Source organism: Pseudomonas sp. Irchel 3A18, from assembly GCF_900187465.1.
GTDB lineage: Bacteria > Pseudomonadota > Gammaproteobacteria > Pseudomonadales > Pseudomonadaceae > Aquipseudomonas > Aquipseudomonas cichorii.
Genome location: NZ_FYDI01000011.1, coordinates 57,672 through 115,095, shown reverse-complemented (window position 1 = coordinate 115,095; position 57,424 = coordinate 57,672). Strand labels below are relative to the sequence as shown.

The window sequence follows — 57,424 nt, the reverse complement described above, 5'->3', positions numbered from 1 at the left end:
TGATGAAGTACGTTTGAATTCATTGGCGGTGCTGATAGTGACTATCAGAAATCAGAGATTCTATTCCCTGTAATAAATATGGAAAATGCGCGCATTGGACATACGGCTCGATGAGCCGTTTTTTATTTCAGGATCTTCACATGCGCCTTTTAACTCTCCCGGCCTTTGCCGTCGTTTTTGCGTTGTTGAGTGGCTGCGCTTCTGCACCGAATCAACCGACGCTTATTTTGCAAACCAGTAAGGCTCCCGATGAATACGTGCAGTGTGTAATGCCCAAACTGCAGGAACATTCATTGAACCCGGTGTTGTCGCAATCCCAGCGGCACTACAGGATTGTCGTCTCCAGCCCGGTAGCGGCTGACAACGTTATTGAGGCCTACAAGGCTCCGGCAGGCGGAAAAGTGTTTTTGTATGAGCGCCAGCTATTGGCATCGACGCTCATCACTTCCCGATTCGAGCGGGCGGCGCAGGAGTGTTTGTGACGACGATGCCACAAACCTTGCTATGCCTATCCATCAACGCACCGACGTTGAATCAATGAAAGCCGCCAGGTCACGATTGAAGCGTTCTGCTTCCTCTACGAAGGGAGCATGGCCTGAGTGTTCATAGAGTTTGCTCTGCACATTCGGATTCAGTTGCGTAGCGCGTGCAATCGAAGGCCGGGCCTGTACCAGTGCGTCGCGCGAGCCATACAGCAATAACACCGGCACCTTTGCATTGCCCAGGCCCCTGGCGGCTTCCACGGTCATGGACTGAACAGCCTTTTGCATGTTCCAGGACGCCATCGCGGCATTGGCAAACAACCGCTCGAAGGTCTGGGTGTCGGGCGGTGTGTGGAAGCACAGGGCAAGGAATGTGCGCACGGTATCGAGGTGGGTCTTCAGGTCGGTGGAGTTCAGGTCCCGGTAAACCTCGGGATGCGCCACGATCTGCTCGGGCTTCAGTTCGATGACGCCGTTGACATACAGTGCGCCTGCAATCCGGCTGTCACCATACCTGGCCAGATAGTTGGAGATGACCACACCGCCCAGCGACCAGCCCGCCAGCACAGGCTTTTCAGCGTGCGAGGCTTTTATGACTGCGGCGAGGTCATCGGCCCAGCGGTTTCCGTCGGCATACGCCTGAGCATCCGAAGGCTTGCCGGAGAGGCCGTGGCCGCGCAGGTCATAGGTGATCATTCGATAGCGTTGCAGCAGCGGGCTGTTTACCTGAGCGTCCCAGTTCAAGTGGCTGCCGAGCAGGCCATGAATGAAAACGATGGCCGGGCCGTCCGGGTTGCCGGCCTCCTGAACTGCCAGAGTGACGCCGTCGGGTGCTGTAACCGTATAGCTTTTCGTTTGCGCCTGGGCGAGCGCCGAAGTGGCCAACAGGATTGCTGAGACAAGCAGTGTGTAGAAGCGATGCAAAGCTGGTTGAAGGGACACGATATGACTCCGGGTTCAAGGGTTGCCCGCAGTCTCAACCCTCACTCAAGTGTGAGGGTCAAGCAAAAAAACGTGTTACCTTTCCTGCCCGGCCTCAGGTCAGCATCCATGACAAAGCCCACCCCAAAAAGCACCATGAGCATTGGCGAACTCGCACGAGAAACCGGCGCCAGTGTGCGTTCGATCCGCCATTACGATGAGCATGGTTTGCTCAAGTCCATGCGCGCCAACAACGGCTATCGCACGTTTCCTGCGATAGCTGTCACGCAAGTCAGACAGATCCAGCGCATGATCGCAACGGGGTTCAGCCTGGCAGAGATCCGCAGCTTTCCCGACTGCATGCGCATGATAGAAGGTGCTGCGGTGTGCCCGGATACCACCGCTGCGCAACGTGAACGGCTGGCCTCCATAGAGCAGCAGATCAACGATCTGGAGCGTCGTCGGGTACGACTGCTCAAGATGCTGTCGGAAGGTGTGGTTCCGCCTCTGGATGCTGTGTAGGAGCGAATTTATTCGCGAAAACGGTAATTCGCGAATAAATTTCCTCCGGTTTCGCGGCAGCATTAAGGTATGACTCGATGTTCGAGCTGACAAGTTATCTGGGACTCTTTGCGGTGGCATTCGGCGCTGCCACGCTGTTACCGCTGCAGTCCGAAGCCGTGCTGGTCGGCATGCTGCTTTCGGAGCGCTATGCAACGGTTCTGCTCCTGCTGGTTGCCACGTCAGGCAATGTCCTGGGATCAGCCGTGAACTGGTATCTGGGGCGTTCCATCGAACGCTTTCGGCATCGGCGCTGGTTTCCGGTCAGCGAGCGTCATCTGGACAAGGCCCAGCACACTTACAAGCGCTACGGACGCTGGGCGCTACTGTTCAGTTGGGTGCCGATCATCGGCGACCCCATCACCATGATCGCGGGCGTCATGCGCGAGCCGTTCTGGCGTTTTCTGCTGATCGTCACGCTGGCGAAAGGGGTGCGCTACCTGGTGCTGACGGCGATGACGCTGGGGTGGGCGTTGTGATTGCTGCGGGTTACCGTGTCTTCAATACTTCTGAGCACATATCAATGAATGCGCGCAGCTTTGGCTGGTTGCGGGCCGATCGTGGAAAGTAGAGAAACAGCCCGTCACTACTCGGGGAGCTATCAAGCAGTGCAGGCTCGAGCGTGCCGTTGGCCAGTTCACGCGAGGTGTGAAAGGTTGAGGAGTAGATGAGCCCGACGCCTTTGACGGCCAGGCTGCGCATCAGCTCTCCGTCATTGACGGTAATGGCGCTGTTTGGCTCTATCCTGACGGTTTCCTTGTTTTCGACGAACTCCCAGCGATAGATATCGCCCTTTTCCGGGCGACGAAACCGAATGCATTCGTGATGTAGGAGATCCTGGGATACCTTCGGTTTTCCGTGGGTCCTGAAGTATTCCGGCGACCCGAAGACAGCCCACTGGAAGGGTTTTGAAAGCCGCACCGCGATCATGTCCTGCTCAATGTATGAGCCGATCAGAATGCCCGCGTCATAACCTTCCGAGACAAAGTTCTCATGGCGATTGCTGACGGTGATGTCCACATTCAACCTGGGCCAGGCTTCACGAAAGGCGGGTAAGACAGGCTCTATCACATGTGGCAGGGCCAGGCGCTCCACGATGAGCCTGAGCGTTCCCGATGGAGCCTTTGCCGACTGAGCTGCATCTTCCAGCCCTGTTGCAATGGCTTGTGCTGCCGGCTCGACTCTCGACAGCAGGTTTATACCTGCTTCTGTCAGCGCCATCTTGCGGGTGGTGCGATGAAAGAGTTGCACACCCAGGCGATGTTCCATTTTCTGCAAGGCCTGGCTAACCGCTCCTGGCGTTTTGCCAAGATCGAGAGCGGCTTTACGAATACTCAGTCGCCTGGATATCGCCAGAAATTCTGACAATCCATCAAAGCTGTCGGGGTGGTTCATCTGGTTTCTTCATGCCGATTCGGTGCGCCATGGACCGGTGCACTGTACGTCATTTTTCAGTGCCAATTCATGCTTATTACATTGTTTTATTAAACAGTCTGTTCGGCCCTGACCGGCTATTTCATCGCTTTGGTTACGAATACAGTGATTGCAACAGCCAATAACTTGATGGAAGTAAACATGTCGATTGCAAGGTACTTTGCGGGGCTTGTCTGTGCGATTGCCGCATTTGCAGTTTTCGCGACTCCCGTTTTTGCCCAGGAAAATCAGAAGCGCGAAAGAATACTGCTCGTCGTTTCCAGTCTGGATAAAAAGACTCCTGACCAGGTTGGGGGCTTCTGGTTTCCAGAGCTTACCCATCCGGTCGAGGTCTTCGACAAGGCAGGGCTGGACTACGATATTGCCAGCCCCAAAGGGGGACTGGCTCCGTTCGATGGTTTCGACCTCAATGACAAGGCGACCCTTGCATTCTGGACCCGCCCGGAACACCGCAACAAGCTTGGCAACACCCTCAAACTGTCGGATGTGGACCCGTCTGAATACGCGGCGGTCCTGCTGGTAGGCGGCCATGGCCCGATGTGGGACTTTGTTCGTAATCCTGAACTCGATGGCATCGTGCGTACGATTTATGAGAACAAGGGGATTGTCAGTGCCGTCTGCCATGGCCCGGCAGGTCTGATCGATGTGAAGCTCAGCAATGGCGAGCGCCTGATCAAGGGGCGTCGTCTTACGGGGTTTACAGCCGAGGAAGAGGCTTCGCGCAATTACGACAAGATCGTTCCCTTTGAGCTGGAAAGCGCTTTGAAGGCCGCAGGCGCAACGTTTGAAGAAGCACCGGTCTTTGAGAACCGTGTGGTGGTCGATGGTCGTCTGGTGACGGGCCAGAACCCTGCCTCTGCAACGACCCTGGGAGAGGCTGTCGTCAAACTTCTTCAAGCCAGAGCGCAATAAGACAGGACAGCCAGTGCGGTCATCTCCATGACTGCACTGGTTTGCGAGCCCGGGTGTCGAGGAATATGAAATGCAATGCTTTGCCCGTGTAGTGAGGGCCACACAGTTACTGAGTGTTTTTGGGTTGCTGTTATCAGGCCCTTTCGCCAATGCGGCCGATATTCATGTGCTGGCTACCACGGCACTGAAGCCGGCCTTCGAGAAGATGGCCGCCGATTTCGAGTCATCAACCCGTCATCGTCTGATTTTTTCCTGGGGGGCCTCTTATGGCGCAGCTCCCGATGCATTGCCTGTGCGTATCAAGAGTGGCGAGGTGGTCGATGTGGCGATAATGCTCAGCCCGGCGCTGGATGAGCTAGTCCGGTCGGGATATTTATTTGCCGATACTAAAGTCGATCTCGCCACATCGCGTGTCGGGTTGGCGATCAAGGCAGGAGCGCTTCAGCCTGATATCTCTACTGCTGATAACTTGCGTAGCGTGCTGCTTGCCGCCAGGTCTGTCGCATTTTCCAGTGGCGTGAGCGGGGTTTATGTGGCGAGAACCCTGTTTCCTCAATTAGGTATTGCCGACCGGTTAAAGCCGAAAAGTGTGATTGTCGAAGCGCCGGAGCTGGTTGGGCATGCACTGATGCGTGGCGATGCAGAAGTGGGTCTGCAACAAATGAGCGAGTTGCTTGCAGTGCCGGGCATTCACGTCGTAGGGCCATTGCCCGATGCTGCCCAGAACGTCAATGTGATTGCTGCGGCGGTTGCAGAAAATGCTGTGCAACCCCACGCAGCCCAGGCCTGGATTAACTACTTGAGCACTTCTCCCGCTCTACAGGTGTTGAAGCATTCGGGGTTCGATGTCACGGCGGTGCAATGACCCTGTCCGTAGTGACACCTTTTCCCAGGCGGATTGCTTAACCCTCAAGTACTTCTGGAATCCTTGCAATCACCTTGATCTCGAAATCAAAGCCATAAAGCCAGGTGACGCCCACTGCCGTCAGTGTCGGGTGCGGTGCCTGGCCCCAGAACTCAGGGAACACCGTCCAGATTTTCTCGAACTTCGATTCGGGGTCGACCATGAAGACGGTGACATCGACTACGTCATCGAAGGTGCAACCCGCCTCTTTCAGGATGGCATTCAGATTGTTGAAGGCTGTCCTGACCTGTACCACCAGATCCTGCTCCGGCGAGCCGTCTTCCTTGCTGCCGACCTGGCCGGAAACGAACAGAAAGCCATTGGAGCGGATCGCAGGCGAATAGCGATTGCGCTCATAAAGCTCCAGGCGTCCGGCGGGGAAAACTGCATCACGCTTTGTCATGGTTGATCTCCATCGACAGGTCGGGGTGACCGGTCATTAACGATGGGAGAACTCTAAGGGCTTGTATCCGGGCGATAAACGAGCAACTGTAGCTATCACTGTTTGTAAAAACCAAACAATCCAACAGCTATTCGGGGTGGAGATGGACCGTTTCGATGCGATGCAGGCTTTTGCGCGGGTGGTAGAGGCGGGGAGTTTTACCAAAGCAGCCGAAACCCTGCACATGAGCAAGACCACTGTGACGCAACTGGTGCAGCAACTGGAAGCCCGCTTGCGGGTCAAGTTGCTCAACCGAACGACGCGCAAGGTCAATGTCACGGCTGATGGCGCGGTTTATTACGAGCGCGTTGTCAGGCTGCTGGCTGACCTGGACGATGCCGAAACCAGCCTGTCCAGCGCTTCGGCCTTGCCCAGAGGGCGGCTGCGGGTGGATGTGCCCAGCCCGTTTGCCAGCACGATTCTGATGCCGGCCCTGCCTGAGTTTCATGCGCGATACCCGGATATCCAGATCGATATGGGCGTCAGCGACCGTATCGTGGATGTGATCGGTGAGAATGTGGATTGTGTGGTTCGCGGTGGCGAGTTGACCGACCAATCCCTGATGGCTCGGCGTGTCGGTGATCTCAGGCTTGGCGTGTATGCGGCACCGAGCTATCTGGAGCGGGTCGGCAAACCTGCGCATCCGCGAGAGCTGGAGGATTCCCATCACCGCATCGTCGGTTTCCTGTGGGCGCGTACCGGCAAGGCCCTGCCTTATGCCATGCACCGCGAGGGTGAGAGTCTTCATGTCCATGGGCGTTACGTGCTGGCGGTGGACGATGGCAATGCCTACCTGGCTGCAGGTCTGGCCGGCATGGGTGTTCTGTGGGTGCCAGACTACATGGCCAAAGCTCATCTGGAGCGGGGTGATCTGGTGCCGCTGTTCAAGGATTGGCGCATGGATTCTATGCCGATGTACGTGGCATTTCCGCCCAACCGGCATATCAGTCTCAAGCTTCGGGTATTTATCGATTGGGTAGCTGAGCTGATGACGCAACATGCGCCTGTCATTGACCGGCGCGGAGTCTGAATCAGGCTGTCACTGGCTGCGATCCCTGACTGCTGCGAGCCATCTGGAAACAACCTCCATTTCCTCATCGCTGAACGCTTGGGTCAGTTTTTCATTCAGCGGTGCCAGTTCCGATGTGGCCTGCAAGGTCGCTGTCCGGCCTGCATCCGTCAGCCACAAACGAAAGCTGCGTTTGTCATGTTCATCGACGCGGCGCTCGATCAGCCCCGACTTGACCATGCGGTCCGCCAGCCCGGTCATGGCCGAGGGGGCGATATCCAGCGCCAGCGCGACTTCGCCGCTGAGAGCCCCATCCTGCCCGTTGAGTACAAAGAGAGCGCCAGCCTGGGTTGCGCTGATGCCCGCTCGATTCGAGATATGCCGTTCTATGTATCTGGACAGGCTCTTTTGAGCGGCATTCAACAAATAGACGTAGCGACGGTCATGCGCCATTCGGATTACCCGGTAACTGAGTTTCCAGCCATCTTGCCACTACTGGCCATAGCGTGTCGGCATGTTGTTGACGGAAAAAGCCCAGATGCCCTATCGCTGAGCCGCCGCTGTCTGCCGGGCCAAACTGGCGTCGTTCTACAGTACAGCCAGTCAGGTGTCCCGCCATCAAGTCGATGGCTTCGGCGGGGGCCCATGGATCATCGTCGACACCCACGGCCAGAATCGGCAACGTCGGTCGAGCGAAGCGGGCAGAGGCGTTGACCGAGGGGTCGTCAAAGAAGTACTGGCGAAGGCTGGTCCAGCGTGACCACTCGCGCATGACATCTGCTGGCAGATCTTCGCCAATCCCCAGCCTGCGCCCCGGAAAGTAGCCCAGAAAATTTGCGCTGATCGGGCCCAGGGCTTTGAGCAGGATCGCCACTTTCAAGCGCTCCTGCCAGGGCCTTATAAATCTCAGGCAGCCCGCGTGGGCGCATACAGTCACCGCCGCCTTGAGTTTGCTGCTGCTTTCGCATAACCCGATGGCATGCCCGCCGAAGCTATGGCCCACCGCCAGGTGAGGAATACCGCTGTACTGCCCGGACACCCAGTGGGTGACGGTTTCGACATCGTTGTCAGCCCACGAAATAAACCCCGCCTTGACGGTTTTCGGATGAGGCCCGTTCCTGCTGACTCCCCGGTAGTTGTAGGTGATGACCGTGAAACCGTTGGCGACCAGATAGTGAGCGAACGGGAAGTACATGCGCTCGGTGACACCCGTCGCCGGGTTGATCTGAACCACTGCCTTTGCAGGGCTGGCGCCGTTATGGAGAGTTACTTCGACGTTATAGCCGTCACGGCAGGTGATCGAGTGGTTTGTCGTCTTCATGGGATTTATTTCGTATGTGAAGTAAATTATTTAACATGCGAAATATATCGCCGCAAGCATTTTATTGAGGCGGCCGGGAAGCCGGGATGAATGAGCGGTCAATAAAAAACCCCATCACAAGGATGGGGTTCTTTTAACGCTGTGTTTCGTGCTTACGCTTGAACGACCGGGATATTGGCGTTCGCAGCGGCTTCGCGGAACTCGGCGATCTGATCGAAGCTCAGGTAGCGGTATACGTCCGCTGCCATGGTGTCGATCTGGTTCGCGTAGCTCATGTACTCCTCGACGGTCGGCAGGCGACCCAGGATCGAAGCGACGGACGCCAGCTCGGCCGAAGCCAGGTAGACGTTCGCGCCGTCACCCAGACGGTTCGGGAAGTTACGGGTCGAAGTCGAAACCACGGTGGAGTTCGGTTCTACGCGAGCCTGGTTACCCATGCACAGCGAGCAGCCCGGCATTTCCATGCGTGCGCCAGCCTTGCCGTAGATGCCGTAGTAGCCTTCTTCGGTCAGTTGGTGAGCGTCCATCTTGGTCGGAGGCGACAGCCACAGACGAGTTGGCAACTGGCCTTTGACCTGATCCAGCAACTTGCCCGCAGCGCGGAAGTGGCCGATGTTGGTCATGCAGGAACCGATGAACACTTCGTCGATCTTCTCGCCCTGTACCGAAGACAGCAGGCGTGCGTCGTCCGGGTCGTTCGGCGCGCAGAGCACAGGCTCCTTGACGTCGGCCAGGTCGATTTCGATGATTTCGGCGTACTCGGCGTCCTTGTCGGCTTCCAGCAGCTCAGGGTTGGCAATCCAGGCTTCCATCGCCTTGGCGCGGCGCTCCAGAGTGCGTGGATCTCCGTAGCCTTGCTCGATCATCCAGCGCAGCAGGGTGATGTTGGAGTTCAGGTACTCGATGATCGGCTCTTTTGCCAGCTTGATGGTGCAACCGGCAGCCGAACGTTCGGCCGAAGCGTCGGACAGCTCGAAAGCCTGTTCGATGCTGAGGTTTTCCAGACCTTCGATCTCCAGAATGCGGCCGGAGAAGGCGTTCTTCTTGCCTTTCTTCTCTACGGTCAGCAGGCCAGCCTGGATGGCGTAGTAAGGAATGGCGTGAACCAGGTCGCGCAGGGTGATGCCAGGTTGCAGCTTGCCCTTGAAGCGGACCAGGATCGACTCAGGCATGTCCAGCGGCATAACGCCGGTGGCAGCAGCGAACGCGACCAGACCGGAACCGGCCGGGAAGGAGATACCGATCGGGAAGCGGGTGTGGGAGTCGCCACCGGTGCCGACGGTGTCAGGCAGCAGCATGCGGTTCAGCCAGCTGTGGATGATGCCGTCGCCTGGACGCAGGGAAACACCGCCACGGGTCATGATGAAATCAGGCAGCGTGTGGTGAGTCTTGACGTCGATCGGCTTTGGATAAGCAGCAGTGTGGCAGAAGGACTGCATGACCAGATCGGTGGAGAAGCCCAGGCAAGCCAGATCTTTCAGCTCGTCGCGGGTCATCGGGCCAGTGGTGTCCTGGGAACCGACGGTGGTCATCTTCGGTTCGCAGTAGGTGCCCGGACGGATACCTTCTACGCCGCATGCCTTGCCGACCATTTTCTGCGCCAGGGTGAAACCCTTGGTGCTGGCAGCCGGCTGATCCGGAGTCTTGAACAGATCCGATGGTGGCAGGCCCAGCTCGGCGCGTGCCTTGCCGGTCAGACCGCGACCGATGATCAGAGGGATACGGCCACCGGCACGTACTTCGTCGAGCAGGACCGGAGTCTTCATCTCGAAGGTGGTCAGGACTTCGTCGCTGTTGTGCTTGGTGACTTTGCCTTCATGCGGGTACAGGTCGATCACGTCGCCCATGTGCATGTTGGAAACGTCGAATTCGATTGGCAGTGCGCCAGCATCTTCCATGGTGTTGTAGAAGATCGGGGCGATCTTGCTGCCGAAGCAGAAACCGCCGGCACGCTTGTTCGGAACATAAGGAACGTCGTCGCCGAAGAACCACAGAACCGAGTTGGTTGCCGATTTACGCGAGGAACCGGTACCGACCACGTCACCGACGTAGGCGATAGGGAAACCCTGGCCGCGCATTTCTTCGATCTGCTTCATCGGGCCGATGGAGCCTTGCACGTCAGGCACGATGCCTTCACGGGCCATTTTCAGCATGGCCAGGGCGTGCAGCGGGATATCCGGACGGGACCAGGCATCCGGTGCCGGGGACAGGTCGTCGGTGTTGGTTTCGCCGGTGACCTTGAAGACGCGCAGGCTGATCTTGTCAGCCAGTACAGGGCGCTTCTTGAACCACTCGCCGTCAGCCCAGGATTGCAGGACGGCCTTGGCGTGCTCATTGCCGCTCTTGGCTTTTTCAGCGACGTCGTGGAAAGCATCGAACATCAGCAGGGTGTGCTTGAGCTGTTCGGCTGCGACCGGTGCCAGTTCGGCGTCGTCGAGCAACGCAACCAGAGTCACGATGTTGTAGCCACCTTGCATGGTGCCCAACAGTTCGGTAGCGCGTTTTTTGTCGATCAGCGGGGAAGTGGCTTCGCCCTTGGCCAGAGCAGACAGGAAGCCGGCCTTGACGTACGCCGCTTCGTCCACGCCTGGTGGAATGCGGTTGGTGATCAGGTCGACAAGGAAATCTTCTTCGCCAGCGGGAGGATTCTTCAGCAGCTCAATAAGGTCTGCAGTTTGTTCGGCGTTAAGCGGCTGGGGCACGATACCCTGGGCGGCACGCTCTTCGATGTGTTTGCGGTAGGCTTCAAGCACAGTATTACCCTCATCAGTGGTCCCAAATGGGTGTCCGGGACGCTCATCCAGAAATTGTCTGCACCCACGCAAGGCTTTCGAGCCTTGTTGGCAGGGTATCGGCAATTCCTAACGAAGCTGTTTTCAAAGTTTTACGCCTGCAGGACGGGGGGGATGTCAGGTCGACACGGCCATTCGTGATGAGGGAATGGCCTGTCGACACCGTACTGCGGGATTAACTTGACTGTGCTCGTGACGCTTTGAAAACAGCTTCTAACGGACATTGGCGCCTTCTAAGGCTCGACGATTCTACGGCAAAACTTCGCTAAAGGTAAGTTAGACCCTACATCTTCGGGGGTGACCCTTGTTAGACAAAGGGCTAACATGCCTTCTCGTTTCGCCTGCCCTTGTCCTGCCAGCCATGCCTGATCAAATCATCAAAACGCCTTGTGTCGGCCTTTGCTCCACTGTTTATGGGGACCTGGTGTGCCGTGGCTGCAAGCGTTTCCACCATGAGGTGGTCAACTGGAATGGCTACAACGAAGACGAGAAAAGAGCGGTCTGGCTGCGCCTGGAGCAACTGCTGGTCCAGGTGATGGCGGCCAAGCTCGAAGTCTTCGATGTCGAGAAGCTGCGCATGCAACTCGTCCAGCGCAAGATCCGCTTTGTGGCCCATCAGTCCGAATATTGCTGGGCCTATCAATTGATCGCTCGCGGTGCGCGGGTCATCAATCAGGTCGAGGCTTATGGCTTCGTGCTGCTGCCGGAGTTTCGCGACTGGGCACTGCCTGAATTGCGCGATGCTATCGACCGTGAGTTTTTCCTGCTGTCCGAAGCCCATTACCAGCGATATATCGCGCCGGGGTTCCTGAAGGATGCGCTCGGGGATTGAGATTTTCCTGCCGTGGGAGCCGGTGATCATTCATCAAACCTCTCCTCCAGATGCCGGATGATCTCCTCGGTCTTGAGCACCAGCACATCACTTTCCAGCGAGTCGAGTACCACTTCGGCGGTGTTGCCGATCAGTGCGCCTGAAAGACCGGTACGCGCCACGGTGCCGATGATGGTGACCACTGCGTCGAGCTGGTGGGCCGTAAAGGGAATCAGCACATCAGCCGGACCCTCTGCGATGTGCAGGTGGCTGTCGTCGATATCGAATTCCGTCTGGAACGCCTGGCATTGCTCCCGGTATCGGGTTTCGATGCTTTCCTTGAGCTGGTAGATCGGGTCGGCAGCCGACAGCATGGGCGACGGATGGGCGCTTATGACGTGCAAGTGCCCCTTGGCCAGTGCTGCAATGTCATAGCCGTGATCGACGATGCTGTAATGCAGCGTCTTGTGTTCTTCATCCGCATTGCCGACATCCACAGCCGCGAGAATCACGCCGCCTGTCCAGGGCCTTGACGTCTTGACCATCAGCACCGGGCTTGGGCAATAACGCAGCAGTTTCCAGTCGTCGGGAGTGAGCAGGGCCTTTTTCAGCGGGTTGTCCGGCAGGTGTTGCTTGATGACCAGGCCGCAGCCTTCGGTTTGTTGCACCTTGCAGATGGTCTTGTGGGTGGACTCTTCCCAGTGCTGTTCCGCGCTGGCGGTGAAGCCTTCTTCCTGAAGGTTTCTTTTCAGTTCGTTGAGTTGTTGCGTATGGGGATGATCCTTGTCACAGATCAGCAGGTGCAGATGAGCCTGAGTAACCCCGGCAATCAGTTTCGCGCGCTTGAGGGCCAGGCTGTCGGCGTGGTTGGGATCGATGACCACCAGGATGCTGCGAATAGACTGCATGGGGCTAATCTCCACAAGGCAAGTTGTGCTCCACAACTATAGTTGCAGTGCATCGGGTCGTCGCTTGATCTGGATCACAGCATTTCTGTCGCCCCGGGCGCGCACCCCTCGTATAATGCGCGACCTTGCAAACCCGCTATCTGTGAGCTTATGTACCCGATCCCCGAAATCGAAGCCTTTCTGCTGTGCCGCACGCCTGACAGTTGGGTTCAGGCCGCTTTGCGCAATCTGGACATTCTGTTGATCGATCATGCGAACAACGAGAAAAAGGCGGCCGGGGCGGCGTTTCAGTTCATGTTCCAGTACAACGACAAATTCGACCTGCTGAGCAAGATGTCGCGCCTGGCCCGTGAAGAGCTTCGGCATTTCGAGCAGGTGCTGAGCATCATCCGCAAGCGCGAAATCCCGATGGCCAACGTCAGTTCGGCGCGTTATGCGGGGGCATTGCGCAAGCTGGTGCGCAACCACAATCCCTACCGGCTGACTGACGCCCTGATTGTGGGTGCCATTGTTGAAGCACGCTCCTGCGAGCGCTTCGCAGCGCTGGTGCCGCATCTGGACGAAGAGCTTGCCAAGTTTTACGGTGGGCTGTTGAAGTCCGAGGCCCGGCATTTTCAGGACTACTTGAAGCTGGCCTATACCTATGGCGATAAAGCCGATGTTGACGCCAAGATTGAAGAGATTCGCCATGCCGAGTGTGAATTGATCGAAAGTCCGGACGAGGAGTTCCGCTTCCACAGCGGTGTGCCTGCCGCGGCCTGATTTTTCACCTGCTCCCCAAAAACGACCGACTCTTACCAGCGGTCGTTTTTTTTATGAAGATATTGTTAGCCAGCTAACAAATGTTTTGACATTAGCTGCTTAGGCAGTAATATCGCCACATCACTGCCTAAGCAGCTTTTATGGTGATCCTTTGAAACATTTCACGTCCGAGAATTTCGATTCCAGCCTGATGGGCCTGTTGGTCGGTCGTACCAATGCTCTCAAGGACCGCATGCTGGACAAGTATTTGCTGCCTTATGACGTCACCTTCTCGCAGTTCAAGGTGCTGATCATCATTTCCCAGTTCGCCCTCGATACCCCCGTCGAATTGTGTCGGCACCTGTCTCTGGACAGCGGCTCCATGACGCGCATGCTCGATCGTCTGGAACAAAAGGGGCTGATCGTGCGCACCCGTTCGGCAGCCGACCGACGCCAGGTGCATGTGGCGTTGACCGGGCAGGGACAGAAACTCTCGGACCTGCTGCCGCAGATCGGTGCCGACGCGATGAACGACACCTTTGCCGTTCTGGACAAGGAAGAAGTCGCAACCCTTGAGCGAATCCTGACCAAGGTGCTGGTGGCCGCCGACGACCACATCACCCTCACGCGCCTGAGCTTCAAGTCCACCGGGGCGAAGTGAACGGCCACCGCCGACATCCCCGGTAAACCTCGATATCCCGCAATTACTGCTTCACCGACTACAGGTACTCGTCATGGCTACTGCCGCTACTGAAAAACCATCTGCCAGCTCGCCCGAAGATGCAAATCCGGGCAAGCGCACATTCATGCTGTTGGTGCTCGCCCTGATCGTCATCCTTGGCGGTGCGGCGGTCTGGGCCTGGCATGAGTTTTATGGCCGCTGGAGCGAAAGTACCGATGACGCCTATGTGAATGGCAACGTCGTCGAAATCACCCCGCTGACTACCGGCACGGTCATCAGTATCGGTGCTGATGACGGTGATCTGGTGCGTGAAGGCCAGGTCCTGATCAAGTTCGACCCCAGCGACGCTGAAGTCAGCCTGCAAAGCGCCGAGGCCAATCTGGCCAAGGTCGTGCGCCAGGTGCGCGGGCTTTACAGCAATGTCGATGGCATGAAGGCGCAACTGGCTGCGCAACGTGCCGAAGTGCAGAAGGCCCAGGACAACTACAACCGTCGCCGGAGCCTGGCGGCGAGCGGGGCGATTTCCCAGGAAGAGCTGTCCCACGCCAAGGATGACCTGACCAGCGCGCAAAGTTCGTTGAGCAATGTTCAGCAGCAACTGGCCAGCAGCGTTGCGCTGGTGGATGACACCGTCGTTTCTTCTCACCCCGACGTGAAAGCTGCCGCTGCGCAACTGCGTCAGGCGTATCTGGCCGATGCCCGCACGACGGTTGTGTCGCCGGTGACCGGTTATGTGGCCAAGCGTACCGTGCAACTGGGCCAGCGGATTCAGCCGGGCACTGCAACCATGGCGGTGATTCCGCTGGATCAGCTGTGGATCGACGCGAATTTCAAAGAGACGCAACTGGGCAATATGCGCATTGGCCAGCCGGTGGAGATCACCTCGGACCTGTACGGCAGCCATGTGAAATACAGCGGCACCATCGACAGCCTGGGTGCAGGGACCGGGAGTGCCTTCGCTCTGCTGCCAGCCCAGAACGCCACCGGCAACTGGATCAAGATCGTCCAGCGCGTGCCGGTGCGGATTCACATCAACCCCGATGAGCTGGCGAACAACCCGCTGCGGATCGGCCTGTCCACTACGGTTGATGTCAATCTGCATGACCAGAGTGGTCCGGTACTGGCTCAGCAACCGCCGAAAAAGGCGAGCTTCAGCACCAACATCTATGCCGAGCAACTGGCCGATGCCGACGCCATGATCGCGCGCCTGATCCATGACAACAGCGCCGCCAACAGCAAAGCCACTGCGCAGCGCTGATCCGCCAATCCGCACGCCCCGTCCTTCAGGTCGGGGCAGCATTTCAGTTTCAAGGGATTTGCGATGAGTAACAACGCCCCGGCCTCATTTACGCCGCCCAGCCTGTTGATGTGCACCATCGGCCTGTCCCTGGCGACCTTCATGCAGGTCCTCGATACCACCATTGCCAACGTTGCCTTGCCGACCATTTCCGGGAATCTGGGCGTGAGTTCGGAGCAGGGCACCTGGGTCATCACGTCGTTTGCCGTCAGCAACGCGATTGCCTTGCCACTGACTGGCTGGCTGAGCCGCCGTTTCGGTGAGGTCAAGCTGTTCCTGTGGGCGACCCTGCTGTTCGTGCTGGCTTCGTTTCTGTGCGGGATTTCCCAGTCGATGCCGGAGCTGGTGGGCTTCCGGGTTCTTCAAGGCGTGGTCGCCGGGCCCCTTTATCCCATGACCCAGACCCTGTTGATCGCGGTGTATCCGCCCGCTAAAAGGGGGATGGCGCTGGCGCTGCTGGCCATGGTTACGGTGGTTGCACCGATTGCCGGGCCGATTCTGGGCGGCTGGATCACCGACAGTTACAGCTGGCCGTGGATTTTCTTCATCAACGTTCCCATCGGCCTGTTTGCGGTGTGGGTGGTGCGTACGCAAATGGCCAAGCGTCCGGTGAGCACCAGCCGTCAGCCCATGGATTACGTCGGGCTGCTGACCCTGATCATTGGGGTTGGGGCATTGCAGATCGTCCTGGACAAGGGCAATGACATGGACTGGTTCGAGTCGAACTTCATTGTGATCGGCTCGGTGATTTCCATTGTGGCGTTGTCGGTGTTCGTGATCTGGGAAATGACCGACAAGCATCCCATCGTCAATCTGCGGCTGTTTGCCTACCGCAACTTCCGGATCGGTACTCTGGTGCTGGTCGGTGGTTACTCCGGCTTCTTCGGGATCAACCTGCTGCTGCCTCAATGGTTGCAGACCCAGATGGGCTACACCGCAACCTGGGCCGGACTGGCGGTGGCGCCTATCGGTATCCTGCCGGTGCTGATGTCGCCCTTCGTTGGTAAATATGCCCACAAGTTCGACCTGCGTCTGCTGGCCGGACTGGCATTTCTGGCTATGGGCCTGAGTTGCTTCATGCGGGCTGGGTTCACCAACGAGGTGGATTTCGAGCATGTGGCGCTGGTGCAGTTGTTCATGGGGATCGGCGTGGCGCTGTTTTTCATGCCGACCTTGAGCATCCTGCTCTCGGACTTGCCACCTCAGCAGATCGCCGACGGTTCGGGTCTTGCGACATTCCTCAGGACGCTGGGTGGCAGCTTTGCGGCATCCCTCACGACCTGGATATGGATTCGTCGCGCCGATCAGCATCATGCCTACCTGAGTGAAAACATCAGCACCTTCGACCCTGCTACCCGCGACGCACTCAACAGCCTGGGCGGCGCAAGCCCACAGGCTTATGCGCAACTGGAGCAGACCCTCAACAGCCAGGCTTACATGATGTCCACGGTGGATTACTTCTACATGCTGGGCTGGGTGTTTGCGGGGTTGATTCTGCTGGTCTGGCTGGCCAAACCGCCGTTTGCCGCCAAGGCCGCGCCGGGCGGTCATTAAATAGCTTGGTCGGACTGCCCCCCAAGGGTTGGATAAGTCTGGGGGCAGTTCAGTCTATGGGAGCGACCTTGGTCGCGAAGAGGGTCTGGAGGGTGATGAGTTTCTTTCTCATTTCCCGGCCCCGTCGCGAGCAAGCTCCCTCCCACTGAGCAGATTCAGTTCAGCAGTGTCATCTGCTCAGGCGGGAAGTCGAAGGCGTTCAGGGAGAAGCCCTGTTCGTCCACCTGCAAGGCCCAGCCTTGACGGTCCCAGTCGCCCAACACGATGCGTTGTGCGGTCTGGTCGCCGATCTGCAACTTATGAATGGCCGGGCGATGGGTGTGTCCGTGAATCAGTGTGCGGACGCCATATTGCTCCATCACCTGGGGAATGAACTCGGGTGTGACATCGACGATGTCATTGGCTTTCATGCGGGTTTTCACACGGCTTTCATTGCGCAGCTTACGCGCCAGCTTGTGCCGGGTATTCAAAGGGAGATGCCGCAATATCCACAAGGTCAGCGGGTTGCGCAGGTAACGGCGCATCCGTATGTAGCCTTCGTCGCGTGTACACAGGCTGTCGCCGTGCATCAACAGTACCGGCTCACCGTTTAGCGCAACCACGCTCGGGTCGTTCAGGAAGGTGCAGCCAGCCGCCTTGCAGAACGCCTTGCCGATCATGAAATCCCGGTTGCCGTGCATCAGGAAAATCTGAGTGCCACTGTCGCTCAGTTCGCGCAGGGCCTGGCAGATCGAACTCTGGAACGGCGACATGGCGTCGTCGCCGACCCAGACCTCGAAGAAGTCCCCGAGGATATACAGCGCCTTGGCCTGGCGAGCCCGGCCAGAGAGTAGATCCAGAAACGCCCGGGTAATATCCGGGCGCTTTTCCTCAAGATGCAGGTCGGAGATCAGCAGTATCACTCAACGATCTCTGCTTTCTCGATGATGACGTCTTCGGACGGTACGTCCTGGTGGCCGGATTTGCTGGTGGTTGAAACGCCTTTGATCTTGTCGACCACTTCGCTGCCTTCGATCACTTCACCGAACACGGCATAGCCCCAGCCTTGAACGGTCGGTGCGCTGTGGTTCAGGAAGCTGTTGTCAGCCACGTTGATGAAGAACTGGGCGGATGCCGAATGCGGCTCCATGGTACGGGCCATGGCAACGCTGTACTTCTTGTTCAGCAGGCCGTTGTTGGCTTCGTTCTGAATGCTTGGGCGCTTGTCTTTCTTCTCTTTCATGCCCGGCTCGAAACCGCCGCCCTGGATCATGAAGTTAGGGATGACACGGTGAAAGATGGTGTTGCTGTAATGGCCAGCGTTAACGTATTCGATAAAGTTGGCAACGGTGAGCGGAGCCTTCTCTGCGTTCAGTTGCAGAACGATATCGCCGTGGTTGGTGGTCAATTTTACTTTGGACATGCTTACTCGCTCTCTTGGCATTCGTGAATGGGCGCGGTATTACCCTGACGTGCAGTTTACAGGGGTGGTTACATATTTCAGGTATTTTGCTGCTTTTATCACCCTCAAATGCGCACTCTGTTGTCAGGGGCTTGACAGCTTCGGCTATGATAAGCGCTTTGATTTAGTCGGCCTACCCTGGCCGCGCACTTGTATGTCCAAGGATCCTATGAGCAAGCCCACTCCAGAACCCGCTGCGAATTCAAAGGCAGGCCCTGTCGTCCCTACCAATTTCCTGCGTCCGATCGTGCAGGCAGACCTGGATTCAGGCAAGCACACCCAAATCGTGACCCGCTTTCCGCCGGAGCCCAACGGCTATCTGCATATTGGTCATGCCAAGTCGATCTGTGTGAACTTTGGTCTGGCCAATGAATTCGGTGGCGCGACGCATCTGCGTTTCGACGACACCAACCCGGCCAAGGAAGACCAGGAATACATCGACGCCATCATGAGTGACGTCAAGTGGCTGGGCTTCGAGTGGGCGGGCGAAGTGCGCTATGCCTCGCAGTATTTTGACCAGTTGCACGACTGGGCTGTAGAGCTGATCAAGTCGGGCAAGGCCTACGTCGACGACCTGACCCCCGAGCAGGCCCGCGAGTACCGTGGCAGCCTGACCGAGCCGGGCAAGAACAGCCCGTTCCGTGAGCGCAGCGTCGAGGAAAACCTGGACCTGTTCGCCCGCATGAAAGCCGGTGAGTTCGAGGACGGCGCCCGCGTACTGCGCGCCAAGATCGACATGGCTTCGCCGAACATGAACCTGCGCGACCCGATCCTGTACCGCATCCGTCATGCTCATCACCACCAGACTGGCGACAAGTGGTGCATCTACCCCAACTATGACTTCACCCACGGTCAGTCCGATGCCATCGAAGGCATTACCCATTCGATCTGCACGCTGGAATTCGAAGGCCACCGTCCGCTGTATGACTGGTTCCTGGACAACCTGCCGGTGCCGTGCAAGCCACGTCAGTACGAATTTTCGCGTCTGAACCTGAGCTACACCGTCACCAGCAAGCGCAAGCTCAAGCAACTGGTCGATGAAAAGCACGTCAGTGGCTGGGACGACCCGCGCATGTCCACCCTGTCGGGCTTCCGTCGTCGTGGCTACACGCCGGCGTCGATCCGCAATTTCTGCGAAATGGTCGGCACCAACCGTTCCGACGGCGTAGTGGACTTCGCGATGCTCGAATTCAGCATCCGTGACGATCTGGACCGCAACGCGCCACGCGCCATGTGCGTGCTGCGCCCGTTGAAAGTCGTGATCACCAACTATCCGGAAGGTCAGGTCGAGAAGCTTGAACTGCCACGTCACCCCAAGGAAGACCTGGGCGTGCGTGAGCTGCCATTCGCTCGCGAGATCTACATCGATCGCGACGATTACATGGAAGAGCCGCCAAAAGGCTACAAGCGCCTGGAGCCAGCCGGTGAAGTGCGCCTGCGCGGCAGCTATGTGATCCGTGCCGACGAAGCCATCAAGGATGCCGACGGTAATATCGTCGAGCTGCGTTGCTCCTACGACCCTGACACCCTGGGCAAGAACCCTGAAGGCCGCAAGGTCAAGGGCGTGATTCACTGGGTACCGGCGGACGCGAGCGTCGAGTGTGAAGTTCGCCTGTACGACCGCCTGTTCCGCTCCCCGACGCCGGACAAGGCTGAAGATGGCGCAACCTTCCTGGAAAACATCAATCCAGACTCCCTGCAAGTGCTGACCGGTTGTCGTGCTGAACCTTCATTGGGGCAAGCGCAACCGGAAGACCGTTTCCAGTTTGAACGCGAAGGTTATTTCTGCGCGGACATCAAGGACTCGAAACCAGGTCGTCCGGTATTCAACCGCACAGTGACATTGCGGGATTCCTGGAGCTGAGGTTAGGACAGTGCTTTCAATCTACAACACGCTCACCAAGAGCAAAGAAGTCTTCAAGCCGCTGGATGGCAACAAGGTGCGGATGTACGTCTGCGGGATGACCGTGTACGACTTCTGCCATCTTGGCCACGGGCGCAGCATGGTGGCTTTCGATCTGGTCACCCGCTGGTTGCGATTCAGCGGCTACGATCTGACCTATGTGCGCAACATCACCGATATCGATGACAAGATCATCAATCGTGCCCGTGACAACGGAGAATCGTTCGACGCGCTGACGGCGCGCATGATCGACGCCATGCACGAGGATGAAGCGCGTCTGAACATCCTCAAGCCGGACATGGAGCCGCGTGCCACCGATCATATCGACGGCATGCACGCCATGATCCAGACCTTGATCGACAAGGGGTATGCCTACGCTCCAGGCAATGGCGACGTTTATTACCGCGTCGGCAAGTTTCTGGGCTACGGCAAGCTGTCGCGCAAGAAGATCGAAGACCTGCGCATCGGTGCGCGTATCGAAGTTGACGAGTCCAAGGACGATCCGCTGGACTTCGTGCTCTGGAAAGGCGTCAAGCCGGGCGAGCCTAGCTGGGAATCGCCATGGGGACCTGGGCGTCCGGGCTGGCATATCGAATGCTCGGTAATGTCCACCTGCTGCCTGGGTGAGACGTTTGATATTCATGGTGGCGGCAGCGACCTGGAATTTCCGCACCATGAAAACGAAATCGCCCAGAGCGAGGCAGCGACTGGCAAGACTTACGCCAATGCCTGGATGCACTGCGGCATGATTCGCATCAATGGCGAGAAGATGTCGAAGTCCTTGAACAACTTCTTCACCATTCGCGACGTGCTGGATAAATACCATCCGGAAGTGGTGCGTTACCTGCTGGTATCGAGCCACTATCGCAGCGCGATCAACTACTCCGAAGACAGCCTGAAAGAGTCCAAGAGTGCGCTGGAGCGTTTCTATCACGCGCTCAAGGGCTTGCCGGTGGCTGAGCCTGCGGGTGGCGAGGCGTTCGTCGAGCGTTTCACTGCGGCCATGAACGACGACTTCGGTACGCCTGAAGCCTGCGCCGTGCTGTTCGAGATGGTGCGCGAGATCAACCGTCTTCGTGACAGCGATCAGGCCGCGGCGGCTGGTCTGGCGGCACGTCTCAAGCAACTGGCCAGTGTGCTGGGTGTGTTGCAGCTCGAAGCGGACGATTTCCTGCGCGCCGGTGCCGAAGGGCGTGTCGATGCGGCTGAAGTCGAAGCGCTGATCCAGGCGCGCCTGGATGCGCGCACTGCCAAGAACTGGGCCGAGTCCGACCGAATTCGCGACCAGCTCACCGCCATGGGCGTTGTGCTGGAAGACGGTAAAGGCGCAACGACCTGGCGTCTGGCTGACTGACCTGTTTGTTCTTTCGCGTGTTGCCGAATTCAGTTCGGTCTCTGTGGGAGGCAGCTTGCTGCCTCCCACATGATGAACTGCGATGCAAATTCACTGACGAACCTCCCGCAACCGCTTGTAAAGCGTATTGCGACTAACCCCCAACCGCTTGGCCAGCTGTGAAATATTGCCTCCGGCTGCCTGCAACAGGTGGTTCAGGTCTTCGGCACACGGAAAACTCCCCTTTAGCTGCAAGACCGCCACAGGCTCGTCTCTGTCCTCATCCAGCTGTGCATCCAGAAAGAAATCTTCCGGCAAATGTTCGAAGGTGATTTTCTGCTCGTCTGCCAACGCCAAGGCCACCTGAATCACGCTATTGAGCTGGCGAAGATTGCCTGGCCACGGATGATGCTCGAACAGGTCAAGCACCTCGCTGGAAAACCCTGCCTGCTGCTGAGGTTCGCGATGCCGCTCCCAGATGCGCTGCACCAGTGCCTGTTTGTCGGTGCGTTCGCGCAGTGGCGGCAACTCGATATTCAGCCCGCTGATCCGGTAATACAGGTCCTGACGGAAATGCCCTGTTTGTACCCGTTCGCGCAGGCTGTGGTTGGTGGCCGAGATCAGGCGGATATCTACCGGATACAGCTCGCTGCTGCCCAGTGGCTGGACACATCGTTCCTGCAACACTCGCAACAGACGCGCTTGCACTGCCATCGGCATGTCGCCGATTTCGTCGAGAAACAGTGTGCCTTTATCGGCCTTGCGGATCAGACCGATGCTGCCTTTCTGATGGGCGCCGGTGAAAGCCCCTTTGGTGTAACCAAACAGTTCCGACTCCACCAGTTCGGCCGGAATCGCCGCGCAGTTGACGGCAATCATGGGCTGGCTGGCGCGAGAGCTGGCCAGATGCAGGGCTTTGACGAACACTTCCTTGCCGACCCCGGTTTCGCCGTGGATCAGCAGCGGGATGTCTTTTTCCAGCAGCCGTTGAGCCTGGCGAACCGCTTTTTCGACTTTTGCATCGCCCAGATCAATGGCGTTCAGGTCGAGGGTTTGTTGTGGGGCGACCGGTTGCTCAGGCCGCACCGGCTGCAATAACTGGATCGGTTTGCGCCGTGGACGCTTGAGCAGGCACTGGAAGCGGTTATTGCCAAAGGCATGCAGCGCGAAAGGGCGTGCTTCGGTTTCGCCGAGCAGTTGCAGGATCGGGCATTTGAACAGGTCCTCGATACTGACGCCGGTCAGCCGCACGCCCAGCAGGTTGTCGGCCCGCCGATTGGCGCAGAGGATTGTGCCGCTTTCGTCGAAAATCAGCAGGCCCGCCCATTGGCTGTCCAGATTGTTCAGGCCGGTATTGAAGGTCAGCTGGAAATGGCTGTCGCGAAACTGGTCGAGAATCAGCCGGTTTTCCACCGACTGGCTCATCATCTTCACCATGCCCAGCGTGTGAGAGGGCGGCAGGAAGCTGTCGCTGGAGACGTCCAGTATCGCAATCATGCGCCGCTCGGCATCGAATATCGGTGATGCGGAGCCCGTCATAAAGCGATTGGCTTTGAGAAAGTGCTCGTCCGGCTCGATATGCACTGCCTGTTCGCAGGCCAGCGCCGTACCAATGGCGTTGGTCCCCGCGCCGCGCTCGCTCCAGCTTGCCCCGGCCATGAAACCCTGGGTCTGCGAAGCATCGATGAAGCGCTGGGTGCCCCATGACTTGAGCAACTGGCCGTGATTGTCGGCCAGCAGGATCAGACAGTTGGAGTTGCTGAGGATGTTTTCATAGACCGGCAGCACTTCCTGATGGGTGGTCTGCACCAGAGCGTTATGGCGTTCCAGCAGTTGTGAAACCTGCGCGCCCGGCAGCCCGCCGAACGAGGGGCGCGACTGATGACTGAGACCGAAGTCCCGACAGCGCGTCCATGAGTCCTGAATGATGATGTCGTGAGCAAGTGACGCACTGGAATTGGCCATGAACATGGATCCTGCGAGTGCCTTGTTGTTTTTGTTTTAGGTCTTGCATGGAGCGTCCGTGCCCGAAGCGTTCATCCAGTGTCGTTCACTGCTGTTCAAAGTCAATGTTCAATGTGTTCAGGTGTTCAGCTTTTTTTGTTCACTTTTGTTCAGCTCTGAAGGTGCGTTTCCGGTGTGATGAATGCCGGACGCTCTAACTCGGGCCTTTGAGGAAAATGCAGCGATCTGGCACGAATGTCGCTCTATGTAACCTGTATTGAGCTGCACCCCCGACAAGAAAAAATAACAAAGGGCACGCCATGTCACTTACGTTGGAACACGTCAGTCGCGCAGTCGATGGCCAGATATGGATCGACGACGCATCCCTGAGTTTTGAGCCCGGGTCCTTCAATGTGTTGCTGGGCCGCACGCTGTCCGGCAAGACCAGCCTGATGCGCCTGATGGCGGGTCTGGACAAGCCCGACACTGGCCGGGTGCTGATGAACGGGGTCGATGTCACCCAAAGGCCAGTACGCCAGCGTAATGTGTCGATGGTCTATCAGCAGTTCATCAATTACCCGAGCATGACCGTGTTCGAGAATATCGCTTCGCCATTGCGTCAGGCGGGCATGTCCAAAGAGGTTATCCAGAGCCGGGTGCTGGAAACCGCGAAGATGCTGCGCATCGAAAAATTCCTTCAGCGTCATCCTCTGGAGTTGTCCGGCGGACAACAGCAGCGCACGGCCATGGCCAGGGCGCTGGTCAAGGATGCCGAGCTGATCCTGTTCGATGAGCCGCTGGTCAACCTCGACTACAAGCTGCGAGAAGAGCTGCGTCAGGAAATGCGCGAGCTGTTCGCGGCCCGCCATACCATCGCCATCTATGCCACGACCGAGCCCAACGAGGCCCTGGCGCTGGGTGGCACGACCACCATTCTTCACGAAGGGCGGGTGGTGCAGACCGGCAAGGCGGCCGAGGTCTATCAGAGGCCGAGTACCGTGCTGGCGGCCGAACTGTTCTCCGAGCCGCCCATCAACCTGATGCCCGGCCGCATCGAAGGTAATGAAGTCAGTTTCGCCAATTTCGTGCATTTCCCCCTCAATGCCGACCTGCGCAGGATCGGTGACGGTGAATACCGTTTTGGGGTGCGGCCCAGCCACTTGAGCCTGGTGCCGTCCAACGATGACGACCTGGAGCTGGCGGTGACGGTCGAGCTGGCGGAAATCAGCGGTTCCGAAACCTTTCTGCATGTGCGCAACGAGCTGTTTGCCCTGGTGCTGCATTTGCCCGGCGTGCATGGCTATGACGTCGATGCCGCAATCCGGGTCTATATCCCGACCCATAAACTCTTTGTATTCGATCAGATGGGGCTCCTGATTCAGGCGCCCGGTCTGCGCATGGCGAGGGTTGCCTGATGGCCGAGATCCGTTTGCAGAACCTGGCCCACAGTTACAGCGCCAATCCGGGGCCGGACGATTACGCCATCCGGGAAATGACCCATATCTGGGAGCAGGGCGGCGCTTATGCGCTGCTCGGGCCTTCCGGGTGCGGCAAGTCGACCTTGCTTAATATCATTTCCGGCCTGCTGAGCCCCTCCCAGGGGCAGGTGCTGTTCGACTCCAAAGAGGTCAATGACCTGAGCCCCGAGCGCCGCAACATCGCTCAGGTTTTCCAGTTCCCCGTGGTCTACGACACCATGACCGTGTTCGATAACCTGGCCTTTCCGCTGCGCAATCAGGGGCTGGACGAGAAGCGGGTGCAGGCCAAGGTGCAGGAAATCGCAGAAGTCCTGGATTTGCAGCTTTTGCTGAAAAAGAAGGCGCGCAACCTGACGGCTGACGAAAAGCAGAAGGTTTCAATGGGGCGCGGGCTGGTTCGCGATGACGTCTCGGCCATCCTGTTCGATGAGCCGCTGACGGTGATCGACCCGCACCTGAAGTGGAAGCTGCGCCGCAAGCTCAAGCAGATTCACGAGCAGTTCAATATCACCATGGTCTACGTCACCCACGATCAACTGGAGGCCTCGACCTTCGCCGACAAGATCGCGGTGATGTACGGCGGGCAGATCGTGCAGTTCGGTACGCCGCGTGAGCTGTTCGAGAAGCCACGACACACCTTTGTCGGCTACTTCATCGGCAGTCCGGGCATGAACCTGATCGAGGTCCGGCCGCAGGGCGACGGTGTGGTGTTTGGCGATGTGCAGGTGCCGCTCTCCGGCCCCTTGCAGCAGTTGATTGCCCGCACGCCTTTTACCAGCCTGAAGATCGGCATTCGCCCGGAGTTCATTCATGTCTGGGATGGGCCTTACGAAGAGGCGATGTGTGCTGAGGTTGTACATGTGGCGGACCTTGGCACCTACAAGATCGTGACCCTTTCCCTGGCCGGGCAAACCCTGAAGGTGCGCCTGCCTGAAGACAAGCCTGTGCCACAAGGCCAGGCCTGGATCAGTTTCCCGGCGCAATGGCTGATGCTGTATGCCGATGATTTCTTGCTTGAGTCCGGTCCTGAGCGGGGTGCGCCATGAACAAGGTCCATAACAACAAGGCCTGGTGGCTGGTGTTGCCGGTTTTCCTGCTGGTGGCCTTCAGTGCCATCGTGCCGATGATGACCGTGGTCAATTACTCGGTGCAGGACATTTTCGATCAGACCAACCGCTATTTCGTGGGGGCTGACTGGTATCGCCAGGTTCTGCAGGACCCGCGCCTGCATGATTCGCTGCTGCGTCAGTTCATTTATTCGGGCTGTGTGCTGCTGATCGAAATCCCCTTGGGTATTGCCATCGCCCTGACCATGCCCACCAAGGGGCGCTGGTCGACGCTGTGCCTGATCGTGATGACCATACCGTTGCTGATTCCCTGGAACGTGGTGGGCACCATCTGGCAGATCTTCGGCCGTGCCGATATCGGTCTGCTGGGCTGGAGCCTCAATCAGATGGGCATCAGCTACAACTATGCCGCCAACACCATGGATGCCTGGGTGACGGTGCTGGTCATGGACGTCTGGCACTGGACGTCACTGGTCGCGCTGCTGTGTTACTCGGGGCTGCGAGCGATCCCTGATGTGTACTACCAGGCGGCGCGAATCGATCGGGCATCGAGCTGGGCCGTGTTCCGGCATATCCAGTTGCCGAAAATGAAGAGTGTGCTGCTGATCGCGGTGATGCTGCGCTTCATGGACAGCTTCATGATCTATACCGAGCCGTTTGTCCTCACCGGCGGCGGGCCGGGCAATGCCACGACCTTCCTGAGCCAGACCCTGACGCAAATGGCTATCGGCCAGTTCGACCTTGGCCCGGCTGCAGCGTTCTCGCTGGTGTACTTCCTGATCATCCTGCTGGTTTCGTGGCTGTTCTATACCGCCATGACCCATAGCGACAAGAACTGAGGATCGGCCATGAATGCACGCAAGGCTGTGCCGTTATTGATTTACATACTGTTCCTGCTGGTGCCGATCTACTGGCTGCTGAACATGTCGTTCAAGAGCAACACCGAGATTCTCGGTGGCCTGACGCTCTGGCCGCAGGATTTCACCCTGGCCAATTACCGGGTGATCTTCACCGACCCCAGTTGGTACAACGGTTATCTCAACTCGCTGTATTACGTGTGCCTGAACACGGTCATTTCCCTCGCTGTGGCATTGCCAGCGGCTTATGCGTTCTCGCGCTACCGGTTCCTGGGCGACAAGCATCTTTTCTTCTGGCTGCTGACCAATCGCATGGCACCACCGGCGGTGTTCTTGCTGCCGTTCTTCCAGCTCTATTCCTCGATCGGCCTGTTCGACACCCACATTGCCGTGGCGCTGGCGCATTGCCTCTTCAACGTACCGCTGGCGGTGTGGATTCTGGAAGGCTTCATGTCGGGCGTCCCCAAGGAAATCGACGAGACGGCTTATATCGACGGCTATAGTTTTCCTCGCTTCTTCGTGAAGATCTTCGTGCCGCTGATTGGCTCCGGCATCGGCGTGACGGCGTTCTTCTGCTTCATGTTTTCCTGGGTAGAGCTGCTGCTGGCGCGCACCCTGACGTCGGTCAACGCCAAGCCCATCGCGGCAGTCATGACGCGAACCGTATCGGCTTCGGGTATCGATTGGGGTGTGCTGGCGGCGGCAGGTGTATTGACCATTCTGCCGGGCATGCTGGTGATCTGGTTTGTTCGCAATCACGTGGTCAAGGGCTTTGCCCTGGGCCGGGTCTGAGGAGTCGAGATATGGAGTGGATGGCCTGGACTTCACTGACGGCGGGTTTCTTCGGCTCTATCGCTATGCTGCTGGTGGGCATGACGGTGTGGGAGCTGAGTTCGCCCTGTGTCGAGCGGCGCGGTTTTCTGCCGATCGAGACCAGCCGTGGTGATCGTTTGTTTATCGGACTGCTGGCAAGTGCCTACCTGCATTTGTTGGTCATCGGCGTGACGGACTGGAGTATCTGGGTCGCCTCGCTGTTATCGCTGGTGTGGTTGTTTGTCGTAATGCGTTGGGGGTAGCCGAGCAACTGTTCGTGCCGGGACTGTCCGGGAGGCGGCAACGTGCCCTGGGTAATAATCATCTGGAGGTGTCTATGTTCTACAAAAACAACAAGCTGAGACATAGCGTGGCGCTGGCTTCGATGCTGGCATGCAGTGGATTAAGCATTACGGCGTGGGCGGATGCCTATGAGGATGCCGCGAAAAAATGGATCGGCTCCGAATTCAAGCCTTCGACCCTGACCCCCGAGCAGCAGTTGGCCGAGCTGGAATGGTTCATCAAGGCCGCTGAACCGTTTCGCGGTATGGAAATCAAGGTGGTGTCGGAAACCCTGACTACCCACGAATACGAATCCAAGACCCTGGCCAAGGCGTTTACCGAAATCACCGGGATCAAACTCACCCATGATCTGGTGCAGGAAGGGGATGTGATCGAGAAGATCCAGACCCAGATGCAGTCGGACAAGAACATCTATGACGGCTGGGTCAACGATTCGGACCTGATCGGCACCCACTTCCGCTACGGGAAGGCGCAATCGCTGACCGAACTGATGGCCAGCGATGCCGGCAAAAAGGTGACTTCTCCGACCCTGGACCTGAAAGACTTTATCGGCCTGTCTTTCACGACTGCGCCGGACGGCAAGGTCTATCAATTGCCTGACCAGCAGTTCGCGAACCTTTACTGGTTCCGTGCCGACTGGTTCGAGCGTGCGGACCTGAAAGCGAAGTTCAAGGCCAAGTACGGCTATGAGCTGGGCGTGCCGGTCAACTGGTCGGCCTACGAGGACATTGCCAAGTTCTTCAGCGAAGACGTCAAGGAAATCGACGGCAAACGCATTTATGGCCATATGGACTACGGCAAGAAAGACCCGTCCCTGGGCTGGCGTTTCACCGATGCCTGGTTCTCCATGGCCGGTGGCGGCGACAAGGGCTTGCCCAACGGTTTGCCGGTGGACGAGTGGGGGATTCGCGTAGAAAACTGCCGTCCGGTGGGCTCCAGTATCACTCGCGGTGGCGACACCAACGGTCCGGCTGCGGTGTTCGCGACTCAGAAATACATCGACTGGCTCAAGGCCTATGCACCACCGGAAGCGGCAGGCATGACGTTCTCCGAGTCTGGCCCGGTGCCTTCTCAGGGTAACGTCGCGCAACAGATCTTCTGGTATACCGCCTTTACAGCAGACATGACCAAACCCGGCTTGCCGGTGATGAATGCCGATGGCACGCCCAAGTGGCGCATGGCTCCTTCACCTAAAGGTCCATACTGGAAAGACGGTATGAAGCTGGGTTACCAGGATGTGGGATCGTGGACTTTCCTGTATTCGACGCCTGAAAAACAGCGGCTGGCAGCCTGGCTGTACGCGCAGTTCGTGACCTCGAAAACCGTTTCCCTGAAGAAAACCATCGTGGGCCTGACGCCGATTCGCGAGTCGGACATCAACTCCAGGGAAATGACCGAGCTGGCGCCCAAGCTGGGTGGTCTGGTGGAGTTCTATCGCAGCCCGGCCCGTGTGCAATGGTCGCCAACCGGCACCAACGTCCCTGATTATCCGAAGCTGGCGCAACTGTGGTGGAGTCACGTAGCGGAAGCGGTCACCGGCGAGAAAACCGCGCAGCAGGCGCTGGATGGTCTGGCCAAGGATCAGGATTCGATCCTGATGCGTCTTGAACGCTCCAAGGCTCAGGAGAAGAGTGGTTGTGCGCCGAAGCTGAATCCGGAAACCACGGCTGAAGAATGGTACAAGAAGGGCGAGGCGTCCCCGGATGGCTGGGCTGCTCCGCAGCGCAAACTGGCCAACGAGAAGCCGAAAGGCGAAACAGTGTCTTACTCCGAGCTGCTCAAGAGCTGGGAGGCGGCACGCAAGTAATCGGTGACAGAAATAAAAACGGCACCTCATGAGGTGCCGTTTTTCATGGTGGAAACACTCAGTCGTGCAGGGTTTCTGCAGCGTACAGGGTGTTTTCCAGCAAGCAGGCGCGAGTCATCGGGCCAACGCCGCCCGGGACCGGAGTGATCCAGCCAGCGCGGGGCAGGGCGGTTTCGTACACGACGTCACCTACCAGCTTGCCGTCTTCCTGGCGGTTGATACCCACGTCGATGACGATGGCACCGGGCTTGATCCACTCGCCCTTGACCAGGCCGGGTTTGCCGGCGGCTACCACCACCAGATCGGCGCGGCCGACATGGCCTGCCAGATCCTTGGTGAAACGGTGGGTCACGGTCACGGTGCAACCGGCCAGCAGCAGTTCCATCGCCATCGGACGGCCGACGATATTGGAAGCGCCGACAACGACTGCGTCCAGCCCGTACAGATCGACACCCGTGCTTTCCAGCAGGGTCATGATCCCTTTCGGGGTGCATGGACGCAGCAGCGGGATGCGCTGGGCCAGACGGCCGACGTTATAAGGGTGGAAGCCATCAACGTCCTTGTCGGGACGAATGCGCTCAAGCAGCAGCGAGGCATCCAGATGCGCGGGCAATGGCAGTTGCAGCAGAATGCCGTCGACTTCGGCGTCGCCATTGAGGCGATCGATCAGTTCGGTCAGCGCAACCTGTGTAGTCTCGGCGGGCAGGTCGTAGGCCTGGGAAATGAAGCCGACTTCCTCGCAGTCCTTGCGCTTGTGAGAGACATAAACCTGGGAAGCGGGGTCGCTGCCCACCAGAATCACCGCGAGGCCTGGCGTGCGCAGGCCTTGCTCGCGACGTTCGGCGACACGTTTGGCGATCTGCTGGCGCAGGCTGGCGGCGATCGCTTTGCCGTCGATAAGTTGTGCAGTCATGACGCGTGATTAACCATCGAGAGGGAAAAAATGAGCGCGCATTCTCGCATGACATGGCGCAAGGGCAAAGGCGCTTGGTCTGTATATTCAGCTAACTCCTTTATCTAACTGAATTTTTTTCAAAAAAGAGTTGACGACCCTGGGGGGCGTCTATAAGATTCGTCGCACTTGCCGGGCAGCACCCAGCACTGCTGAAGAAGCTGGCGCTGGTTGATGTGAGTCAGGTGGGGTTGAAGTTCAACTCGACGTGATTGAAAGCCTTCTAATTTGTACTCGATAAGAATGCAGATTATATAAGTGCCCGTAGCTCAGCTGGATAGAGCATCCGCCTTCTAAGCGGATGGTCGCAGGTTCGAGTCCTGCCGGGTGCGCCATTTAATGGCGGCTTTGGTACGGTAGGTAAGTTGTAAGAGTTGCATGCAATATGGTGGGCGTAGCTCAGTTGGTAGAGCACAGGATTGTGACTCCTGTTGTCGTGGGTTCGATCCCCATCGTCCACCCCATATTCAGAGAGGCGCCAGATTTATTACACATAAACTGGCGCCTTTGCTTTAAAAGCTTGTAACGCGGATGTGGTGGAATTGGTAGACACACTGGATTTAGGTTCCAGCGCCGCAAGGTGTGAGAGTTCGAGTCTCTCCGTCCGCACCAAGATATAAAGAGTGAAGTTCCTGAAACGTTCACTCTGAAAGAAGCCGCCTAGTGCGGCTTTTTTTGTTTCAGCGTGTTGGTTTCATCGTCTCGCAGGTCGGTTGGCAGGTTGCCGTCGGTCGAGCGGGGCGCGCTACGCGGATGGAATCGGTAGCGGTCCGGTGCACGTGCTTCCTTTATATAGCCCGTGCCAGACGCGTTGCCGGTGCTGTAAGGGCCTTGTTGTCTTTGCTCGCCAGCAGTCCGATTCCATCCTCTTAAATCTGCCCTTTTTCAGTAGGGTGACTTCTTGAGTTTGACCCACTAGAATGCATGCCCTTGATTCTGGGGTCGGAAACGGCCGGCTAACGTCTGTGCAACGAGGAATATCCATGCAAGTTTCTGTTGAAAATACTTCCGCTCTTGAGCGCCGCATGACCATTGGCGTGCCTGCCGAACGCATCGAGACTGAAGTCAACAAGCGTCTGCAGCAGACCGCACGTAAAGCCAAGATCCCGGGCTTCCGCCCTGGCAAAGTGCCTATGAGCGTGATCCGTCAGCGTTATGAAGATGGCGCACGTCAGGAAGCGCTGGGCGATCTGATTCAGGCTACCTTCTACGAAGCAGTGGTCGAGCAGAAGCTGAACCCGGCTGGCGCACCTGCTGTAGAGCCTAAGTCCTTCGAGAAAGGCAAGGACCTGGAATACATCGCCACTTTTGAAGTGTTCCCTGAGTTCACCGTCGCAGGTTTCGAGTCCATCTCCGTCGAGCGCCTGTCCGCTGACGTGGCTGACAGCGACCTGGACAACATGCTGGAAATCCTGCGCAAGCAGAACGTTCGTTTTGAAGTGGCCGATCGTGCTGCCCAGAACGAAGACCAGCTGAACATCGATTTCGTTGGCAAGGTTGACGGCGAAGTCTTCGCTGGCGGCTCTGCCACTGGCACCCAGCTGGTTCTGGGTTCCGGCCGCATGATCCCAGGTTTCGAAGATGGTCTGGTTGGCGCCAAGGCCGGTGAAGAGCGCGTTCTGAACGTCACCTTCCCTGAGGACTACCAGAACCTGGAACTGGCTGGCAAAGCCGCCGAGTTCACCGTGACCGTCAACAGTGTTTCCGCACCAACGCTGCCTGAGCTGAACGAAGAGTTCTTCAAGCAGTTCGGTATCAAGGAAACCGGTATCGAAGGTTTCCGCACCGAAGTTCGCAAGAACATGGAGCGTGAGCTGCGTCAGGCCATCAAGTCCAAGGTCAAGAACCAGGTCATGGACGGTCTGCTGGCTGCCAACCCGATCGAAGTGCCAAAAGCGCTGCTGGAAAACGAAGTCAACCGTCTGCGCGTCCAGGCTGTTCAGCAGTTCGGCGGCAACATCAAGCCTGACCAACTGCCGGCCGAGCTGTTTGAAGAGCAAGCCAAGCGTCGTGTCGAGCTGGGCCTGATCGTTGCTGAAGTGGTCAAGCAGTTCGAGCTCAAGCCAGACGACGCTCGCGTTCGTGATCTGATCCAGGAAATGGCCTCTGCCTATCAAGAGCCTGAGCAGGTTGTTGCCTGGTACTACAAGAACGAGCAGCAAATGAACGAAGTACGTTCTGTTGTGCTTGAAGAGCAAGTTGTAGATACTGTTTTGCAGAAAGCTAGCGTGACCGACAAATCGGTCTCCTACGAAGAAGCGGTCAAGCCGGTAGAAGCTCCAAAAGCCGACTGATTTCTCCTTTCGTTCGAAAACACCCACAAGCCAGCCTTCGCGCTGGCTTGTGCGTATTCAAGACTCGACTATTTGGGAGTGAATGCAGGACATGTCCCGCAATTCTTATATTCAGCAGAACTCTGACATCCAGGCCGCTGGCGGCCTGGTCCCGATGGTTATCGAGCAGTCCGCCCGTGGCGAACGCGCCTATGACATCTACTCGCGCCTTCTCAAGGAGCGTGTGATCTTTATGGTTGGTCCGGTAGAGGACTACATGGCCAACCTTATTGCGGCGCAACTGCTGTTCCTTGAAGCGGAAAACCCGGACAAGGATATCCATCTCTACATCAACTCACCGGGCGGTTCGGTGACTGCAGGCATGTCGATCTACGACACCATGCAGTTCATCAAGCCGGACGTATCGACCATCTGTATCGGTCAGGCCTGCAGCATGGGTGCTTTCCTGCTGGCTGGCGGTGCCGAGGGCAAGCGTCATTGCCTGCCTAACTCGCGGATGATGATTCACCAGCCGTTGGGCGGTTTCCAGGGGCAGGCGTCGGATATCGACATCCATGCCAAGGAAATCCTGCACATTCGTCATCGCCTGAACTCGCTGCTGGCCCATCACACCGGTCAAAGCCTTGAAACCATTGAGCGCGATACCGAGCGCGACAATTTCATGAGCGCTGATCGCGCGGCGGAATACGGCCTGATCGACTCTGTGATCAACAAACGTCAAATGCCTGCCTAAGTAACTCAAAATGTAGGTGGTTGGACCAACCGACCACCTGCGGACTTGAAAAAGCCCGCAATAGCCTTCATCTTGTGTTGCAAGCCTACCGGATTGGATCGATCGAATGACTGACACCCGCAACGGCGAGGACAACGGCAAACTGCTCTATTGCTCCTTCTGTGGCAAAAGCCAGCATGAAGTGCGCAAATTGATTGCCGGCCCCTCGGTCTTTATCTGCGACGAGTGCGTCGACCTGTGCAATGACATCATCCGCGAGGAGGTGCAGGAAGCACAGGCAGAAAGCAGCGCGCATAAATTGCCTTCGCCTAAAGAAATCAGCGGCATCCTTGATCAGTATGTAATTGGTCAGGAGCGTGCCAAAAAGGTTCTCGCAGTAGCGGTGTACAACCACTACAAGCGCCTGAACCAGCGCGACAAGAAAAACGATGATGTTGAACTCGGCAAAAGCAACATCCTGCTGATCGGCCCTACAGGCTCCGGCAAGACCCTGCTCGCCGAAACCTTGGCGCGCCTGCTCAATGTGCCGTTCACCATCGCCGATGCCACGACCCTGACCGAAGCCGGTTATGTCGGCGAGGACGTGGAAAACATCATTCAGAAGCTGTTGCAGAAATGCGATTACGATGTGGAAAAGGCCCAGATGGGTATTGTCTACATCGATGAAATCGACAAGATTTCCCGCAAATCCGACAACCCTTCGATTACTCGTGACGTTTCCGGTGAGGGCGTGCAGCAAGCCCTGCTGAAACTGATCGAGGGCACCGTGGCTTCCGTTCCTCCTCAAGGCGGACGCAAGCATCCACAGCAGGAATTCCTGCAGGTGGACACGCGCAATATCCTGTTTATCTGTGGCGGCGCTTTCTCGGGCCTGGAAAAAGTCATCCAGAACCGTTCGACCCGTGGCGGCATCGGCTTCAACGCCGAAGTACGCAGCAAGGAAGAAGGCAAGAAGGTTGGCGAATCCCTGCGTGAAGTCGAGCCTGACGATCTGGTCAAGTTCGGTTTGATCCCCGAGTTCGTGGGCCGTCTGCCAGTGCTGGCGACGTTGGACGAGCTGGATGAGGCTGCGCTGATGCAGATCCTCACCGAGCCGAAAAACGCCCTTACCAAGCAGTATGCCAAGCTGTTCGAGATGGAAGGTGTGGACCTCGAGTTCCGTACCGACGCACTGAAATCGGTTGCTCGTCGTGCGCTGGAGCGCAAGACAGGTGCCCGCGGTCTGCGTTCAATCCTGGAAGGCGTATTGCTCGACACCATGTATGAAATCCCGTCGCAGACCGACGTGAGCAAAGTGGTGATCGACGAGAGCGTTATCGATGGCTCGTCCAAGCCGTTGCTGATCTACGAAAACAGCGAGCCGCCTGCCAAGGTTGCTCCTGACGCGTAAAGCGCAGCAAGAGACGTACAGAAGGGGGCCTGCGGGCCTCCTTCTGCATTTCTGCATCGCCGCTTTTTGCATTCCCAGGGAACGTTTTCCCTCCGCGGGCCACTAGTATCCTGTCCAGTGAGTCATTTTGCTCTTTTGACAGCGCCTGTAACCGCCTGATTGTGTTGCCATTCCTCGTCATGACCGGATGCGGCGGCCTGTCCGTCAGCTGCGCTCGTTCGTCAAAAAGAGAGCGTATTTTCAAAACAGGCCACTAAAGCTTGTTTTTTTTGAACGCTACCCCCATCTTGACTTCAAGCTACTTCCACCTGTCCACGGCCAATTGGCCGCCGTAGAGGCGAAATCATGAAGACCACAATCGAATTGCCTCTCTTGCCATTGCGTGATGTTGTGGTTTATCCGCACATGGTTATCCCGCTGTTCGTGGGGCGCGAGAAGTCTATCGAAGCTCTAGAAGCAGCGATGACCGGCGACAAGCAAATCCTGTTGCTGGCGCAAAGAAATCCGGCTGACGACGATCCCGATGAGAAAGCCCTTTATAGCGTAGGCACCATTGCAACCGTATTGCAGCTGCTCAAGTTGCCTGACGGTACCGTAAAGGTGCTGGTCGAAGGCGAGCAGCGTGGCTCTGTCGAGCGTTTTATCGAGGTCGAAGGTCATTGCCGCGCAGAAGTCGCGCTGATCGATGAGACCGAAGCGCCGGACCGTGAGTCCGAAGTTTTCGTACGCAGCCTGCTGTCGCAGTTCGAGCAGTATGTCCAGCTTGGCAAGAAAGTCCCTGCCGAAGTCCTGTCGTCGCTCAACAGCATCGATGAGCCGGGTCGTCTGGTAGATACCATGGCAGCGCATATGGCGCTGAAAATCGAGCAGAAGCAGGAAATCCTCGAAATCATCGACCTGCCAGCCCGTGTCGAGCACGTACTGGCCTTGCTGGATGCCGAAATCGACCTGCTGCAGGTTGAAAAGCGCATTCGCGGTCGCGTCAAGAAGCAGATGGAGCGCAGCCAGCGCGAGTATTACCTGAATGAGCAGATGAAGGCCATTCAGAAAGAACTGGGCGATGGCGATGAAGGCCACAACGAAATCGAAGAGCTGAAAAAGCGCATCGAAGCCGCCGGCTTGCCGAAAGATGCCCTGGCCAAGGCGACCGCCGAGCTGAACAAGCTCAAGCAAATGTCTCCGATGTCGGCTGAAGCCACTGTGGTGCGTTCCTACATCGACTGGCTGGTTCAGGTGCCGTGGAAGGCACAGAGCAAGGTTCGCCTCGATCTGGGGCGCGCTGAGGCCATTCTCGACTCCGACCACTACGGTCTGGAAGAGGTCAAGGAACGCATCCTTGAATACCTCGCCGTGCAAAAGCGGGTGAAGAAGATTCGCGGGCCTGTACTGTGCCTCGTAGGGCCACCGGGTGTGGGTAAAACCTCCCTGGCCGAGTCCATCGCCAGCGCGACCAACCGCAAGTTCGTGCGCATGGCCCTGGGTGGCGTGCGTGATGAAGCCGAGATTCGTGGTCATCGCCGGACTTACATCGGGTCGATGCCAGGTCGTCTTATCCAGAAAATGACCAAGGTTGGCGTGCGCAACCCGCTGTTTCTTCTCGATGAAATCGACAAGATGGGCAGTGACATGCGGGGCGACCCGGCGTCGGCACTGCTTGAGGTGCTGGATCCCGAGCAGAACCACAATTTCAACGACCACTACCTGGAAGTCGATTACGACCTCTCGGATGTGATGTTCCTGTGTACCTCGAACTCGATGAACATCCCGCCAGCGCTGCTGGACCGGATGGAGGTCATCCGTCTGCCGGGCTACACCGAGGACGAGAAGGTCAACATTGCCGTCAAATACCTCTCGCCAAAACAGATTCAGGCCAATGGCCTGAAAAAAGGCGAAATCGAGTTCGACGACGATGCGATCCGCGACATCATTCGCTATTACACCCGTGAAGCGGGCGTGCGCGGTCTCGAACGTCAGATTGCCAAGGTCTGCCGCAAGGCGGTCAAAGAGCATGCGCTGGAAAAACGTTTTGCAATTCGTGTCACGACCGAGATGCTCGAACACTTCCTGGGCGTGCGCAAATTCCGCTACGGTCTGGCCGAGCAGCAGGACCAGATCGGTCAGGTTACCGGTCTTGCCTGGACTCAGGTCGGTGGCGAGTTGCTGACCATCGAAGCCGCTGTCATACCGGGCAAGGGGCAGTTGATCAAGACCGGTTCGCTGGGCGATGTCATGGTCGAATCGATCACTGCGGCGCAGACCGTCGTGCGCAGCCGGGCCAAGAGCCTGGGCATTGCGCCGGACTTTCACGAGAAGCACGACACCCACATTCACATGCCGGAAGGGGCCACTCCGAAGGATGGTCCTAGCGCTGGCGTAGGCATGTGCACGGCGCTGGTATCGGCCCTGACGCAGATTCCGGTACGGGCCGATGTGGCCATGACCGGTGAAATTACCCTTCGCGGGCAGGTGCTGGCGATTGGTGGCCTGAAGGAAAAACTGCTGGCGGCGCATCGCGGTGGGATCAAGACCGTGATCATCCCGGAAGAGAATGTGCGTGATTTGAAGGAAATTCCTGACAATATCAAGCAGGATTTGCAGATCAAGCCCGTTAAATGGATTGACGAAGTCCTGCAAATTGCGCTGCAATACGCGCCGGAGCCCTTGCCGGATGTGGCTCCCGATATTGTTGCAAAGGATGAAAAACGCGAGTCTGACTCTAAGGAAAGAATTAGCACGCATTAAGTCTGTGTGGGCTTCCTTGACAGCTTTTTAAGGCCCTTGTTATAAAGCGGCTCTTTAAAGCAAGTACCAGCAAGCCCACCAGTGCTCGTTTTGCTTACCACCAAAAACTTAGAAACATACTCAATATAGAGATAAGGGGACTTAGAGTGAACAAGTCGGAACTGATTGATGCTATCGCTGCATCTGCTGATATCCCGAAAGCTGCTGCTGGCCGTGCGCTGGATGCAGTGATCGAATCCGTCACTGGCGCTCTGAAGGCTGGCGACTCTGTTGTTCTGGTTGGCTTTGGTACTTTCTCCGTTACAGATCGTCCTGCTCGTATCGGTCGCAACCCTCAGACTGGTAAGACGCTGGAAATCGCTGCTGCTAAAAAACCAGGTTTCAAAGCCGGTAAAGCCCTGAAAGAAGCGGTCAACTAAGCCTCTTCAAGCCTTTGCCCGCCGGGTCGGAGTCAATCCGGGCCGGTAGCGGAGCGGTGGTGCAGCCGGTTGCAACGCCGGAGGGTTCGAGCCCTTCCGCTTCGTCAGTTACGAGAAGGCGCATCCTCGGATGCGCCTTTCTTCTATCCGCTTTCTACCCACGCTCTGCGGTTGGTTAGTCGGTTCAACCGTTTTGGGGGACGCAATGCTGCAGAATATCAGGGACAATTCACAAGGCTGGATTGCCAAGACAATTATCGGGATCATCATCGCGTTGATGGCCCTGACGGGCATCGAGGCGCTGTTCACCGCCAGTGGCAACGGGCAGAACGCTGCCGAGGTCAACGGCGAGAAGGTGTCTCAGAACGAACTGAGTCAGGCCGTCGACATGCAACGTCGTCAACTGGATCAGCAACTGACTCAACAGTTGGGCAAGGATTTCGATCCTGCGATGCTGGATGAAAAGCTGTTGCGTGAATCGGCTCTCAAGGGCCTGATCGATCGCAAGCTGCTGCTTCAGGGCGCAGCCGATGCCAAGTTCGCCTTTTCCGAGGCCGCGCTGGATCAGCAACTGCTGATGACGCCTGAATTCCAGGTCGACGGCAAGTTCAACGCTGACCGCTTTGATCAGGTCATCCGCCAACTGGGCTACAGCCGCATGCAGTTCCGCCAGTTGCTGGGTCAGGAAATGCTCATCGGTCAGGTTCGCGCCGGTATCGCTGGCAGTGCTTTCGTGACTGATAAAGAGGTCGAGGCTTTTGCCAGCCTGGAAAAACAGACCCGCGATTTTGCCAGCCTGACCCTGCCAGTCGATCTGGCTGCCGCGAAAGTGACCGATGACGAAGTCAAGGCTCACTACGACCAGCATGCCAAGGAGTTCATGAGCCCTGAGCAGGTCGTGCTTGATTACATCGAATTGAAGAAGTCGACCTTCTTCGACAAGGTGCAGGTCAAGGACGAAGACTTGCAGGCGGCTTACCAGAGTGAAATCGCCAATCTGGCCGAGCAGCGTCGTGCTGCGCACATCCTGATTGAAGTCAACGACAAGCTCAATGAAACCCAGGCCAAGGCCAAGCTGGAAGAAATCCAGCAGCGTCTGGCCAAGGGCGAGAGTTTTGCCGCGCTGGCCAAGGAGTTCTCGCAGGATCCGGGCTCGTCGAGCAAGGGTGGCGATCTGGGCTATGCCGGCAAGGGTGTCTACGATCCGGCCTTTGAAGAGGCGCTGTATGCCTTGAACAAGGATCAGGTTTCGCAGCCAGTGCGCACTGACTTCGGCTGGCACCTGATCAAGCTGCTGGGCATTGAAGCACCTTCGGTGCCGAGCTTTGCCAGCCTGAAAGAGAAGCTGACCCATGATCTGAAGGCTCAGCAGGTCGAGCAGAAGTTTGTGGAAGTCACCAAGCAGCTCGAAGACTCTGCTTTCGAGTCGTCCGATCTGACCCAGCCGGCTCAGGATCTTGGCCTCAAGGTTCAGACCACCGCGCCGTTCGGTCGTGAAGGCGGCGAAGGCCTGACAGCCAATCGTGCAGTGATCCAGGCCGCATTCAGCCCGGAAGTGCTCGAAGAAGGTTCCAACAGCAACACGCTGGAACTGGATCCCGAGACTGTCGTGGTCGTGCGCTCCAGGGAGCATCTGCAACCCAAGCAGTTGCCGCTTGAAAGCGTCGCGGACTCCATTCGTGCCCAGTTGCTCAAGGAGCACGCCAGTGCTGCAGCCAAGGCCAAGGGCGAAGCCCTGCTGGCAGGTTTGCGCGATGGCAAGATTCCTTTGGCAGCCAAGCAGGACGGTCGTGCCTGGGCAGTACTGGAAGCGGCCAGCCGCAGCCAGGACAGCGTAGATCCACAAGTGCTGCAAACGGTGTTCCGCATGCCCAAGCCAACTGGCAAGGACAAGCCGGAGTTTGCCAGCCTGACCGCAGCAGACGGCAGCTTCGTGATTGTGCGCCTCAATGGCGTGAATCAGGCAGCAGCGCCGAGCGATGCGGAAAAAACGCAATACCGCCGTTTCCTGGCTTCACGTGCCGGTCAGCAAGATTTCGCTGCCTACCGCTCGGAGCTGGAAAGCAAGGCGAAGATCGAGCGCTTCTAAGCTCTGTCTGATGTGATACACCCAGAACGCCCGGTCCATAGACCGGGCGTTCTGCTTTGCGGGGTTCGTGATTTTCTGTTCAGAGGCTCAGTATCAGTGGCTAGAGCTTGAAGCGCACTCGTATGCTGCTGAACTCGGTGGAAGGGTCCACGGTAATGGCCTGGTCACCGTAACCCGAATAGCTTTTTACCAGCCGCATGCCCAACCCGGTCCCGCTGGGTTTCGGGTAGGATTTCGGGAAGCCTTCTCCCTCGTCGGTCACTACAATCGCCGCGTCTTTTCCGTCGCTCGTCACTTTGACAGTGATCGTGCCTCTGCCGTACTTCAGCGCGTTGGTGACGAGCTCCGAAACCACCAACCCCAATGGGGCCATCCTTTCCGAAGGCAGCAAGAAAGAGTCTGCCTCAAGTTCGATTTCGCGCTCACCGAAGACGTTACCGATATCAGCAAGCAATGCGCCCAGATACTGAGGAGCGCTGACATTGCTGGTGTCGATATCCTGATAAAGCCGCTCGTGTACGCTCGCAATGGTCAGAACCCGATTGGCTGCCGTTTGCAGTTGAATCTTGACCGCATCTTCGACAGCGAGGTTGGCCTGTAGCAGCAACAGGGTATTGACCAGATGCAGGCTGTTCTTGACCCGATGATGGATCTCCTCCATGTGCAGGCCGCTTTCAGTGAGCTTTGTATTCTGCGCATCAACCAGGGCTGCGAGTTTGACCTCCTGATCATGACGCTCGGTGATATCCCGAGACACGGCAATGATCTTGTCGACCTGGCCTTGCCTGTCGAAAATGGGGGCTGCGGTTACATCCCACCACTTTGGCTCGCCCTTGGCCGTTGGGCAGAACGACTCGAATCGGACAGATTCTCCCGCGACGACTCGAAAGACGGCATCGTGGATCAAGTGTCTGGAGCTTTCAGGCCATAGCTCTGCCCAGGGCTGACCCGTGATCATGTCCAGGCTGTCGAGCTGCATTCGGCATAACCCGGCCTCGTTGAAAAACTCGACATGGCCCAGGCGGGAAATGATTTTCACGCAATCGGGACTGGCATTGAGGACGCTTTCCGAATAAGCGTGAGGGCTGTCAGCTTCCAGCTTGACCGTGAGCCGTTCAACCGCCAGAGAGATGATGTTGGCCAGCCCTTCCAGAAACACGATATCGCTTTCGATGAAGTCATCGCCGTCACGGCTGTCGACTTCAAGTATTCCGTAAGTCGCCGCTGTACCTCGCACGGGTACGTTGATGGCCCGTTCGATCCCGTAGTCCCTGAGCAGGGCAGGGGTGCGAAATCTCATCTCCTGGCCCAGATGATTCGAGATCACTGGCCGGTTGGCTGTAAAGGCATAACCCGCCGGACTGGCTTCATCAGCCCCGACTGTCGCCGTTCCGATATCCGAGGACTTCCAGCCGACGCCATGTGAAAGGAGAAACAGCGGTTCGTCAGGAACCGGCAGGAGCACCTTTGCGAACTGCGTATTCATTCCCGACGCGGCGGTCATGCAGGCCTGTGTCAGGAAGTCATCGAGATCTGTCATTTGTAGCGACTTCACACCAAACCCGACGACCAGTTCATGCTGTCTGCGTAACCTGGTATGCGAAATTTGCAGGGCGGCACGAACAACTTCGTCTGGTGACAATTCGGGCATATGAAGCATCCAGCGTGAGCGATTGATAAGGGTGAGGGCACAGCTATGAACAGTCGCTCTCGCTCAGCGCCGCACGTGGCGTGATCGGAGAAATCGCGTCGCAATTTACACTCATAACTGCGCAAGTAGTAGCTGCCGCTCTGTATCACCGACCAAACGCAGGCCAGCTCACGACGGGAGTGGACGAACGGTCATATTCTTTTTCGCCGCCATGGAACCGTTTCTGCGCGCTGTCCACTCAGTCGAGCATGTAGATCCTTGTTTCGTGTCCGAGGGAGATAACCCGCATGAGCGATCCCATTTCAAGTACCGGTCGTGGCCCTGGTGGTTTTGGGAGCTTTCCGGTTCCGGAAAACCTTACCGAAGTCCCCTTTACCCTGACCTCGGGCGAATTCCACAAAGCTGCCGGTGGCCTTGGCAGTGTCGAATATGGTCAGGCTGGCACGACGACAAGGACTGCATCGCAATCCCCTCAGGCTGCCGAAGACTCGATTCTTCAGCGTCTGCTGCGCGCCTTGAGCAGCCAGCTATCAGGCAAGGCCCAGCCTCCTGTGCGGGAAAATCATCAGTACCTCGATGAGTCGAAATACAGCTCGCCAGAAGAACTGTCCAAATGGGACGGTTTGCTGGGTGATATGCCAGCCTCCAGGCGTGAACAGGCAGCCAAGGAACTGAATCGCCCGATTGCCGCTGCCAGAATGATTGCTGCCAATGATCCGGATGCGGACAAGGCCTGGGCATTCCTGGATGAGAACCCGACCCTGAAAACCGCCATGGACACGGCCCAGGGCGGCAAGGCGGACGGCAAGATTACCAAGAAGGACGCCAAGACCTTCGCCAAGAACATGGAGAAGCAGGTCGACAAGGGCACAGACAGCCTCAATGACTTTCGCAAGGACAATCCGGATGCCGATGCGCAGTCGGTACAGCTGGTGCGTTCTGCTGCCGTGCTGCTGGCTCATGAGCCCATAACCGAAGCCGGTGATCCGTCCAATGCTCAGGGTGTAGAAGGGCAGACCAAGGTCAACGGGCGTACCACCATTGCGGGGCTTGAGTCGGTGAGCGCCAATAACCCTGGGCTTTCCAGTGTCCTGCAGGACTCTGCCGCGACCTGGGCGCAGCCGGGCATGTTCGAGATGATGGACCAGGGCAACATGCGCGGCAAAAAGCTGGCGATGCGCGCTCCGGACGGCGTGATGATCAAAAGGGATATCAGCACCTGGATCAAGCACAAGGCGCCTGCCAATGAAGAGGACTTCTCAAGGGTCCTCACGGATGCGGCGACTGTCGGTGCGGTTTCCAAGGTGGATATCAGCCAGTTGAATGGCGATGTCTTTAGCAACCCGCAGGCCTACAGCGGCGAACAGAAGGCGGCCGTGCTGGTGGAGTTGCAGCAGATTTCCGAGCAGGTCGTGGCAGGACGCTCGATTCGCAACACCTCGGCCACCGAAACCGCTCTGGATGAAAAGATCACCCAGTTGCAGAACGATCCTTCCGTGCAGGCGTTTCTGGTCAAGAATACCGACCGCCAGGCAGAGCTGATCATCAATAGCGACCCGGCACTGGCTCAGGTGGTGAATGAAACCACGACCAAAAAAGCAGCGGCGGGTACCACCGGAATGAGCACCGCATTTACCCCCGGTGGCACTGGCAAGGATACGAATCAGGCCAAGGATGATCTGAAGCAGGCTGCCAGCACTATTCACGACGTGATCGACTTTGGTGACAAGGTGGGTGTGCGCAGAGGCGGTGCAAACGCAGCGGTAGGTATTGGTGGGCGTGTAGCCGCGGCTGTTGGCGGGCGTATTGTCGGTGCGGTTGCCGGTCAGGCCGCAGGTGCAGCGGCGGCTTCGGCAATCGGTGCGGCCGCAGGACCGGTGGGTTGGGTGGTCAGCGGTGCCATCAGCATTGGCATGGGGATTTCGGAGATCATCAATTCGGTGAAGGAGCGTAAGGAACGCAAGGCCTTCAGCCGTACCGTCGACCCGGTTCTGGAACAGTTCGACATCCCCAAGCCTAAATAAGCGAACAGGCAAGAAACAAAAAATCCGGACCCCCTTGCGGGTGTCCGGATTTTTTGTTTTCAGGGCGGGTGTCAGGCACCCGCCCCGACCGAAGGCATCACTCTTCGATGTTGCCCATCGCGGTGGTGTTGAAACCGCCGTCGACGTACATGATTTCACCGCTGATGCCGGACGCCAGGTCCGAGCACAGGAAGGCGCCGGCGTTGCCGACTTCTTCGATGGTGACGTTGCGACGCAGAGGGGTCTGCGCTTCGTTGGCTGCCAGCATCTTGCGGAAGTTCTTGATACCCGAAGCTGCCAGGGTACGGATCGGGCCAGCCGATACGGCGTTGACGCGAGTGCCTTCCGGGCCGAGGCTGCCAGCGAGGTAGCGAACGCCGGCTTCCAGGCTGGCCTTGGCCATGCCCATCACGTTGTAGTTAGGCATGGTGCGCTCTGCACCCAGGTACGACAGGGTCAGCAGGCTGCCATTGCGGCCTTTCATCATTTCGCGACCGGCCTTGGCCAGGGCGACGAAGCTGTAGGCGCTGATGTCGTGAGCGATGCGGAAGCCGTCACGGGTGGTGGCTTCGGTGAAGTCGCCATCAAGCTGGTCACCTGGAGCGAAGCCAACGGAGTGAACGATGACGTCCAGGCCGTCCCACTTCTTGCTCAGTTCTTCAAAGACCTTGTTGATCTCTTCGTCGCTTGCCACGTCGCAAGGGAAGCACAGCTCAGGGCCTGAGCCCCAGCCTGCTGCGAACTCTTCGACGCGGCCCTTGAGTTTGTCGTTCTGGTAGGTGAACGCAAGCTCGGCACCTTCACGATGCATGGCGGCAGCGATGCCGGATGCGATGGACAGTTTGCTGGCGACACCGACGATCAGGACGCGCTTACCGGCGAGAAAACCCATGTGTTGTTCCTCTTCAGGTTAATCGACAGCTACCGGCGCCAGAAAGGCGGCTTCCAGTAGCTGCTGTGTATAAGGATGTTGCGGTGCGGCGAAGATATCCTGCGCCACACCCTGTTCGACCACTTTGCCTTGCTTGACCACCATCAACTGGTGGCTCAGCGCTTTGACGACAGCCAGGTCATGGCTGATGAACAAATACGTCAGGTTGTACTTGGTTTGCAGCGAGCGCAGTAACTCGACTACCTGGCGTTGTACTGTCCGGTCGAGAGCCGATGTCGGCTCGTCCAGCAGAATCAGCGCCGGTTTTAACACCAATGCACGGGCTATGGCGATTCGCTGCCGTTGCCCACCCGAGAACTCGTGGGGGTAGCGGTGCCGGGTTTCCGGGTCCAGACCTACTTCCCTGAGTGCCTCGATAATAGCCGTTTCCTGCTCGGCCTCCGTCCCCATGCCATGAATGCGCAGGCCTTCGCCCACGATATCGCTCACTGACATGCGCGGGCTCAGACTGCCGAACGGGTCCTGGAACACCACCTGGATCTGTCTGCGCAGCGGACGAATCTGCTGCTGCGACAGGCCATTGAGCGGTTTGCCCTGGAACCGTATGGCACCCTCGCTGCCGATGAGCCTGAGTATTGCCAGGCCCAGCGTCGATTTGCCCGATCCACTTTCACCGACAATCCCCAGAGTCTGCCCTTGAGGCAGGCTGAAGCGAATACCATCCACCGCCTTGATGTGATCGACGGTTCGCTTGAGCAGGCCTTTCTTGATCGGGAACCAGACTTTCAGGTCCTCGACTTCAAGCAGTGGAGCGCCAGCCGGGTTGGTCGAAGGACCGCCGCTGGGCTCTGCACTGAGCAAAACCTGGGTGTACGGATGCTGTGGTGAACGGAACAGCTCTTCGCACAATGCTTGTTCGACGATGCAACCGCGCTGCATGACACATACGCGATTGGCTATTTGCCTCACAACGTTCAAATCATGGCTGATCAACAGCAATGCCATGCCCAGTCGAGCCTGTAATTGCTTGAGCAATTCAAGGATTTTCAGCTGTACCGTAACGTCCAGCGCAGTGGTGGGTTCGTCGGCAATCAGCAGCTCGGGTTCGTTGGCCAGGGCCATGGCAATCATGACGCGCTGGCGCTGGCCGCCCGACAACTCGTGGGGCAAAGCCTTGAGGCGCTTGTGCGGTTCGGGGATGCCGACCATTTCCAGCAGCTCCAGCGTGCGCGCCGTGGCGGCCTTGCCGGTGAGCCCCTTGTGCAGGCCGAGCACTTCGTTGATCTGCTTTTCCACCGAATGCAGCGGATTGAGCGAGGTCATGGGCTCCTGGAAAATCATGGCAATGCGATTGCCACGAATGGAGCGCAGTTTTTTCTCATCCATCGTCAACAGGTCATCGCCCGCATAGCGGATGGTGCCGGCAGGATGGGTAGCGATGGGGTAGGGCAGCAGGCGCAGGATCGAGTGCGCGGTGACCGACTTGCCGGAGCCGCTTTCGCCGACCAGAGCCAGGGTTTCGCCGCGACGGATATCGAAGCTGATGTTTTCGACCACGCGCTGGCGCGACTCGCCTGTCACGAACTCGACCGCCAGATCGCGGATTTCGATCAGATTGTCATTGTTCATTTCATTTCCTTGGGTCGAAAGCATCGCGGGCGGATTCGCCGATGAACACCAGCAGGCTCAGCATCAATGCCAGTACGGCAAAGGCGCTGATCCCGAGCCACGGGGCCTGCAGGTTGGATTTGCCCTGCGCAACCAGTTCGCCCAGGGAAGGCGAGCCTGCGGGCAGACCGAAGCCCAGGAAGTCCAGCGCCGTCAGGGTGCCGATGGCACCGGTCAGAATGAACGGCATGAAGGTCATGGTCGACACCATGGCATTGGGCAGGATGTGGCGGAACATGATTGCGCCGTTCTCCATGCCCAGCGCCCGGGCGGCGCGCACGTATTCCAGATTGCGGCCGCGCAGGAATTCGGCACGTACCACATCCACCAGGCTCATCCAGGAAAACAGCAGCATGATGCCCAGCAGCCACCAGAAATTGGGCTGCACGAAGCTGGCGAGGATAATCAGCAGGTACAGCACCGGCAGCCCTGACCAGACTTCCAGGAAACGCTGGCCCAGGAGGTCCACCCAGCCGCCATAGAAACCCTGCAATGCCCCGGCAATCACCCCGATGACGGAGCTGAGCACCGTCAGGATCAGTGCGAACAGCACCGAGATGCGGAAACCGTAGATGACACGGGCCAGAACATCGCGTCCCTGATCGTCGGTGCCCAGCAGGTTTTCCCGTGAGGGCGGCGCGGGAGCGGGGACTTTCAGGTCATAGTTGATGCTCTGGTAGCTGAACGGAATGGGCGCCCACAGGGTCCAGCCGTTCTTCTGCGCCAGCAATTCCTTGATGTACGGGCTCTTGTAGTTGGCTTCCAGCGGGAATTCACCACCAAAGGTGGTTTCCGGGTAGCGCTTGACTACCGGGAAGAACCACTCGCCGTCATAGCGCACGGCCAGTGGCTTGTCGTTGGCGATCAGTTCGGCGCCCATGCTCAGGCCGAACAGGATCAGGAACAGCCACAGCGACCACCAGCCGCGCTTGTTGGCCTTGAAACGCTCGAAGCGGCGGCGATTGAGAGGAGACAGCTTCATATCAATGCTTCCTGCTTTCAAAGTCGATGCGCGGATCCACGAGGGTGTAAGTGAGGTCGCCGATCAGTTTCACCAGAAGCCCCAGCAGGGTAAAGATGAACAGGGTGCCGAAGACCACCGGGTAGTCGCGGTTGATGGCTGCCTCAAAGCTCATCAGGCCCAGGCCGTCCAGGGAGAAGATCACTTCCACCAGCAGCGAGCCGGTGAAGAAGATGCCCATGAAGGCGGACGGGAAACCGGCGATCACCAGCAACATGGCGTTGCGGAACACATGGCCGTACAGCACGCGGTTATTGCTCAGGCCCTTGGCCTTTGCGGTCACGACGTACTGTTTGCTGATTTCGTCCAGGAAGCTGTTCTTGGTCAGCAGGGTCATGGTGGCGAAGTTGCCGATCACCAGCGCTGTCACCGGCAGCACCAGGTGCCAGAAGTAATCGCCTATCTTGCCCAGGGTGCTCATTTCGTCGAAGCCGTTTGATGTCAGGCCGCGCAACGGGAACCAGTTGAAGTAACTGCCGCCGGCAAACAGCACGATCAGCAGGATCGCGAACAGGAAGGCGGGAATGGCATAGCCGACGATGATGGCCGAGCTGGTCCAGACATCGAAATGGCTGCCATGGCGCGTGGCCTTGGCGATGCCCAGCGGGATCGACACCAGATACATGATCAGGGTGCTCCACAGCCCGAGGGATATGGACACCGGCATCTTCTCGACAATCAGGTCGATCACCTTCGCATCGCGAAAGAAGCTGTCACCGAAATCCAGCGTCGCGTAGTTCTTGATCATGATCCACAAGCGCTCCGGTGCCGACTTGTCGAAGCCGTACATGCGCTCGATTTCCTTGACCAGCGCCGGGTCCAGGCCCTGTGCGCCGCGATAGTTGGAGCCGGCCACCGAGACTTCCGAACCGCCACCGGCGATGCGGCTGGTGGCACCGTCGAAGCCTTCGATCTTGGCGATCATCTGCTCCACAGGTCCACCGGGAGCAGCCTGGATGATGATGAAGTTGATGATCAGAATGCCGAATAGAGTCGGGATAATCAGCAGCAGGCGCCGGAGAATATAAGCCAGCATGTTATTGCTCCGTACTCGCAGGTTCAGCCTGCCCGTTGGCAGGTTGCTCGGGGACTGCCGGTTTTGCGTCCGGTTTCACCCACCAGGTCATCACGCCGATATCCGACAGTGCCTTTGCCTTGGGGTGGGCGATATGGTCCCAGTAGGCCACGCGCCAGGTCTTGATGTGCCAGTTGGGCACCACATAGAAGCCCCAGAGCAGCACGCGATCCATGGCCTGGGTATGAGCGACCAGGTTCTGGCGCGAGTCGGCATTGATCAGGCCGTCCACCAGGGTATCGATGGCCGGGTCCTTGAGGCCCATGAAGTTGCGGCTGCCAGGGTTGTCGGCGCTGGAGGAATGGAAGTAGATCCGCTGTTCGTTGCCCGGAGAGCTGGATTGCGGGTAGCTGCTGACAATCATCTCGTAATCCCGCGAGCGCAGGCGATTGATGTACTCCGAGACGTCCACCCGGCGAATGCTCAGTTCGATACCCAGGTCATTCAGGTTACGCTTGTAGGGCAGCAAAACCCGCTCGAACTCGGTCTGGGCCAGCAGGAACTCCAGTTTGACCGGGTTGCCCTGGGTATCCACCATCTTGTCATTGACGATTTTCCAGCCCGCTTCCTGCAAGAGCTGGAAGGCGCGGCGCAGTTGCGGGCGAATCATGCCGCTGCCATCGTTGACCGGCAGTTTGTATTCCTCGTTGAAGACCCGGTCGGGGATCTTGCCGCGCAAGGGCTCCAGAATGGCCAGTTCCTGGGGCGATGGGAGGCCTCGGGCGGCCATCTCTGAATTGTCGAAATAGCTTTTGGTCCGGCTGTAGGAGCCGTTGAACAGTTGCTTGTTGGTCCACTCGAAATCCAGCAGCAGCGTCAGGGCCTCGCGAACCCGTATGTCCTGGAACACCGGTTTGCGCAGGTTGAAGACGAAGCCCTGCATGCCGGTCGGGTTGCCGTTGGGCAACTCTTCCTTGATCAGGCGCCCATCGCGCACGGCGGGGGTGTTGTAGGCGGTGGCCCAGTTCTTGGCGCTTGTTTCCATCCAGTAATCGAACTGCCCGGCCTTGCCGGCTTCCAGAGCGACGGTGTTGTCACGGTAGTAATCGGTGGTCAGGACATCGAAGTTATAGAGGCCCTTGTTGATCGGCAGATCCTTGGCCCAGTAGTCCTTGACCCGCTCGTAGCGCACCGAGCGTCCGGCCTTGACCTCTGCCACCTTGTAGGGGCCGCTGCCCAGCGGGACGTCCAGATTGCTTTTGCTGAAATCCCGGGTCGCCCAGAAATGCTTGGGCAGTACCGGCAACTGGCCGATGATCAACGGCATTTCGCGGTTGTTCTTGTGCTTGAACTTGAACAGCACGCGCAGGGGATCTTCGGCAATCACCTGATCGACATCGGCGTAATAGCCGCGATACATAGGGGAGCCATGCTTCATCAGGGCTTCAAAGCTGAACACCACATCCTCGGCGCGAACGGGATGTCCGTCATGGAAGCGTGCTTCAGGGCGCAGGTAGAAGCGCACCCAGTCGTTGTCCGGGGATTTCTCGATCTTGCCAGCGATCAATCCGTACTCGGTGAAGGGTTCATCCAGGCTGCGGCTGGTGAGGGTGTCATAGATGAGGCTGACGTCGTCGGCGGCAACACCCTTGTTGATGAAGGGGTTCAGGCTGTCAAAACTGCCGAAGCCTGCCTGGCGAAAGGTCCCGCCCTTGGGCGCGTCGGGGTTCACGTAATCGAAATGCTTGAAGTTGGCCGGGTATTTCGGGGCTTCGTCATACAGCGTCACGGCGTGCTGGGGAGCAGCCTGGGCGGTGCAGACGATACCGGCCAGGAATGCCTGCATGAACAGGGAGCGCAGTAGGGTCATCGGGTCTTCTCCGGAGTCTTGAGCCACCACGCACGCAGCCCCAGGGTATAGGGCGGGGTGGTGACCATGGCGAATCGATTGCGATAGGCCAGGCGATGATTGTTCAGGTACCAGTTCGGGATGCTGTAATGCTGGGAGAGCAACACACGATCAAGTGCGCGTGCCGTTGCGACTTGTTCGTCATGCGTCTGTGCGGCCAGCAACTTGTTGAGCAGGCCGTCGACCACTGGGTTGGCGACACCTGCGTAGTTCTTGCTGCCATTGACCGAGGCCTGGCTGGAGTGGAAATACTGCCACTGCTCAAGGCCAGGGCTGAGTGTCTGTTGCAGGGTCATGAGGATCATGTCGAAGTCGAAGTGATCCAGCCGCTGCTTGTATTGGGCACGGTCCACGGTCCGCAGGCTGGCTTCGATACCGATGCGGCGCAGGTCTTCTATATAAGGCTGCAGAATGCGTTCGAGGTTGGGGTTCACCAGCAGGATTTCAAAGCGCAGCGGCTGTTTGTCCGCATTGAGCAGGCCTTGCTCGGAGAGCTTCCAGCCTGCCTGGGTCAGCAGGCCCAGCGCCTGGCGCAGGGTTTCCCGCGGGATGCCCCGGGCATCGGTCTTCGAGGGGCTGAAAGGCCCGGTGAACAGGCTGGCGGGTAACTGGTCCCGGTAAGGCTCCAGCAGTTCCAGTTCGCGACCGGTGGGCTGGCCTGTCGCAGAAAACTCGCTGTTGGGGTAGTAGCTGGTGGAACGTGAGTAGGCATCACTGAACAGTGCCCGGTTGGTCCACTCGAAATTGAACATCAGCCCCAGCGCCTCGCGAACCCTGATGTCGGCAAAGGTGCCGCGCCGGGTGTTCATGAACAGGCCCTGAGTCTGGGTCGGAATCCGGTGAGGGATCTGCGCCTTGATCACCTGCCCATTGGCGACCGCCGGGAAGTTGTAGCCATTGGCCCAGTTTTTGGCCTGATGTTCGATATAAATGTCGAATTCACCGGCTTTGAAGGCTTCAAACGCCACATCGCTGTCGCGGTAGAACTCCACTTCTACCCGGTCGAAATTGTATTTGCCGCGATTGACCGGCAAGTCCTTGCCCCAGTAGTCCTTCACCCGCTCGAATACCAGTTGGCGTCCGGGTTGCACGCGGGTGATGCGGTAGGGGCCGCTGCCCAGGGGCGGCTCAAAAGTCGTGGCCTTGAAGTCGCGGTCTTTCCAGTAGTGCTGCGGCAGCACCGCCAGTTCGCCCAGGCGCAGAATCAGCAGCGGATTGCCGGAGCGCTTGAAAACAAAGCGGATGCGATGGCGGTTGAGGATGTCGACCCGCTGCACTTCCTGCAAGGCCGTGCGGTATTGCGGGTGACCGTCCTTGAGCAACGTGCGGTAGGAGAAGGCCACGTCATAGGCGGTAATCGGCTTGCCATCATGGAAGCGCGCCTGAGGACGAAGGTTGAACACCACCCAGCTACGGTCCTCGCTGAACTCCACCGACTGGGCGATCAGCCCATAGCTCGAAGTCGGCTCATCGCCGGACGGGTCGTATTGGCCGGTGCCGACCATCAAGGGCTCGTTCAGCTCGTTGACGCCATATTGCAGGAAGTTACCGGTCGAAACCGGGCTGGTGCCTTTGAAGGTGTAGGGGTTGAGGGTGTCGAACGTACCGAAGGCCATCATTCGCAAGGTGCCACCCTTCGGCGCCTCGGGATTGACCCAGTCGAAATGAGTGAAGCTGGCCGGGTACTTGAGAACGCCAAACTGCGCATAGCCATTGCTTTCGCTGATGGCTGCGCTGGCACAGAAGCTCAAGACCAGACAGATAAACAGCAGGAAGGGACGTATCACGATCCAGACGGCTTGGGCTTTCGGGTCGCTAACAGTAACAGCTTGTCCCGGCTGGAAAAAGACCGCAGGCAATGCCGGTGGGATGGTCTGAACGACCACTTGCCCCGAGGTTGCTCCAGGGCAGGTGGCCGGCGTCATCAATGAGGCAGGTAGACAGTCAGGGTCTGGCCGGGTTTAAGGGCCTGACCGGTACGCGGGTTCCAGCGCTTGAGATGCTTCATGTCGACATTGAAGCGCTTGGCGACCAGATACATCGAGTCGCCTTTCTGGATCTTGTACTGCATGGATTTCTTGTCGCCGGGCTCGGCGCTGGCGGTTGCCGTGCTATTGGCCTTGCCGCCCTGTACGACCAGCGTCTGGCCGATCTGGAGCTTGTTGCCGGAAAGCTTGTTCCAGCGTTGCAGCTCTACGACATCAACCTTGTGTGCCTGAGCGATGCTCGACAGGTTGTCGCCACTCCTGACCTTGTAGCTGCGGCCGGTGGCCGGCTTGTCGTTGCTGGCCAGTTCCTCGAACACTGGCTGCGAAGACTTCGTGCCGGGCTGGACCGGAATGTTCAGGGATTGACCTGCCTTCAGCCTGTTGCCTTCCAGTCTGTTGTTGCTCTTGATCGAGCTGACCGTCACCTGATAACGACCGGCAAGGCTTTCCAGCGTATCGCCACGGCGCACACGGTAGGGCTGCCATGCGGTCAGTTCTTCGGGCTTCATGGCCGACAGGCTTGCCGTCAACAGTTGGGCCTTGGATGTCGGCACCAGCAAATGCTGAGGGCCGTCGATGGTCAGGCGCTTCTTGAAGGCCGGGTTGAGCTGGATGAGCTCGTCTTCGTCGATATTGGCCAGGCTCGCGACCTTGGACAGGTCGACACGCTTGTTGAGCTCGACGACTTCGAAATAGGGCTCGTTGGCAATCGGGTTCAGGTTGACGCCATAGGCATCCGGCGACAGAACCACCTGGGACAAGGCCAGCAACTTGGGCACGTAGTCACGTGTTTCCTGTGGCAGCGGCAGGTTCCAGTAGTCTGTAGGCAGGCCGAGCTTCTCGTTGCGTTCGATGGCGCGGCTGACCGTGCCTTCGCCGGCATTGTAGGCGGCCAGTGCCAGCAGCCAGTCGCCGTTGAACATGTCATGCAGCTTGGTCAGGTAATCCATGGCTGCCACGGTGGATGCCTGGATATCGCGGCGCCCGTCATAGAAGTTGGTCTGGCGCAGATTGAAGTAACGCCCTGTGGACGGGATGAACTGCCACAGGCCGACAGCCTGGCTGCGGGAAATGGCCATCGGGTTGTAGGCGCTTTCGATCACTGGCAGCAGGGCCAGTTCGAGGGGCATGTTGCGTTCTTCAAGGCGCTCGACGATGTAATGCATGTAGAGGCTGCCACGCTCGCCTGCGCCTTCCAGAAACGAGGGGTTGTTGGCGAACCACAGACGCTGCTGGTCGATACGCGGGTTCTGGTCGTTGTTCTGTTGCAGCTGGAAGCCCTGGCGCATCCGGTCCCAGATATCCTGGGGTGGTGCCGAAGGGCTTGGCGTCTGGGTGATGAAGATGGGTTTTTGCTTGATATGGGTAGCGAGGTTGGACGTGCGGTAAGTGCTGCTGGGCTCGACGTGACTGGTGGTCTGACAGCCTGCCAGCAGGGCGCTCGCGGCTACAGCCACAGCCTGCGCGAGCCGAGTCAATGCGTCCGGATTTAGGTGTTTGTGTGTGAGTGACGACATTGGCTGGGGGGGACTTCCAGGCGAAAATGTCGGGCGATTCTAGAAAGCGTCCCCCCAACGGTCAACCTTTCAGAACTTTTGTGCCGATCACTCGGGTTTTAGAACGTATCTTTCCATGCCCTCAAGCTAGCAAAAACCTCGCTCGGCGAGGGGTTTTCGTGGCCGCTCCGTTCGTCCGCTTTTTCTTTAACAGATGTTTCCCCGACCCTCAGGAAGGGGTTGGTGCGTCGTTCCAGAGCTAGATTGGAAGGCAGACTGATGCGATTTTCGCTGCGCCACTGGCTGACTTGCGCCAGACGTTCGGCAATGTCCCGATTGTCCGGTTCCACGGCCTGGGCGAAAAGCAGATTGCTCAGGGTGTACTCGTGGGCGCAGTAGATCAGCGTGCTGTCGGGCAATGCCGCCAGTCGGCTCAGGGATTCATGCATCTGCTGAGGCCTCCCTTCAAACAGACGACCGCAGCCTGCGGCGAACAGGGTGTCGCCACTGAACAGCACGGGAGAGGTGGTGTCATGGTGATAGAAGGCGATATGGCCCAGGGTATGGCCCGGTACGGCATGGACCACGAAGTCCTGGCCCAGAACCGATACCCGGTCATTGTCGGTCAGCGCGACATCACGGGCCGGAATGTTTTCCGTGGCCGGGCCGAGCACGCGGGCACCTGTGGCCTGCTTGAGACGCACGACACCGCCGACATGGTCGTTGTGATGGTGAGTGATCAGGATGTCGCTCAGTTGCCAGCCAGGATTGTGCTCCAGCCAGTCGAGGACCGGCTGTGCATCACCCGGATCGACCACTGCGCAGCGCTGAGTGGAAAGGTCTTGTAACAACCAGATGTAGTTATCGTTGAAAGCGTGCAGAGCGTGAATCTGTATCATGGCGCAGTTCGCACATCAGGAAACAATGGTGCATCTTAGTCTTTGATGCGGTTGCAAGCGAACCCAAGGAGACCCCACATGACCGATGAAGCGTTCGCCCAGGCTGATCCTGAATGGTTGGCCCTGATGCAGGCCGCACGCACCTGGCTGTCCGGGCCGTTGGGGCAACTGCTGCTCGAAGAGGAGCGCCGGGTGCTCGAAGATGAGCTGGGGCGTTATTTCGGTGGTTACCTGGTGCATTACGGGCCATCTGCTGAAAACCCGCCCGTAGCGAAGCAGGTGCAACGCAATGTCCGGCTCGGGGCGCCGTTGCCCGGCGTCGAGATCGTTTGCGAAGAAGAGGCCTGGCCCTTGAGCGAGCATGCCGCCGATGTGGTGGTCCTGCAGCACGGCCTGGATTTCTGCCTTTCGCCCCATGGCCTGCTGCGCGAAGCCGCCAGCAGCGTCAGGCCGGGCGGTCACCTGCTGATTATCGGTATCAACCCCTGGAGTACCTGGGGTTTGCGGCATTTCTTTGCCCGTGATGGCTTGCGCAAGGCGCGCTGCATTTCACCGTCCCGGGTTGCCGACTGGTTGAACCTGCTGGGGTTCGCGCTGGAGAAGCGTCGCTTCGGATGCTATCGTCCGCCTCTTTCTTCGGCGGCATGGCAGGCACGCCTTGGCGGTCTGGAAAGCCTCGGTGAGGGGCGGCAAAGTCCGGGCGGCGGCTTCTATCTATTGGTGGCGCGCAAGCTGGTTGTTGGCTTGCGTCCCTTGCGTCAGGTCCGTCGCGAGCCAATGGGCAAGCTGATCCCGTTGCCGATGGCCAAGGTCAATCGCAATACGCCGCAACCTTAGAGCGTCGAGCCTGCCGTCCTGCCGAATAATCCCTTTGATTCTGGAACGGTTGTAATGAGCGAAAGCGTTGAACTCTTCACTGATGGCGCCTGCAAGGGCAACCCTGGTCCTGGTGGCTGGGGTGCATTGCTCATCTACAAGGGCGTCGAAAAGGAATTGTGGGGCGGCGAGGCCAATACCACCAATAACCGCATGGAACTGACCGGTGCCATTCGCGGCCTGGAAGAACTCAAGCGTCCTTGCGAAGTGACCCTGGTGACGGACTCGCAATACGTCATGAAAGGCATTACCGAGTGGATGGTCAACTGGAAGAAGCGCGGCTGGAAGACCGCTGCCAAGGAGCCGGTCAAGAATGCCGACCTCTGGCAACAACTGGACGAACAGGTCAGCCGTCATACCGTGAAGTGGCAGTGGGTGCGTGGCCATATCGGCCATCCCGGCAACGAGCGTGCCGACCAGTTGGCCAACCGTGGCGTGGATGAGGTGCGCGGCATCAAGCAGGGCTGATGTTGGCCGGATGAGCTGAACGGCTCATCCGGCCTTGCAGCATGCTAAGATCGCGGCCTGTAGACGAGGCAACAGTCAATGGCAGTGCAAAACACAGATAACAGGTCCGTAGTACTCGATACCGAAACCACCGGTATGCCCGTCACCGACGGCCACCGCATCATCGAGATCGGTTGCGTCGAGTTGATTGGCCGCCGCCTGACCGGGCGGCATTTTCACGTCTATCTGCAACCTGATCGCGAGAGCGATGAAGGTGCGATTGGCGTTCACGGTATCACCAACGAATTTCTGGTTGGCAAACCGCGCTTCAATGAAGTCGCCGAAGAGTTCTTCGAGTTCATCAAGGGCGCCCGGCTGATCATCCATAACGCGGCGTTCGACGTTGGTTTCATCAACAACGAATTCGCGTTGATGGGCGCGCACGACAAGGCCGATATCACCCAGCATTGCTCGGTGCTCGATACGCTGTTGATGGCTCGTGAGCGTCACCCGGGCCAGCGCAACAGCCTCGATGCCTTGTGCAAACGCTATGGCGTAGACAACTCGGGCCGTGAGCTGCACGGCGCATTGCTCGACTCCGAGATCCTGGCCGATGTCTATCTGGCCATGACCGGTGGGCAGACCAGCCTGTCTCTGGCCGGTAACGCGAGCGATGACAACGGCTCCAGCGGTGGGAGTGCCAACCGCGGCAGCGAGATTCGCCGCCTGTCCGGCCGTCAGCCGTCGCGCATCATTCGTGCGACCGAAAGTGAAGTGGCAGAGCATGAAGCACGCCTGGCCATTATTGCCAAGGCGGCAGGCGCGCCGCCGTTGTGGGTTCAGTTGCAAGAGGCCAAGGCTCAGGCTTCGTCCTGACCGGGCCATGGTTTGCACCAGCATGGCAGCGGTGAAATGACGGTAGCAAACCCCTCTCTGAGCATTCGTGTCGCAGACGAATGCTTCGAGGACTATATCCTCAACAGCGAGTTCACCTTTACGGTCCAGGGCTATGCCCGTGTTGTCGTGGGGCAGAGTGTCGAGTCCTGGGTCGTCGATACCGTAGAGCCTTACCTCAAGAACTACGGTATCGATTCACAGGAGTTCTGTGATTACCGTGACGCCGCCGACAGTACGGTGCTGGTTGCCTGGCTGGGAGAGCAGGCGGTCGGGCATATCGTGCTTAGCACTCACTGGAATGGTTT

50 protein-coding genes and 3 tRNA genes (1 of these 53 running past the window's edge) are annotated in these 57,424 nt (G+C 58.1%); 33 read left to right on the top strand and 20 right to left on the bottom strand.

What is annotated here, in order from left to right; all coding sequences use genetic code 11:
* Positions 1-140: 140 nt before the first annotated feature.
* The gene (locus CKW23_RS19855) at positions 141-482 is read left to right on the top strand and encodes a hypothetical protein (RefSeq protein WP_025259193.1); all 342 of its coding nucleotides are present in this window, start codon (positions 141-143) and stop codon (positions 480-482) included.
* Positions 483-515: 33 nt separating this feature from the next.
* Here CKW23_RS19855 and CKW23_RS19850 read toward each other — a convergent pair whose 3' ends face one another.
* Entirely contained in the window at positions 516-1,424 is a 909-nt protein-coding gene (locus CKW23_RS19850) for an alpha/beta fold hydrolase (RefSeq protein WP_025259194.1), read from the bottom strand.
* Positions 1,425-1,532: 108 nt separating this feature from the next.
* Here CKW23_RS19850 and CKW23_RS19845 point away from each other — a divergent pair, with 108 nt between their 5' ends.
* Both CKW23_RS19845 and CKW23_RS19840 read left to right on the top strand, forming a co-directional pair.
* Positions 1,533-1,925: a MerR family transcriptional regulator gene (locus CKW23_RS19845; RefSeq protein WP_025259195.1), complete on the top strand. Its 393-nt coding sequence runs from the start codon at positions 1,533-1,535 to the stop codon at positions 1,923-1,925.
* Positions 1,926-2,002: 77 nt separating this feature from the next.
* The gene (locus CKW23_RS19840; protein ID WP_025259196.1) at positions 2,003-2,443 is read left to right on the top strand and encodes a YqaA family protein; all 441 of its coding nucleotides are present in this window, start codon (positions 2,003-2,005) and stop codon (positions 2,441-2,443) included.
* A 10-nt stretch (positions 2,444-2,453) separates the two neighbouring features.
* Here CKW23_RS19840 and CKW23_RS19835 read toward each other — a convergent pair whose 3' ends face one another.
* Positions 2,454-3,359, bottom strand: coding sequence for a LysR family transcriptional regulator (locus CKW23_RS19835; protein ID WP_025259197.1), 906 nt, complete (start codon positions 3,357-3,359; stop codon positions 2,454-2,456).
* Between the two features lie 180 nt (positions 3,360-3,539).
* On the opposite strand from CKW23_RS19835, the gene CKW23_RS19830 reads away from it, so the two are divergent.
* Both CKW23_RS19830 and CKW23_RS19825 read left to right on the top strand, forming a co-directional pair.
* Complete coding sequence (locus CKW23_RS19830; RefSeq protein WP_025259198.1) at positions 3,540-4,310, top strand: type 1 glutamine amidotransferase domain-containing protein; 771 nt, start codon at positions 3,540-3,542, stop codon at positions 4,308-4,310.
* Positions 4,311-4,476: 166 nt separating this feature from the next.
* Positions 4,477-5,175, top strand: coding sequence for a substrate-binding domain-containing protein (locus CKW23_RS19825; RefSeq protein ID WP_159918438.1), 699 nt, complete (start codon positions 4,477-4,479; stop codon positions 5,173-5,175).
* Positions 5,176-5,212: 37 nt separating this feature from the next.
* Here CKW23_RS19825 and CKW23_RS19820 read toward each other — a convergent pair whose 3' ends face one another.
* On the bottom strand, positions 5,213-5,617 hold the full coding sequence (locus tag CKW23_RS19820; protein WP_025259199.1) for a RidA family protein: 405 nt from the start codon (positions 5,615-5,617) through the stop codon (positions 5,213-5,215).
* A 142-nt stretch (positions 5,618-5,759) separates the two neighbouring features.
* Between CKW23_RS19820 and CKW23_RS19815 the strand changes: the two genes are divergently transcribed.
* Positions 5,760-6,686 (top strand): LysR family transcriptional regulator, encoded by a 927-nt coding sequence (locus CKW23_RS19815; RefSeq protein ID WP_025259200.1) that lies wholly within the window; start codon positions 5,760-5,762, stop codon positions 6,684-6,686.
* 9 nt (positions 6,687-6,695) lie between these two features.
* Here the strand turns inward: CKW23_RS19815 and CKW23_RS19810 are convergent, their stop codons facing one another.
* The 3 genes from CKW23_RS19810 to acnB all read right to left on the bottom strand — a co-directional run bounded on the left by CKW23_RS19810 (position 6,696) and on the right by acnB (position 10,739).
* Positions 6,696-7,118 (bottom strand): MarR family winged helix-turn-helix transcriptional regulator, encoded by a 423-nt coding sequence (locus CKW23_RS19810; protein WP_025259201.1) that lies wholly within the window; start codon positions 7,116-7,118, stop codon positions 6,696-6,698.
* A complete protein-coding gene (locus tag CKW23_RS19805; RefSeq protein ID WP_025259202.1) occupies positions 7,108-7,986 on the bottom strand; it encodes an alpha/beta fold hydrolase in 879 nt (292 codons plus the stop codon). Before CKW23_RS19805 ends, CKW23_RS19810 begins: the two co-directional genes overlap by 11 nt.
* A gap of 152 nt (positions 7,987-8,138) precedes the next feature.
* Positions 8,139-10,739 carry a bifunctional aconitate hydratase 2/2-methylisocitrate dehydratase gene (acnB, locus tag CKW23_RS19800; protein ID WP_025259203.1) on the bottom strand — a complete coding sequence of 867 codons (2,601 nt, stop codon included), beginning with the start codon at positions 10,737-10,739 and terminating at the stop codon, positions 8,139-8,141.
* Between the two features lie 400 nt (positions 10,740-11,139).
* Here acnB and CKW23_RS19795 point away from each other — a divergent pair, with 400 nt between their 5' ends.
* Positions 11,140-11,610 carry a DUF1289 domain-containing protein gene (locus tag CKW23_RS19795; RefSeq protein WP_025259204.1) on the top strand — a complete coding sequence of 157 codons (471 nt, stop codon included), beginning with the start codon at positions 11,140-11,142 and terminating at the stop codon, positions 11,608-11,610.
* A gap of 26 nt (positions 11,611-11,636) precedes the next feature.
* Here CKW23_RS19795 and CKW23_RS19790 read toward each other — a convergent pair whose 3' ends face one another.
* Positions 11,637-12,497: a universal stress protein gene (locus tag CKW23_RS19790; RefSeq protein WP_025259205.1), complete on the bottom strand. Its 861-nt coding sequence runs from the start codon at positions 12,495-12,497 to the stop codon at positions 11,637-11,639.
* A 150-nt stretch (positions 12,498-12,647) separates the two neighbouring features.
* On the opposite strand from CKW23_RS19790, the gene CKW23_RS19785 reads away from it, so the two are divergent.
* From CKW23_RS19785 to CKW23_RS19770, 4 genes are all read left to right on the top strand, one after another.
* Positions 12,648-13,259 carry a tRNA-(ms[2]io[6]A)-hydroxylase gene (locus CKW23_RS19785; RefSeq protein ID WP_025259206.1) on the top strand — a complete coding sequence of 204 codons (612 nt, stop codon included), beginning with the start codon at positions 12,648-12,650 and terminating at the stop codon, positions 13,257-13,259.
* Between the two features lie 151 nt (positions 13,260-13,410).
* The gene (locus CKW23_RS19780; protein WP_025259207.1) at positions 13,411-13,899 is read left to right on the top strand and encodes a MarR family winged helix-turn-helix transcriptional regulator; all 489 of its coding nucleotides are present in this window, start codon (positions 13,411-13,413) and stop codon (positions 13,897-13,899) included.
* 73 nt (positions 13,900-13,972) lie between these two features.
* Positions 13,973-15,178, top strand: coding sequence for an HlyD family efflux transporter periplasmic adaptor subunit (locus CKW23_RS19775; RefSeq protein ID WP_025259208.1), 1,206 nt, complete (start codon positions 13,973-13,975; stop codon positions 15,176-15,178).
* 63 nt (positions 15,179-15,241) lie between these two features.
* Complete coding sequence (locus CKW23_RS19770; RefSeq protein ID WP_025259209.1) at positions 15,242-16,771, top strand: DHA2 family efflux MFS transporter permease subunit; 1,530 nt, start codon at positions 15,242-15,244, stop codon at positions 16,769-16,771.
* Positions 16,772-16,926: 155 nt separating this feature from the next.
* Here the strand turns inward: CKW23_RS19770 and lpxH are convergent, their stop codons facing one another.
* Both lpxH and CKW23_RS19760 read right to left on the bottom strand, forming a co-directional pair.
* Positions 16,927-17,673 carry a UDP-2,3-diacylglucosamine diphosphatase gene (lpxH, locus tag CKW23_RS19765; RefSeq protein ID WP_025259210.1) on the bottom strand — a complete coding sequence of 249 codons (747 nt, stop codon included), beginning with the start codon at positions 17,671-17,673 and terminating at the stop codon, positions 16,927-16,929.
* Positions 17,670-18,173 carry a peptidylprolyl isomerase gene (locus CKW23_RS19760; protein ID WP_095068170.1) on the bottom strand — a complete coding sequence of 168 codons (504 nt, stop codon included), beginning with the start codon at positions 18,171-18,173 and terminating at the stop codon, positions 17,670-17,672. Before CKW23_RS19760 ends, lpxH begins: the two co-directional genes overlap by 4 nt.
* Positions 18,174-18,381: 208 nt before the next feature.
* On the opposite strand from CKW23_RS19760, the gene CKW23_RS19755 reads away from it, so the two are divergent.
* Entirely contained in the window at positions 18,382-20,076 is a 1,695-nt protein-coding gene (locus CKW23_RS19755) for a glutamine--tRNA ligase/YqeY domain fusion protein (RefSeq protein ID WP_025259212.1), read from the top strand.
* A 10-nt stretch (positions 20,077-20,086) separates the two neighbouring features.
* The gene (cysS, locus tag CKW23_RS19750) at positions 20,087-21,469 is read left to right on the top strand and encodes a cysteine--tRNA ligase (protein WP_025259213.1); all 1,383 of its coding nucleotides are present in this window, start codon (positions 20,087-20,089) and stop codon (positions 21,467-21,469) included.
* A 90-nt stretch (positions 21,470-21,559) separates the two neighbouring features.
* On the opposite strand, the gene CKW23_RS19745 is transcribed toward cysS, so the two are convergent.
* Positions 21,560-23,413 carry a sigma-54-dependent Fis family transcriptional regulator gene (locus CKW23_RS19745; RefSeq protein WP_025259214.1) on the bottom strand — a complete coding sequence of 618 codons (1,854 nt, stop codon included), beginning with the start codon at positions 23,411-23,413 and terminating at the stop codon, positions 21,560-21,562.
* A 299-nt stretch (positions 23,414-23,712) separates the two neighbouring features.
* Here CKW23_RS19745 and CKW23_RS19740 point away from each other — a divergent pair, with 299 nt between their 5' ends.
* From CKW23_RS19740 to CKW23_RS19715, 6 genes are all read left to right on the top strand, one after another.
* Positions 23,713-24,807: an ABC transporter ATP-binding protein gene (locus CKW23_RS19740; protein ID WP_025259215.1), complete on the top strand. Its 1,095-nt coding sequence runs from the start codon at positions 23,713-23,715 to the stop codon at positions 24,805-24,807.
* Positions 24,807-25,916: an ABC transporter ATP-binding protein gene (locus tag CKW23_RS19735; protein ID WP_025259216.1), complete on the top strand. Its 1,110-nt coding sequence runs from the start codon at positions 24,807-24,809 to the stop codon at positions 25,914-25,916. Before CKW23_RS19740 ends, CKW23_RS19735 begins: the two co-directional genes overlap by 1 nt.
* Positions 25,913-26,776 carry a carbohydrate ABC transporter permease gene (locus CKW23_RS19730; RefSeq protein WP_025259217.1) on the top strand — a complete coding sequence of 288 codons (864 nt, stop codon included), beginning with the start codon at positions 25,913-25,915 and terminating at the stop codon, positions 26,774-26,776. The genes CKW23_RS19735 and CKW23_RS19730 overlap by 4 nt, the downstream gene beginning before the upstream one ends.
* A gap of 9 nt (positions 26,777-26,785) precedes the next feature.
* Positions 26,786-27,586 carry a carbohydrate ABC transporter permease gene (locus CKW23_RS19725; protein ID WP_025259218.1) on the top strand — a complete coding sequence of 267 codons (801 nt, stop codon included), beginning with the start codon at positions 26,786-26,788 and terminating at the stop codon, positions 27,584-27,586.
* A gap of 11 nt (positions 27,587-27,597) precedes the next feature.
* Positions 27,598-27,870: a DUF2160 domain-containing protein gene (locus tag CKW23_RS19720; RefSeq protein WP_025259219.1), complete on the top strand. Its 273-nt coding sequence runs from the start codon at positions 27,598-27,600 to the stop codon at positions 27,868-27,870.
* A 74-nt stretch (positions 27,871-27,944) separates the two neighbouring features.
* On the top strand, positions 27,945-29,717 hold the full coding sequence (locus CKW23_RS19715) for an ABC transporter substrate-binding protein (RefSeq protein WP_025259220.1): 1,773 nt from the start codon (positions 27,945-27,947) through the stop codon (positions 29,715-29,717).
* A gap of 58 nt (positions 29,718-29,775) precedes the next feature.
* Here the strand turns inward: CKW23_RS19715 and folD are convergent, their stop codons facing one another.
* Complete coding sequence (gene folD / locus CKW23_RS19710) at positions 29,776-30,630, bottom strand: bifunctional methylenetetrahydrofolate dehydrogenase/methenyltetrahydrofolate cyclohydrolase FolD (RefSeq protein WP_025259221.1); 855 nt, start codon at positions 30,628-30,630, stop codon at positions 29,776-29,778.
* A 297-nt stretch (positions 30,631-30,927) separates the two neighbouring features.
* Here folD and CKW23_RS19705 point away from each other — a divergent pair.
* The 9 genes from CKW23_RS19705 to CKW23_RS19665 all read left to right on the top strand — a co-directional run bounded on the left by CKW23_RS19705 (position 30,928) and on the right by CKW23_RS19665 (position 40,336).
* Positions 30,928-31,004: transfer RNA gene (locus CKW23_RS19705), tRNA-Arg, on the top strand.
* A gap of 53 nt (positions 31,005-31,057) precedes the next feature.
* Positions 31,058-31,133, top strand: a tRNA-His gene (locus CKW23_RS19700).
* A gap of 63 nt (positions 31,134-31,196) precedes the next feature.
* Positions 31,197-31,281: transfer RNA gene (locus tag CKW23_RS19695), tRNA-Leu, on the top strand.
* A 371-nt stretch (positions 31,282-31,652) separates the two neighbouring features.
* The gene (gene tig, locus CKW23_RS19690) at positions 31,653-32,963 is read left to right on the top strand and encodes a trigger factor (protein ID WP_025259222.1); all 1,311 of its coding nucleotides are present in this window, start codon (positions 31,653-31,655) and stop codon (positions 32,961-32,963) included.
* 91 nt (positions 32,964-33,054) lie between these two features.
* The gene (gene clpP / locus CKW23_RS19685) at positions 33,055-33,696 is read left to right on the top strand and encodes an ATP-dependent Clp endopeptidase proteolytic subunit ClpP (protein ID WP_025259223.1); all 642 of its coding nucleotides are present in this window, start codon (positions 33,055-33,057) and stop codon (positions 33,694-33,696) included.
* A 106-nt stretch (positions 33,697-33,802) separates the two neighbouring features.
* A complete protein-coding gene (clpX, locus tag CKW23_RS19680; RefSeq protein ID WP_025259224.1) occupies positions 33,803-35,086 on the top strand; it encodes an ATP-dependent Clp protease ATP-binding subunit ClpX in 1,284 nt (427 codons plus the stop codon).
* Between the two features lie 345 nt (positions 35,087-35,431).
* The gene (gene lon, locus CKW23_RS19675; protein WP_025259225.1) at positions 35,432-37,828 is read left to right on the top strand and encodes an endopeptidase La; all 2,397 of its coding nucleotides are present in this window, start codon (positions 35,432-35,434) and stop codon (positions 37,826-37,828) included.
* 146 nt (positions 37,829-37,974) lie between these two features.
* A complete protein-coding gene (locus CKW23_RS19670; RefSeq protein ID WP_002552737.1) occupies positions 37,975-38,247 on the top strand; it encodes an HU family DNA-binding protein in 273 nt (90 codons plus the stop codon).
* 205 nt (positions 38,248-38,452) lie between these two features.
* The gene (locus tag CKW23_RS19665) at positions 38,453-40,336 is read left to right on the top strand and encodes a SurA N-terminal domain-containing protein (RefSeq protein ID WP_095068169.1); all 1,884 of its coding nucleotides are present in this window, start codon (positions 38,453-38,455) and stop codon (positions 40,334-40,336) included.
* A gap of 100 nt (positions 40,337-40,436) precedes the next feature.
* Here CKW23_RS19665 and CKW23_RS19660 read toward each other — a convergent pair whose 3' ends face one another.
* Positions 40,437-41,987, bottom strand: a complete 1,551-nt coding sequence (locus CKW23_RS19660; RefSeq protein ID WP_025259227.1) for a sensor histidine kinase — start codon at positions 41,985-41,987, stop codon at positions 40,437-40,439.
* A 287-nt stretch (positions 41,988-42,274) separates the two neighbouring features.
* Here CKW23_RS19660 and CKW23_RS19655 point away from each other — a divergent pair, with 287 nt between their 5' ends.
* Complete coding sequence (locus tag CKW23_RS19655; protein ID WP_025259228.1) at positions 42,275-44,011, top strand: type III effector HrpK domain-containing protein; 1,737 nt, start codon at positions 42,275-42,277, stop codon at positions 44,009-44,011.
* Positions 44,012-44,108: 97 nt separating this feature from the next.
* On the opposite strand, the gene fabI is transcribed toward CKW23_RS19655, so the two are convergent.
* The 8 genes from fabI to gloB form a co-directional block, all read right to left on the bottom strand.
* Entirely contained in the window at positions 44,109-44,903 is a 795-nt protein-coding gene (gene fabI / locus CKW23_RS19650) for an enoyl-ACP reductase FabI (RefSeq protein WP_025259229.1), read from the bottom strand.
* A gap of 18 nt (positions 44,904-44,921) precedes the next feature.
* Entirely contained in the window at positions 44,922-46,532 is a 1,611-nt protein-coding gene (locus CKW23_RS19645; protein WP_025259230.1) for an ABC transporter ATP-binding protein, read from the bottom strand.
* 1 nt (position 46,533) lies between these two features.
* Positions 46,534-47,553: an ABC transporter permease gene (locus CKW23_RS19640; RefSeq protein ID WP_095068168.1), complete on the bottom strand. Its 1,020-nt coding sequence runs from the start codon at positions 47,551-47,553 to the stop codon at positions 46,534-46,536.
* A 1-nt stretch (position 47,554) separates the two neighbouring features.
* A complete protein-coding gene (locus CKW23_RS19635; protein WP_025259232.1) occupies positions 47,555-48,628 on the bottom strand; it encodes a microcin C ABC transporter permease YejB in 1,074 nt (357 codons plus the stop codon).
* A 1-nt stretch (position 48,629) separates the two neighbouring features.
* Positions 48,630-50,477, bottom strand: a complete 1,848-nt coding sequence (locus tag CKW23_RS19630) for an extracellular solute-binding protein (protein WP_025259233.1) — start codon at positions 50,475-50,477, stop codon at positions 48,630-48,632.
* A complete protein-coding gene (locus tag CKW23_RS19625; protein ID WP_025259234.1) occupies positions 50,474-52,303 on the bottom strand; it encodes an extracellular solute-binding protein in 1,830 nt (609 codons plus the stop codon). Before CKW23_RS19625 ends, CKW23_RS19630 begins: the two co-directional genes overlap by 4 nt.
* A gap of 137 nt (positions 52,304-52,440) precedes the next feature.
* The gene (locus CKW23_RS19620; RefSeq protein ID WP_025259235.1) at positions 52,441-54,021 is read right to left on the bottom strand and encodes a LysM peptidoglycan-binding domain-containing protein; all 1,581 of its coding nucleotides are present in this window, start codon (positions 54,019-54,021) and stop codon (positions 52,441-52,443) included.
* Positions 54,022-54,119: 98 nt separating this feature from the next.
* Positions 54,120-54,899: a hydroxyacylglutathione hydrolase gene (gene gloB / locus CKW23_RS19615; protein ID WP_095068167.1), complete on the bottom strand. Its 780-nt coding sequence runs from the start codon at positions 54,897-54,899 to the stop codon at positions 54,120-54,122.
* A gap of 78 nt (positions 54,900-54,977) precedes the next feature.
* On the opposite strand from gloB, the gene CKW23_RS19610 reads away from it, so the two are divergent.
* The 4 genes from CKW23_RS19610 to CKW23_RS19595 all read left to right on the top strand — a co-directional run.
* Positions 54,978-55,736 carry a class I SAM-dependent methyltransferase gene (locus tag CKW23_RS19610; protein ID WP_025259237.1) on the top strand — a complete coding sequence of 253 codons (759 nt, stop codon included), beginning with the start codon at positions 54,978-54,980 and terminating at the stop codon, positions 55,734-55,736.
* Between the two features lie 54 nt (positions 55,737-55,790).
* Positions 55,791-56,243: a ribonuclease HI gene (gene rnhA / locus CKW23_RS19605; RefSeq protein WP_025259238.1), complete on the top strand. Its 453-nt coding sequence runs from the start codon at positions 55,791-55,793 to the stop codon at positions 56,241-56,243.
* Between the two features lie 78 nt (positions 56,244-56,321).
* Entirely contained in the window at positions 56,322-57,098 is a 777-nt protein-coding gene (gene dnaQ / locus CKW23_RS19600) for a DNA polymerase III subunit epsilon (protein ID WP_025259239.1), read from the top strand.
* 36 nt (positions 57,099-57,134) lie between these two features.
* Positions 57,135-57,424, top strand: the 5' portion of a protein-coding gene (locus CKW23_RS19595) for a GNAT family N-acetyltransferase (protein ID WP_025259240.1). The gene runs 268 nt beyond the window's last position; only the first 290 of its 558 coding nucleotides appear in the window; the start codon lies at positions 57,135-57,137; the stop codon falls past the right edge of the window.

Bases quoted from the DNA above. Each gene is read 5' to 3' on its own strand.
- CKW23_RS19855 (WP_025259193.1), top strand. From the start codon at position 141: ATGCGCCTTTTAACTCTCCCGGCCTTTGCCGTCGTTTTTGCGTTGTTG.
- CKW23_RS19845 (WP_025259195.1), top strand. From the start codon at position 1,533: ATGACAAAGCCCACCCCAAAAAGCACCATGAGCATTGGCGAACTCGCA.
- CKW23_RS19840 (WP_025259196.1), top strand. From the start codon at position 2,003: ATGTTCGAGCTGACAAGTTATCTGGGACTCTTTGCGGTGGCATTCGGC.
- CKW23_RS19835 (WP_025259197.1), bottom strand. From the start codon at position 3,359: ATGAACCACCCCGACAGCTTTGATGGATTGTCAGAATTTCTGGCGATA.
- CKW23_RS19830 (WP_025259198.1), top strand. From the start codon at position 3,540: ATGTCGATTGCAAGGTACTTTGCGGGGCTTGTCTGTGCGATTGCCGCA.
- CKW23_RS19820 (WP_025259199.1), bottom strand. From the start codon at position 5,617: ATGACAAAGCGTGATGCAGTTTTCCCCGCCGGACGCCTGGAGCTTTAT.
- CKW23_RS19815 (WP_025259200.1), top strand. From the start codon at position 5,760: ATGGACCGTTTCGATGCGATGCAGGCTTTTGCGCGGGTGGTAGAGGCG.
- CKW23_RS19810 (WP_025259201.1), bottom strand. From the start codon at position 7,118: ATGGCGCATGACCGTCGCTACGTCTATTTGTTGAATGCCGCTCAAAAG.
- CKW23_RS19805 (WP_025259202.1), bottom strand. From the start codon at position 7,986: ATGAAGACGACAAACCACTCGATCACCTGCCGTGACGGCTATAACGTC.
- CKW23_RS19795 (WP_025259204.1), top strand. From the start codon at position 11,140: ATGCCTGATCAAATCATCAAAACGCCTTGTGTCGGCCTTTGCTCCACT.
- CKW23_RS19790 (WP_025259205.1), bottom strand. From the start codon at position 12,497: ATGCAGTCTATTCGCAGCATCCTGGTGGTCATCGATCCCAACCACGCC.
- CKW23_RS19785 (WP_025259206.1), top strand. From the start codon at position 12,648: ATGTACCCGATCCCCGAAATCGAAGCCTTTCTGCTGTGCCGCACGCCT.
- CKW23_RS19775 (WP_025259208.1), top strand. From the start codon at position 13,973: ATGGCTACTGCCGCTACTGAAAAACCATCTGCCAGCTCGCCCGAAGAT.
- CKW23_RS19770 (WP_025259209.1), top strand. From the start codon at position 15,242: ATGAGTAACAACGCCCCGGCCTCATTTACGCCGCCCAGCCTGTTGATG.
- CKW23_RS19760 (WP_095068170.1), bottom strand. From the start codon at position 18,173: ATGTCCAAAGTAAAATTGACCACCAACCACGGCGATATCGTTCTGCAA.
- CKW23_RS19755 (WP_025259212.1), top strand. From the start codon at position 18,382: ATGAGCAAGCCCACTCCAGAACCCGCTGCGAATTCAAAGGCAGGCCCT.
- CKW23_RS19745 (WP_025259214.1), bottom strand. From the start codon at position 23,413: ATGGCCAATTCCAGTGCGTCACTTGCTCACGACATCATCATTCAGGAC.
- CKW23_RS19740 (WP_025259215.1), top strand. From the start codon at position 23,713: ATGTCACTTACGTTGGAACACGTCAGTCGCGCAGTCGATGGCCAGATA.
- CKW23_RS19735 (WP_025259216.1), top strand. From the start codon at position 24,807: ATGGCCGAGATCCGTTTGCAGAACCTGGCCCACAGTTACAGCGCCAAT.
- CKW23_RS19730 (WP_025259217.1), top strand. From the start codon at position 25,913: ATGAACAAGGTCCATAACAACAAGGCCTGGTGGCTGGTGTTGCCGGTT.
- CKW23_RS19725 (WP_025259218.1), top strand. From the start codon at position 26,786: ATGAATGCACGCAAGGCTGTGCCGTTATTGATTTACATACTGTTCCTG.
- CKW23_RS19720 (WP_025259219.1), top strand. From the start codon at position 27,598: ATGGAGTGGATGGCCTGGACTTCACTGACGGCGGGTTTCTTCGGCTCT.
- CKW23_RS19715 (WP_025259220.1), top strand. From the start codon at position 27,945: ATGTTCTACAAAAACAACAAGCTGAGACATAGCGTGGCGCTGGCTTCG.
- folD (WP_025259221.1), bottom strand. From the start codon at position 30,630: ATGACTGCACAACTTATCGACGGCAAAGCGATCGCCGCCAGCCTGCGC.
- tig (WP_025259222.1), top strand. From the start codon at position 31,653: ATGCAAGTTTCTGTTGAAAATACTTCCGCTCTTGAGCGCCGCATGACC.
- clpP (WP_025259223.1), top strand. From the start codon at position 33,055: ATGTCCCGCAATTCTTATATTCAGCAGAACTCTGACATCCAGGCCGCT.
- clpX (WP_025259224.1), top strand. From the start codon at position 33,803: ATGACTGACACCCGCAACGGCGAGGACAACGGCAAACTGCTCTATTGC.
- lon (WP_025259225.1), top strand. From the start codon at position 35,432: ATGAAGACCACAATCGAATTGCCTCTCTTGCCATTGCGTGATGTTGTG.
- CKW23_RS19665 (WP_095068169.1), top strand. From the start codon at position 38,453: ATGCTGCAGAATATCAGGGACAATTCACAAGGCTGGATTGCCAAGACA.
- CKW23_RS19660 (WP_025259227.1), bottom strand. From the start codon at position 41,987: ATGCCCGAATTGTCACCAGACGAAGTTGTTCGTGCCGCCCTGCAAATT.
- CKW23_RS19655 (WP_025259228.1), top strand. From the start codon at position 42,275: ATGAGCGATCCCATTTCAAGTACCGGTCGTGGCCCTGGTGGTTTTGGG.
- fabI (WP_025259229.1), bottom strand. From the start codon at position 44,903: ATGGGTTTTCTCGCCGGTAAGCGCGTCCTGATCGTCGGTGTCGCCAGC.
- CKW23_RS19645 (WP_025259230.1), bottom strand. From the start codon at position 46,532: ATGAACAATGACAATCTGATCGAAATCCGCGATCTGGCGGTCGAGTTC.
- CKW23_RS19640 (WP_095068168.1), bottom strand. From the start codon at position 47,553: ATGAAGCTGTCTCCTCTCAATCGCCGCCGCTTCGAGCGTTTCAAGGCC.
- CKW23_RS19635 (WP_025259232.1), bottom strand. From the start codon at position 48,628: ATGCTGGCTTATATTCTCCGGCGCCTGCTGCTGATTATCCCGACTCTA.
- CKW23_RS19630 (WP_025259233.1), bottom strand. From the start codon at position 50,477: ATGACCCTACTGCGCTCCCTGTTCATGCAGGCATTCCTGGCCGGTATC.
- CKW23_RS19620 (WP_025259235.1), bottom strand. From the start codon at position 54,021: ATGTCGTCACTCACACACAAACACCTAAATCCGGACGCATTGACTCGG.
- gloB (WP_095068167.1), bottom strand. From the start codon at position 54,899: ATGATACAGATTCACGCTCTGCACGCTTTCAACGATAACTACATCTGG.
- CKW23_RS19610 (WP_025259237.1), top strand. From the start codon at position 54,978: ATGACCGATGAAGCGTTCGCCCAGGCTGATCCTGAATGGTTGGCCCTG.
- rnhA (WP_025259238.1), top strand. From the start codon at position 55,791: ATGAGCGAAAGCGTTGAACTCTTCACTGATGGCGCCTGCAAGGGCAAC.
- dnaQ (WP_025259239.1), top strand. From the start codon at position 56,322: ATGGCAGTGCAAAACACAGATAACAGGTCCGTAGTACTCGATACCGAA.